Origin of the sequence: Phocaeicola sp. GP0067 (assembly GCF_031119655.1) — a bacterium.
GTDB classification, from domain to species: Bacteria; Bacteroidota; Bacteroidia; order Bacteroidales; family Bacteroidaceae; genus Phocaeicola; species Phocaeicola vulgatus.
Window position 1 is genome coordinate 403,700 of record NZ_JAVHZY010000001.1, and the last position, 57,671, is coordinate 461,370.

The following is a 57,671-nucleotide window of genomic DNA, read 5'->3' on the forward strand; positions in this document are numbered from 1 at the left end:
GTATCATTATTGATACAGATTGTTTTCAGAAATCAGATCTGGACAAGGCGGCTTTCAAAACAGACAATCCGATTGAAGAAATGGGTATTAAGCAGGATGTAATTGCTGCTCCTATTTCGCAGATGGTGAAAGATTGTCTGGCAGATACAGGCATGGACAACAAGTCAATGTTGAAATGTCGTAATATGTTTGCTTTGGGATTGGTCTGCTGGTTGTTTAATCGTGACCTGGCGGTTGCTGAAAATTTCTTGCGCGAGAAATTTGCAAAGAAGCCGCAAATAGCTGAAGCGAATATTAAAGTGATACACGCCGGATATGATTATGGTCACAATACGCATGCGTCTGTGGATCATACTTATAAGGTGGAAACTAAGTCTAAAGTACCTGGAAAGTACATGGATATCAGCGGAAACAAGGCTACGGCTTATGGCTTAATTGCTGCTGCCGAGAAAGCAGGTCTGCGTTTGTTCCTGGGATCTTATCCCATTACTCCGGCAACAGATATCTTGCATGAACTTTCTAAACATAAATCATTGGGAGTGACTACGGTTCAATGTGAAGATGAAATTTCAGGTTGCGCTACGGCTATCGGTGCCTCGTTTGCAGGTGCGTTGGCAGCTACTTCTACTTCGGGACCGGGTGTTTGTCTGAAATCAGAGGCTATGAATCTGGCTGTTATTACAGAATTACCATTGGTGGTTATTAATGTACAGCGCGGCGGTCCTTCTACTGGTTTGCCTACTAAGTCTGAGCAAACAGATTTATTGCAGGCTTTGTTTGGCCGTAACGGTGAATCTCCTATGCCGGTCATTGCCGCAGCTTCTCCAACTCATTGTTTTGATGCTGCTTATGATGCTTGTAAGATTGCCTTGGAACACATGACTCCGGTGGTGTTGCTGACCGATGGTTTTGTAGCAAATGGTTCCGGTGCATGGAAGTTGCCTGATCTGGCGAACTATCCGGCTATTAACCCACCCTATGTTACTCCGGAAATGAAGGATAATTATACTCCTTACAAGCGTAACGCCGAAACAGGTGTCCGTTATTGGGCATTGCCGGGACAGGAAGGTTATATGCATATTTTGGGAGGCTTGGAAAAAGACAGTGATACAGGTGCTATTTCTACCGAGCCTGAAAACCATAATTTGATGTGCCGTTTGCGTGCCGAGAAGGTTGCTAAAATTCCAGTGCCTGATGTTAAGGTGCAAGGCTGCGTAGAGGATGCAGATTTGCTGATAGTAGGTTTCGGTGGAACTTACGGTCATTTATATTCAGCAATGGAGGAAATGAACCATGCGGGCAAGAAGGTTGCTTTGGCACATTTTGTTCATTTGAACCCGCTGCCTCACAATACGGCAGAAGTGCTGAAGAAATATAAGAAGGTAGTCGTGGCTGAGCAGAATCTTGGTCAGTTTGCCGGATATCTCCGTATGAAAGTGGACGGATTTGTTCCTTATCAGTTTAATGAGGTAAAAGGCCAGCCGTTCGTAGTCAGCGAGTTAGTTGATGCTTTCACTGAGATTTTAAATAAATAATAACCGTAAAGAAAGTAAAGACTATGAACGAATATACAGCAAAAGATTTCAAAAAGGGACAACCTCGCTGGTGTCCGGGTTGCGGTGACCATTTTTTCTTGGCTTCGCTGCACAAAGCGATGGCTGAATTGGGAGTGGCTCCTCATGATACTGCCGTTATTTCGGGTATCGGATGTTCCAGCCGTCTGCCTTATTACATGAATACATATGCCATGCAGACTGTGCACGGTCGTGCGGCTGCTATTTCTACAGGCTGCAAGGTGGCTAATCCGAAGATTACTGTCTGGCAGATTTCAGGGGATGGTGATGGGCTGGCTATTGGTGGAAATCATTTTATACACGCCGTTCGTCGTAATATCGACTTGAATATGATTTTGTTGAACAACCGGATATATGGTTTGACCAAAGGACAGTATTCTCCGACCTCTCCCCGTGGATTTGTTAGCAAATCATCTCCTTACGGCACTGTGGAAGATCCGTTTCATCCGGCTGAATTATGTTTTGGTGCGCGTGGGCGTTTCTTTGCCCGTGCGGTAGCTACGGATAGTCCTGGTACAGTGGAGATTCTGAAAGCTGCTGCCAATCATAAAGGTGCGGCTGTATGTGAAATTCTTCAGAACTGCGTCATTTTTAATGATGGAACACACGAATCAGTATATACGAAAGAAGGTCGTTCAAAGAATGCCATTTATTTGGAACACGGTAAACCGATGTTGTTTGGGGTAGATAAAGAATACGGGCTGATGCAGGAAGGTTTCGGGCTGAAAGTGGTAAAGATTGGCGAGAATGGTGTGACGGAAAAAGACATTTTAGTGCACGATGCTCATTGTATGGATAATACTTTGCAGTTGAAACTGGCATTGATGGAAGGACCGGATTTTCCGGTTGCATTAGGTGTGATCCGTGATGTGGAAGCGCCTACTTATGATGACGCCGTTAATGCACAGATTGAAGAAGTGGCCGCAAAGAAAAAATATCATAATTTCCAGGAATTACTGATGACAAATGATATTTGGGAAGTGAAATAATATTTTTCATCTTCCCTGTAGGAACCGGATCTACAGAGTTGTTCTAAAAATTAAATGGTTAGTAATAGGCAGTGAATAATTGCCGGTTACTAACCATTTAATTTAGAATTTTAGTGTGTAAGAGAACACACCTGAAACTGTCCTTATAGTTTGAGCTTTAGAGTTTCTCGCCGAATGATAAATCACCGGCATCCCCTAACCCCGGAACAATGTATTTGTGCTCGTCCAAGACAGGGTCTATGGCGGCACACCATAATGTGACATCATCGCCGGGAAAAAGTTCTGCCATATGCGCTACCCCTTGTTGGCTGGCAATGACACAGGCCATCTGCAATTTAGCTGGTTTGCCTTTGGTAAGGAACGCTTTCCAGGCAAGTTCCATGCTTTCACCGGTGGCAAGCATGGGATCAACGAGAAGCAAGGTTCTGTCATTCAATGAAGGAGCGGCGATGTATTCAATGTGTACATCTACAATACGGTGTTCATCATCTTTGTAAAAACGGAATGCGGAAACGAAAGCGTTGTCGGCATGGTCGAACATGTTCAGAAAACCGGTGTGCAGCGGCAGTCCGGCACGGAATACCGTTGCGATCACTATTTTGTCATCGTGTGTGCTGGCCGTGGCAGTTCCCAAGGGTGTCTGTACTTGCTTTACGGAATAGGTTAGTGCTTTACTCATCTCGTATGCCATGATTTCTCCTATTCTTTCAATATTTCTGCGGAAACGCATACGATCATTTTGAACATGTACATCGCGCAATTCCGCTACATATTGGTTTAGGAGAGAATTGCCTTCACTGAGATTGATGATTTTCATATCTATGCTTTTGTTATATTGTTGACTTTGACCTGCAAAGAAACAAATAATTTCTAGATTTGTAAAGTACGAATTGCATTTTTGTTACACAAATATAAATATTTGATTATTACGGAAATTTTTCTCTAATAACTTCTTTTTTTTAAAATAAAGCACTAATTTTGTAGCGCCTTAGACAAGGGGGTGTTGAAAAACATCTTCTTTCAGAAAATAAAGAGTAAAAATAACATTATACAATAACCAAATTAAATCATTAAAAAATGGCAAATTTAGATTTAAGCAAGTACGGTATTACCGACGTGAAGGAAGTTCTCCACAATCCTTCTTATGATGTGCTTTTCGCTGAAGAAACTAAACCGGGATTGGAAGGTTTCGAAAAAGGACAGGTTACTGAACTGGGTGCTGTAAACGTAATGACTGGTGTTTACACAGGTCGTTCTCCTAAAGATAAATTCTTCGTTAAGAATGAAGCTTCTGAAAATTCAGTATGGTGGACTTCTGACGAATATAAAAACGATAACAAACCTTGTACTGAAGAAGCTTGGGCTGACTTGAAGTCTAAAGCTGTAAAACAATTGAGCGGCAAGCGTTTGTTCGTTGTTGATACATTCTGCGGTGCTAATGCTGCAACTCGTATGAAAGTACGTTTCATCATGGAAGTGGCTTGGCAGGCTCATTTCGTAACTAACATGTTCATCCGCCCGACTGCTGAAGAACTGGAAGCTTACGGAGAACCTGATTTTGTATGTTTCAATGCATCTAAGGCAAAAGTTGACAACTATAAAGAACTGGGCTTGAACTCTGAAACAGCTACTGTTTTCAACTTGAAGACTAAAGAACAAGTTATCCTGAACACTTGGTACGGTGGTGAAATGAAGAAAGGTATGTTCTCTATCATGAACTACATGAACCCGCTTCGTGGTATCGCTTCCATGCACTGCTCTGCTAATACAAATATGGAAGGAACTAGTTCGGCTATCTTCTTCGGTTTGTCTGGTACAGGTAAGACTACTTTGTCTACTGACCCGAAACGTAAGTTGATCGGTGACGACGAACACGGATGGGATGACGAAGGTGTATTCAACTACGAAGGTGGTTGCTATGCTAAAGTTATCAACTTGGATAAGGAAAGTGAACCCGATATCTACGCTGCTATCAAACGTGACGCTTTGCTGGAAAACGTAACAGTTGATGCTAATGGTAAGATTGATTTCGCTGATAAGAGCGTAACAGAAAACACTCGTGTTTCTTATCCTATCTATCATATCGAAAACATCGTTAAACCTATCTCTAAAGGTCCTCACGCTCAACAAGTTATTTTCTTGTCAGCTGATGCATTCGGTGTATTGCCTCCGGTATCTATCTTGAACCCTGAACAAGCTCAGTATTACTTCTTGTCTGGATTTACAGCTAAATTGGCTGGTACAGAACGTGGTATTACTGAACCGACTCCGACATTCTCTGCTTGCTTCGGTGCTGCTTTCTTGTCATTGCATCCTACTAAGTATGCTGAAGAATTGGTTAAGAAGATGGAAAAGACTGGTGCTAAAGCATATTTGGTTAACACTGGTTGGAACGGTACTGGTAAACGTATCTCTATCCGCGATACTCGTGGTATCATCGATGCTATTTTGGATGGCTCTATTGATAAGGCTCCTACTAAGGTTATTCCTTACTTCGATTTCGTTGTTCCTACAGAATTGCCGGGTGTTGATCCGAAGATCCTTGATCCTCGTGACACTTACTCTGACGCTGCTCAGTGGGATGAAAAAGCAAAAGACTTGGCTGGTCGTTTCATCAAGAACTTCGCTAAGTTCACTGGTAACGAAGCAGGTAAGAAATTGGTTGCTGCCGGTCCGAAATTGTAATCTGAATTTTACAGATTTAACATATAAAAAGTGGTTCCTATCGGGAACCACTTTTTTTTATGCTTGAAAATGCCTAGATTTGTTGCAAACCAAATATGATAGCAAATGAAATTATTTAGATTAATGTTAGTTGGTGCAGGTATGTTCGTATTATGCAGCTGTACATCGCAAGGTTCTCAACAGAAGGAAGTTGTTACGGATAGTGTTTCCGTGAGTCAGGTAGACCCTGTAATAGAAACTATTATGAGCCGCCGTAGTATACGGAAGTATAAGCCCAAGGCTGTGGAACATGAAAAAATGCAGACTATAGTGGAATGTGGAATCAATGCACCTAATGGAATGAATAAACAGTCATGGGAGGTTCGTGTAGTAGATAATCCGGAATTTATCAATGGTTTGACTGAAATTTTCAAAAAAGAAAATCCCAAAGCGGCAGAACGTCCGGGATTTCAGAATATGTTCAATAATGCTCCTACAGTAGTGTTTATTGCTAACGATCCTGCATATGATATGTCACAGATAGATTGTGGTCTGTTGGGTGAGAATATGATTTTGTCTGCTTGGTCAATGGGAATAGGTTCCTGCTGTTTGGGGGGGCCTGTGCGTTTCATGAAATCACCTGCAGCTGCCGAATATATGAAACAGTTGGGATTCAGTGAAGGGTATGAGTTGCTTTATGCGATTGCTTTCGGTTATCCCGATGAAATGCCGGCTGCTAAACCTAGAGAAGTTAGTAAAGTAAAGTTTGTAGATTAAATATAAAAAATCCCGAAGGTAATATGGTCTCCGGGATTTTTTATATTAAAGGTAGATTGATTAGCTTTTGTTAGCTCTCTTACGTTCTGTTTCGTCAAGAATCACTTTACGCATACGCATACTCTTTGGAGTAACTTCTACATATTCATCTTCCTTAATGTATTCCAATGCTTCTTCCAACGAAAATACTACCGGAGGAATGATGCGTGCCTTGTCATCAGAACCTGATGCGCGCATATTGGTAAGCTTCTTCGATTTAGTTACATTGATAACCAAGTCGTTTTCATGAACATGTTCACCTACTACTTGGCCGGCATATACTTCGTCTTGCGGATAAATGAAAAATTTGCCACGATCCTGTAATTTGTCAATAGCGTATGCAAAAGCTGTTCCGCTTTCCATAGCAATCATAGAACCGTTGCTGCGACGTTCTATCTCGCCCTTGTATGGTTGGTAGCATTTAAAACGGTGAGCCATGATCGCTTCTCCGGCCGATGCTGTCAGTACATTGGTACGAAGACCGATAATACCGCGCGAAGGCATATCAAACTCAATGTTTACACGGTCACCCTGTGTTTCCATAGAAACTAAATCACCTTTACGGCGGGTTACCATATCGATCATTTTACTGGAATATTCTTCGGGTACGCTGATCGTTAATTCTTCGATAGGTTCGCATTTTACTCCGTCTATTTCTTTGAAGATAACCTGAGGCTGGCCCACTTGTAATTCGTATCCTTCGCGGCGCATGGTTTCAATCAGGACAGAAAGATGAAGCACACCACGTCCTGAAACAATCCATTTACCGTCCTCCAGTTCGCTTTTGCGTACACGCAATGCCAAGTTCTTATCCAATTCTTTGGTCAAGCGGTCTTGGATGTGGCGTGAAGTCACAAACTTACCTTCTTTGCCGAAGAAAGGAGAATCGTTGATAGTGAATAACATACTCATGGTCGGTTCGTCAATGGCGATGGGGGGCAATGGTTCCGGATTTTCGAAATCGCAGATAGTATCACCAATTTCGAAGCCTTCTACACCTACTACAGCACAGATGTCTCCCGATGAAACGGCATTTGTCTTTTTACGTCCTAAGCCTTCAAAAGTATGTAGCTCTTTGATTTTAGACTTTATCAGACTACCATCACGCTTTGCTAGTGTAATATTCATACCTTCTTTCAGCGTACCACGATGTACACGTCCTACAGCAATACGACCTGTATATGCTGAATAGTCTAAAGAGGTGATTAACATTTGAGGAGTTCCCTCCAACTGTTTCGGTGCCGGAATATGCTCAATAATAGCGTCCAACAACGGAACCAGGTTTTCTGTCGGGGTCTTCCAATCAGTACTCATCCAATTATTTTTGGCAGAACCATAGATAACGGGGAAATCCAACTGATCTTCTGTAGCATTCAGGCTGAACATCAAGTCGAATACCATTTCGTATACTTCTTCCGGACGGCAGTTGGGTTTATCCACCTTGTTCACTACAACTACAGGTTTCAATCCGATCTGTAATGCCTTTTGCAATACGAAGCGTGTCTGCGGCATCGGGCCTTCGAATGCGTCTACCAATAAGATACATCCATCAGCCATATTGAGTACACGTTCTACTTCGCCACCGAAGTCGGCGTGTCCCGGAGTATCAATAATATTGATTTTTGTTCCTTTGTAGTTAATTGAAACGTTCTTTGAAAGGATAGTTATCCCTCTTTCGCGTTCCAAGTCATTATTATCCAATACCAGTTCACCATTTGTCTGGTCGTTGCGGAACAAATGTCCCGCCAGCATCATCTTGTCCACCAAAGTCGTTTTTCCGTGGTCTACGTGGGCGATGATCGCAATGTTTCTAATGTCTTGCATACTATACCTATATATTTGGCTGCAAAGGTACGATTTTTAATTCAAAAAATATTTGGCTGTTAACGATTATTTTTTATCTTCCGTATCTTCTTTACTATTAAATGTAGAGGGAGTGGTGCCATAGAAATCGACAAAATGCTTTCTGAAGGTGGGGATGTCATTATAACCAACCATTTCGGCTACCTCCTGAACATTGTATTTGCGGCTTCTCAGTAATTCGGCAGAACGTTTTAACCGGACTCCTCTTACTAATTCTATGATAGTGAAATTAGTGAGTTGTTTTACTTTTCTGTAAAGGGTAGGTTGACTCATGTTCAGCATTTCGGCCAGTTTTTTCACATTGAATTCCGGGTTTTGCAGGTTCTCATTTACAATATTCAGAATTTGTGTGATGAACGGGTCTTCTATGATGATTGTTTCCGTATTCTCTTCTTGCGAGCCGTTGACGGTGATGGAAGGCATTAGTAGTTTGGTATAAATCCGTTTCAGTTCAGTCCGGCTTTTTATTAAACGTTTTACTTTAGTGCGGAGAATCTCCGGATTGAACGGCTTCAGAATATAGTCATCAGCTCCTAATTCTATTCCTTTCACTATATTTTCATCATCTGTCAAAGCTGTCAGCAGAATAATAGGGATATGGCAAGTTTTTAGATCTTCTTTCAGGATACGGCAACATTCAAAACCGTTCATGACAGGCATCATGACATCCGTTATTACAAGATCCGGTATTTCTTTACGTGCCATTCTTACTCCTTCTTCCCCATTTTCCGCCATAATAATATTATAGGTGGCAGAAAATAATACTCTCAGATAGAGGCGGATATCTGCATGGTCCTCAACAACCAGTAGTTTGTATTTGGTTTCGGGGTTGTCAATAGGTTTGGCGGTTATACTGTTTGCTATTTCCTGTTGTCTTTTATCCTCTGCAGTAATCATTGCTTTATCTGAATCTTCCATTATTGTTTCGGGTTCGATGAAACATACGTTTTCATCATTTTTCAAATGTTGTTTACCTAGAGGGATATAAAGAACAACTCGGGTTCCTTTGTTTTTTTCTTGAGTGATTTGGATATCGCCGTGGTGGGCTAGTATTGTCGTTTTCATAATTTCAATGCCTAATTCGGGATGTAGCCGGTTGCTTGGAGGATTGTAATTGTCCGATCCAAGGAAGATGACAGAGGACTCTTCTATCATTTCTTTCCCGTCATCCTCTATAGTAAAAAGGCAGAAATCTTTTCCGTTGATAGTACTGGTGTTTACAGTAAAGTGGATGGAACCGGAATACGAGATATGCCGGTAGGCATTGGATAATATATTGCTTAGAATAAAGATTATCTTTTTCCGGTCAATCCATATTTCCGTATTTATTTTGTTGTCTTTGTCATAATGCAGGTTAATGGGACTGACGTTCAGTAGTTCGTGAGATGCACGGACTACAGTGTCGGCTATCACGCTGGCAGGATAAGGGGCCACATTCAATTTAGGACTGTAACTTTCTTGCTGATGAATATTCAATAGCTGGTTACAAATGTCTTGCAGGCTGATTGAATTCCGATAGGCCATTTTTGCTTTTTGCAGGAATGATTCCGGGAAGGCCGTATTAGTAATCATTTCTTTTAACGGAGCGGTGATGAGTGATAACGGGGTGCGTAATTCCTGTGCCAGCATATATCTGATTTGGTCACGCAATTGATGGTTTTTCTCTTCTTCTTTTCTTATTTCCGTTTCTTCTTCCAGCTTTTCTTTCAGTTTCACTTCTTTGGCCTTGTAAACTTGCCGTTTCTGTAATTTCCGGTTAAAGTACATCCATGTAAGCAAAGAAATAATGATAATAGCCAGGATGTATGCGGCGATGGCCCATCCGGTTGCAGCCCAATATCTATTTACATTGATAGATAACCGGGTTATTTGTTTATTTTCTTCCAACGGATAAGACGAGCGTATTTCCAGTACATATTTCCCAGGAGGGATATTGCTGAGTTTTATATGATCGTCATAATTCGTATTCCATTTTTCTTCTGTGGGTAACAGGCGATATTTCACTGTGTTGGGCGAGGTTCCGTATTTCAGATCACTTAAATAGAGAATCAGGTTGTTGTTATTGTAGTCTAAAGATAAATGTTCTATCAGGTACGCAGGTTTGTCCAGAATGACTTGTCCGTTTATTTTTTCTCCTATTTCTACTTTATTGTAATTAATATCTATATCGGAGATATGGAATTGGCAGTTACTTGAACTTTCTTTTAAAGTGCGCGGTTCAAAATAGAGTAATCCTGTAGAGTTCGCCCATAGCAATTTCCCGTCATTCAGCCGACATACATCGTAATAACTTTCCGGTAATGCGTAGGTATATGATGCATTGTTCTTGTTATTCAATGTGATAAAACCAGCATTGCTTCCCAGCCAGGTATTTCCGTTCTTATCATCTATCATACAGCTTATGTGTCCGTTAGGCAAGTCTTTTTGTAAGATCATGATAGAGGATATGGTTTTCTCTTTTCCGTCTATTTGGATAATTTTATCAGTGTATGAGATAAGCAATTGGTTATAGTTGTTCAGATAAAGTGCCAATACTTTTCCGGGTGTCAGGTTTCTTGCCTTTTCATAACCACCGGTGAATTTTATTTGTTTTCCTTTACGGCTGGCACGGTGTATTCCTTTTTCAGTACCTAGCCACATGGTTCCATCTCCATCTTCACATATAGCGGTTATTTTTTTGAATTCTTTCGTATAAGGTTGTGCTGCTATGCATTCGTGTGTCTGATGGTTATAGACCATTATTCCTTTTTCGGTGGCAATCCATAAATGGTTTTGTGAGTTTAGATATAGTTTCAAGATAGAAGCAGTTACAGCAGAGTCTGCTGTTTCGGGGTTTAGTTGGTGAATCACCGTTTCACCGGTAGTAGGATTTACCCAAAGGATGTTTCCTTTGTCATCGCCGAACCATAATCCTCCATTGCGATCTTTGTGCAGGCAATAATGATTATTCTTGTGACTTTTCTCCCATAAGGAAAAGTGCAGATTAGGAGAGATCTTATTTTCTGTACTTTTATATATGCCATCTTTTTCGGTGACCAGCCAGATGTATCCGTCGGCATCTTGTGCTATACTATTCACATATCTTATTTCATCGTTCAACGGGATACGGTTGATATCGTTTCCTTTGAGATTCAGTTTCAGCAATCCTCTGCCGAAAGTTCCTACCCAAAGCACATTGTTGGACTTGTCAAAATGAATGTCGGTAATTCTGTTTTTGAGGATGGGGGCATAGTAAGAATCATGTTGGGTCAGATCTACAATGTGGAATGGCGACTGGAGGTAGTTGTCCGTTTCAAATCTTATGGCTGACAGTGAACTCCATGTGGCTATAATGAATGTGGTCTTATCTATTTGGATTATATCGCGTATATCTTTTTGAATGAAGGATGACTGGCTGTTATCATTCAGTGTGCGTGATGTTTTAGTGTTTGTATTATAACAGATGATTCCTTCGGTTTGGTCACAAATCCACACATTATCATTATATATATGTATTTTTTCAATGTTGTCGGCTTTCACAATACCTAGATCGGTTCCATTTATATGCTCGCTACTTTTATCGGAAACGTTATAAAGCAAGATTTGATTCTCTGCTGTCAGTGCGCATAAAATATCTTCGTTATTATAAAGTCCTAGGACTTTTGTTTTTATATCTATAAGCAGTTGGGCAGTCAGTCTTATTTCATCTGCATTTTTCTCCATATTTAACTCTACTATGGCATTGGAGGTCAAGGCATATAATTTGTCTTGCAGTACACATATATCCTGTATATCTTGCAATACCTCAGGAGTAGGTGAGATAAGTGGCATATAGATTCCACGCATCTTGTCAAAACAGGCTATTTGGTTTAAATTGGCGATATGAGACCATAGCAGATTGTTTGATGTTTCATATAAATGAGTTAAGGCACGTGGCTCTTTATCAATCAGATTGTAATTATGAAAATGTATTCCGTCATAGCGGCTTAGTCCAACATCGGTTCCTAACCATAAAAAGCCGGCTTTATCCTGATAAATTCCAGTCAATGTATTGTTGCTCAATCCGTTTTGTTTGGTAAGTAGTTGGATACCACACTGGCGGAAATAACTTTGCGCATTAGTAGTTGATAGACAAAAACTACATAATAAGGTGATTATTAAAGATTTCATCATAATAAATTGTTTCACTTTTATTCCCCTGTAATCAGATTGGTCACGTACAATCTGCTTGATATTATTCCTTAATCTATTTTAGGAATTCCTACAAATATAGCAAACTATATTTTAATAACCAACTAAAAGTCATAGGAATATATTCTGTTTTTAGTATCAACAGGTTCGGTGAAAAGAAAGGATAGTAGGTATTCCGTTCACACAGTTTTGTCTTGTCTTGATTATTAGACGATTGTATTTGAATGAAATACACCCCCTGTCTCTTGCTATTTTATTAAGGTATGTATACCAAGCTAGAAACAAGGGGGGAATGATGGTATATATTATAAAGTGATTATTGTATTATATATCATAAATTGTAGGAAAATGCAGCATCATGGTTTTGGGGATTATAGTTGCCATTTATAGTGACAGGAATCTGCATATATTTGATTCCATTATCTATTACTTTCATATAAATATAGCTTTGGGATTCGAATTTATAATTTTTTGTGGCATTATCGGTAGCCAGGCTGAAACCTTTAAGATACCATTTTATCAAAGAAGAAGAACATTCCGCCTGATATCCGCCATAGTAGAGGCTTCCGTCATTGTAACAGTTCATATTTAACTGGATAGTGAAAGCATATTTATGATCTATTGTTTGCTTCATTACAATTCTAAGCCATGTTTGTTCTCCTTTGGTGGCAGTTTGAATATCAAGTTCTTCTTGAGCATCAGTATGTTTTCGTAGGACAGATAGAATATGGTCGGCTTCAGAAAGGCTGATAGCCGGTAACTCACTTAATTTTAACTTGTCAGAATTGTTTTCCTCGTATGTAACGCTTCTGGCTCCATACGTTTTTTCCAGGAGATACGTTGAAACTGAGTTTTCAACGGGGTCATTACCATCTGCAGAGCAGGATGCCAAACTCATCATGACGAGCATGGCAATTATTAAATGCATTGCCTTCATAGAACTATAATTTTTTATTGTTTTTTTGATTATGTGAATGATTGACCCATTATCATCCGATACAAAAGTAGGTATTCTTTTCATGTATCCAAATTATTTTCAAGCTTTTTTGATGAAAACACCCTCTTTTTGATGAAAATACCTGCTATGTTGGAAAGAAGGAGTTGTTTGGCTATATAAGGGGGCGTTTTTATCATGATGAAAGGATTTTCATTTATGGATGGAGAAAACTCCGTTGGTGTTCCATTTGATAGTTGGAATGTTTCTCATTGAATGGATGTTCTGTTTTTGACGGAAATAGGAACTAAGATTGTTTTTTGTTCATTCTGTATTTTGCCGAAACCACCTCTTAATAAAGATTAATTTGCCAATATCCTGTTAAAAGAATAGCCTCTACCTTTGTGATGTAAAAAATAACTTAGCTAGAGAGAATTGAATATGGTAATACGAAGATTTTTATTTTCATGGGTGTGTCTGCTGGCTTCTTCCTTATTTATGTATGGACAGGTGGCTGTTAAGACTAATGTGGCGATAGATGCCGTCGCCATACCAAACTTAGGAGTGGAAGTAGGGTTGAGCAAGAAGCTTACAGTGGATATTCCGTTTTATTATAATCCCTGGAAATACAGCGATAATAAAATGTTGAAACTGGTGATGGTACAGCCCGAGTTGCGTTATTGGCTTTGTGATAAGTTCAATGGTCATTTTTTCGGTTTCCATTTAATGGGAGGAGCATACAATACTACCGGTATTGATTTGCCGTTTTCTCCTTTCGATGATTTGAAAGACTTCCGTTATAAGGGACATTTTTATGGCGGCGGTGTCAGTTACGGTTATCAGTTTGTGCTGGGACGCCATTGGAATCTGGGCGCCACCATCGGTTTGGGTTATGCTTATGTGCGTTATAAGAAATATGAGTGTGAAGAATGTGGAGATATGTTGGAGAAATCCAACAAGAATTATTGGGGTCCTACTAAGGCTGCTCTGAATCTTATTTATATATTCTAAAAATTACGGATTATGAAACTTATATGTTATATACTTCTTATATTATTGATACCGGCTATTCCGGTAGGTGCACAGACATTATCAGGTGGTCAGGTACAAGTCAGCAATCAGTCAATCCTGATTAGTGATAATGGACAGGTGATGATAGGAATGGATATCACGTTGCCGGCTGCAATGGAGCTTTCTTCCAACTGTGTGGCAACTCTGACTCCGGTTTTGAAGACACAGGATAACAGTTATAACAGGATTTTGCCTGCTATTTGGGTATATGGGCGTATCCGTTCCATCGTGCAACAGCGTGAACGCAGTATTCCGTCGGATGCATATACCATTCTTCGTCGTAAGAATGGAACGGAACAGACTGTAAATTATTCAGCCCGTATTCCATACGAGAAATGGATGAATGGTGCAGAACTGGAACTGCAGGCTGCTATACGTGGCTGTGCCGATTGTCAGAAAGAAGAAAACAGTGCCTTTATAACTCGTGCCAATTTGGAACGCTATGTGGTAAAACCTGTCGTGGCATTCGTTTCTCCTGCTGTCGAGGCTGTGAAGAATCGTGCCGAGGAAGGACGTGCTTATTTGGATTTTCCGGTAAATCAGATGAATATTTATCCTGATTATCGTCGTAATCCATCCGAACTGGCTGCTATCAAACATACGGTGGATGTAGTGAAAAATGATGTCAATACTACCATTACTGAAATAGCTATTGTGGGTTATGCTTCTCCTGAGGGCAGATATGCGGCCAATGCGCGTTTGGCTCAGGGGCGTGCTGAGGCATTGAAGAGTTATGTAATGAATGAGTATGGCTTTAAAGCGGATTTGTTCAAGGTGAATTCTGTACCCGAGGACTGGGCCGGACTGCGTGCGTATGTGGCTAAGAATGATTTACCGCTGAAAGAAGAGATTTTGTCCATAATAGATAAGAATGAGAGCGATTTTGACGTGAAGGAGGAACGCATTAAGGCCTTGGATGGTGGAAAGGTATATGCCGCATTACTACAGGATTGTTATCCGGCTTTGCGTCACTCTGATTACACTGTACGTTATGTAGTTCGCGGATTTGATGTGGAAGAGGCAAAACAGATTATAAAGCTCCGTCCCCAGCAGTTGAGCTTGCAGGAAATGTTTCTGGTTGCCCAAACATACGAAAAGGGGAGTGACGAGTTTAACGAAGTGTTCGATGTGGCAGTGCGCATGTTTCCTGATGACCCAACAGCGAATATAAACGCTGCCGCTATCGAACTCCAACGGGGTGACTTGCAACAGGCGGTGCGTTATTTGGACAAGGCCGATGCACAGGCGAGTGCGACGCTGAACAACAGAGGCGTACTGAAACTGTTGCAAGGAGACCTCGACTCTGCTGAGAATTATTTCAAACAGGCACAGGCCAAGGATTCCGTCGAAGCCGGAGCCAATTTGGAAGAAGTGACCAATAAACGTAAGGATGAAGCAATCTTTGTAAAATAAGACATATAGACAAACAGTACAATAAAAGATGTTAGAAGAAACTTGTTCTTTGCGAAAAGCGCAAGGTAAAATCCGGGGTAGTGGAGTCTATTCCCGGATTTTGAATTAAAGTTCAGCGCATTAGTGTCCTCACAGTGTTTTTAAGTTGAATTTTACATAATCTGTCGGAAGTCGAAGTTCCGGCAGTGGCAAAAAAGATCAAGACGTTTTTTAAAAAGCTCGCCATCTTTTTAAAAAAGCTCGCCGTCTTTTTTGAAAACGACTTGATCTTTTTAAGAAATACCCTTGTCTTTGAACATGTAGTATTTATATACGTACGCATAAGCCTATATAATTGTATAGGTCTATGGATATGTACGTATGTGAAGGAATGTGTACTTCTTGATGAGAGAAACACTTGCTCACTACATTTTTATGTTTTTACGGGTGATTCCCACTTTAGATTTGGCTTCCGCATATGTTGATGAGGGCGGCTTTTATGGAGGGATATTTTGCTGAAATGCCACACTGTCCGATCTGTTTGATGTAGTGAAAAAAAAGTACATGTTATCCTTGTTTTTTTCTCTTCTTTTTTAATGGAAAAATGTAAGAGGTGATTCTTTCAACGTGTAGGGTATTTTATTCACGTATGATGGAAATGCCCTGTAAAAGACGATATAAAGTCATTTTGTCAAAGATACCAATCTATTTTGTCGAAAATACCGATTAAGGTTTATACGATTAACCACTTACCTTTGCTGTGTTGACAAACAAGAATGGAAATTACAAAAATAGTTTATAATTTAAAAACTTAGGATTATGAAGATTAAGGGATTATTATTAGGAATGTTGGCATATGCTGCCATGGTAGCATGTACGAATGAGGACATTGTGAAAAACAATGTGAATCAACCAGAGAAAGTGAAGGGTAACCTTTCATTAGTGATAAGTTCTACATCAAACTCATCACGCGCAGCTGATAATGAAGAAAGCGGTGTAACGGATCCAGGTATCGAAGGTGAATCAACTGTAACAGATGCCGTTATAATTTTAAATAGACTAGATGAAAATGGAAATCTTACTAAAGAAGAATTCGGTGGTTATTTAACAAAGGCACAATTGAATGAAACTACGGCTAGTGGAGAGACCATTTATAATCCTTTCTTTACATTGGCAAATTCTGGATGGTATAAAGTGCTTGTTGTGTTAAATCCGACTGAGTCAATAGAAGCTATTGCCAACAGCCAACAATCGACTGATAAGTCTAAGTATGAACAAATTGCAGAAAGTTCTTATACAACAACTGGTGATATAACAATAGCTGCTGCCGGTCAATTTATGATGGTGAACAAAAAAGAGATAAAGGTAGACGTTTTATCCAACAACTATGAAGATCCAACAATAAAAGAGGTAAAGGTGGAACGTGTTGTTTCAAAGATAAATTATGTAATTGCTAAACCAAATAACTTATATCCTCTTACAGTACAAACTACTGATTATGCCATTGCGGAAACTACAAGTGGTTACTATATATATCCCGATAATAAAGCCGTTCGTTTGACAGGTTTGCATAAGGCAAAGAATTTGGATAATGATAATTCTGATGTTTGGATACATGAGGGAACAGATGGAACTGATAGAAGAGCTTTTATAAAGACAGAAAAAACTTATGGTCAGACAGGTGAACATATTTTTACTCTTCTTGAGCCGTTCCCCAAATTTGAATATTATACTACATCTACTGATGGTAAGCTTGACTGGACAGTGAAACTGGATAAATACGCGTTGGTGAATCTTTCAAATTCTGTGTATACGGCAAGACATTTGACGGATGCGAGCTGGGAAAACTTCAGGACTTTAGGCTTGTTAGGTGTAGACAATATGGCCTATATGGTTGATCCTAATTCAAAGAATAAGAATAATGTAACAGATTACGACCAAGTTTTTGGATCATATTTCTATAACGCATTGAAAAATGTAAATGCGGATAAAGTTGATGAGGCCAGCGATGATAGCCAAGTTTATTTCCAAGATCTTCCCACTGCTAATATTAACGATAATGCACAGGTAGGTCATCGTTTGGCTTATTGTTTAGAAAATATTGTGAAAAAAGAAAAGCAAGTACCAGCTTTAGTGACTGGTATTATTTTCCGTGGTCAGATTGGCGATGAAACGGGTGAGCCTGTTGGTACCATTTATAAATGCAATAATAAATTTTATACATCTATTGATGCTGTAAAAGCTGATAATGGTGCAGATGCATCTTATGATACTTATGAAAATGGACATTGCTATTATTATTCATCTGAAATTTGCCACAATAAAGGAGATCAGTATATGGATAAGGCAATCATGAGAAATAATATCTATGTACTGAAAGTTACTGGATTCGAGAATATCGGTGGTGCAACAATAACAATAGATCCTAGCGGTGAAGAGAGTGATAATAATTTCTATTTGCAATTGAATGCTAAGATTATTCCTTGGATTGTACGTTTCAATAACATTGAGTTCTAACAAACACTATGACAGACAGGGGAGGATTCATCTCCCTCCCCTTTATACCTTTCTATATTCTAACATTATAAAATGACCAAAAGCATGAAAACAGTAAAAACATTCGCCCGACAATTCTCCTTCAGCCTGATGATGGCCATGACATTGGGAAGTGCCGTTGTGTCGTGCGACAGCATACTCGGTGAAGAAGAGGTAGATTGCTCTGTAGAGTACAGAGTGAAATTCAAGTATGATTATAACATGAAGTATGCCGATGCTTTCTCGCGCGAGGTGGGGACTGTGACACTTTATGCTTTTGACGATAACGGCAAGTTGGTATATCAGAAGACAGAAGAAGGCGATGTGCTGGGAGAAGAAGGATATACCATGAAAGTGGATTTGGAACCGGGTGACTATCATCTTGTCACTTGGGCGGGACTGAATGATGAGGCTTCATTCTCAGTGCCTTTGGTTACGGCAGGGGAATCCTCGCTAGATGAACTGCAATGCAGGATGGATCGTCTGTACAGTCGTGCGGCTGATGGAACGGCTGTTGTGAACAGTAAACTTTCTGCGTTGTGGCACGGTGAAGTGACCAAGCAATCTTTCTCGCGGGCAGCAAGCTCGCAGGTAGTGACTGTACCACTGGTGAAGAACACCAACACCATACGCATCATTCTCCAGCAAATGGACGGAGTGACTGTGGAGGTAGATAAATTTGAATTTACGATTACAGACGACAACGGTTTGATGAACTATGATAATAAGCTGCTGGAGGACGAAACATTAACATATTATCCCTATTACCGTATGCAGGGTGGCACGGATATGGGAACACGTGCCGATGGAGATGCAGAGGACAGCAATATCAGCGTAGCTATTGCACAGATTACCGTAGGGCGTCTGGTGGTTGAAAATAATCCCCGCCTCACCATAACCAACAAGGAAACAGGGGAGCCTGTACTTTCCATACCATTAGTGAAATACTTGCTGCTTACTGAAGCAGAAGGACATGAGATGACCAATCAGGAGTATCTGGACCGCCAGGACGAATACAATATGACTTTCTTTTTGGACGAGAGCATGAAATGGATTAATACTAGCATCATTATCAATGATTGGGTGGTACGCTTCAACGAACTGGACATGTAATAACGAAACTAAAAAAGCAATCTATGAAAAGAGGTTTATCCTATATAGTGATGGCGGTGTTCTGCGGACTGTGCTTCTCGTCGTGTGCGAAGGACGAGTTGGCGGCGAAGGCTGGGGGGGACGGAAGAGCGCCGGTACGTCTTGCATTGTCTCTTTCGGGGAATTCTTCCAGAACGGTTGACGCGCCCACAGCAGATGGTAATTGGGATTTTACCACTCCGGAACAGGGGACTATTGTGGAAGGCGATGTGTATGTACTAGTGATTGATGCGGTTACTCAAAGACTGAAATATTTGGTAGAGGATTTGAGAGTGATTAATGATTATGCCGACCAAAAGATACTGGAAGGGACTATGCAGAGGACGATAGGTAATGAACAGGTACGGTTGGTGGTTCTCGCCAATTTGAATCAGAACCGAATTCAGGGAGTCAGTGAGGGAATGCAGGCATATCTTAATACGATGGTAGGCAATACTGCCGTTGAAATCTATAATAAATTGGTTTATAATTACACTGGTCCGACTCCGTGGAATCTGGCCGAAAGGCGTCTGCCGATGTGGGGGATCAGTCCCGCTACCGGTGTCCCTCCTGCAGGACCAAGCTTAGAGTGCAAACTGTATAGGGCAGTGGCTAAGGTGAGCCTTTGGGTGAACGGGAAACAAGGGTTTCAAGATACAAAAGGCGATTTTACTATTACCGGCATCACGGTGAATAACGCTAATGATAAAGGGTATTGTGTGTCACAAGCTACGTTGAGCCCCGATGAAACAATTCAGTACCAAAGTCCTTACGTAACAGGGTTGTCGATGAAGCCGCAGAACTTTGTTTATACGGGACTGAATGTGACAATGGCTTATGAGGATTTGATTTATTTGCCGGAACAAGAAAATAACGACAGCGGGGCAGTATCCTTGGATGTGACTTACACGTATGGAGGTGAAACCAAGACAAAAACGATCGAGTTCAGAAAAGATGGGGTTGGAGATCGGTTTGAGGTGGTGCGTAACCATGTGTATATATTTAATATAAAAGTGACCGAGACTCCTGCTGGAGGCGGTTTGAAGACGGATGTGGAAACTTATGTGGCAGATTGGGATGAAATATTGCTTAGCCCGGGCTATGAATAAACAAAAGGAGGAAAAATGAAGACAATAAGACTGATAATGATGTTTTTCATCATTTGTATGTTGGGTGCTTGTACGGCAGAGGAGTTAGCCGGTCCGGAGTCCGGAGTGGAGGACGATGCTCCTGTGGTCATAGCAATATCACCAGCCGATATTACTTCTGTGAACATGAACAGCAGGGCTGCCGGAGATAACTCCATATTCTCCGTTATTGATGATGTGAATGTAAAAGTGAATTATGGAGGAAATACGGTAACCGTCTATCTGGTTAAGAATGGGGATTCGTTCGAAGTTTCCGGTAGTGTGGAGAATGGTAGTGCAGGGGTCGTTTCTTCTAAAACAGCAGATGGAAAAGTATATATCCACATCAATGCCAAACAAGGCAACCAGGCTGTAAGAGTAGAGGTTATCGCTAATTATGGACGAAAGATTACTTTGTCATTGTGGCAGAGTGTTAAAGAGAGTTTGATTCAGTGGCCGGTGGATTTTGATGAAACATCCGCTTGTCTCCTTTACGGTGCATCCGAGCAGTTTATCTATACCGAGAATCCGCATGAGGGGGCTCAAGGTGGTAATAAAGGTTGCTATTTGGCTAAAGTTTCTTTGAAACGCCCGTATGCTATGATTAAAGTAAATATCAATACTTCCGGGCTGGACAACGAAGTGACCTTGACGCCCCGATCAGTACAATTATGTAATGTGCCTAAGACTTGTACCTTGGCCTCGGATAATAGTATAACGGATTTTACTTCTTTTGACAAGGAAGGACAGAAGTATGACTTCCCATCCGGTTCGTTGCTTACGGGACCAAGTGGAAATGGCGAAACTCAAGTGATGTCCGAGCGTCTTTATCAGTTTGAGAATAAACAGACGGTTCATGCCCAAAACTGTACGGATGCCCAAAATGGTAATGAAAAAGCCAAAACCCCGAATCGTATCAAAAATACGATGGAGGCAGGTAAAGAAGTGTATGCTGCATTTACCGACTATACAGACAATGAGAACTTGGGTCGCAGATGTTCATACATCCTTGTTACGGCGGATTATGAATATAAATCGAGCAGTGCACATGTAAAGGGAACTATTAGTTACCGACTGTTTTTAGGTAAGAACATATCGTATGATTTTGATGTGAACAGAAATACCATTTATAATGTTACGCTTCATTTGCGCGGAGCGGGAGGTGTGAAAGAATCGGGCTGCATGGATGAGAACGGTGTGATCAACATCTCGGGAAACACGAAGGATGCTCAATGGAGGGTAGACAGCGAATTGTCTGACTTGTTTATTCAGTTCAATGAAGGGCAAGATTATAATATTGACGGACATTTGGTGAAAATCAAAGTGGTGAGTACCGATAGGCAGAAATGGCAAATCAAAGTGGATGATTTTGATGGCGTTTCTGGAGACTATTGGGTGATGTTTGAGTCTGATATGAGTTGGATTACTCCTAGATATGATGAATACAATGTGATACAAAAGGAGGGAACGGCAGAGCTTAGAATGTATTTAAAGGGATACGCTGATCAAAAAACGATTTGGGAGAAAGAATGGAACTCAGAGAAGCCGTATCGTTCGTGCAATATTTATGTGCGTAAACTGGATGCGCAAAACAAGCCTGTTGCGGGCAGCGAAATGAAATATCCTATCAAACAATGGTATCCTATCCAGATTACAGAACAATTGTATGTTGACAGAATAGACCGTTTTGCTGTTGGCGGTCTGCCCTGGGGAGACAATGGGTACACAACGAACCTGACGGACGGACAGAAAATAATAAAGGAGTATTATAAGAAGATAAATAAAGAACATTATTCCAGTGACAATGATGAAAGAAGTGTAATGGATAATGCGATAGGTGTGGCGGTTAATTCCAGTGGTAGTTCTACTCCTGTCACATCGGGTAATAGCTATACGGTTTTTTATCATTTCTCTTTGCCCGCAGAAGCAGAGTGGCAGCAAATAAATGGGGTGATTACCAGTTCCGGTATTAAGTATAATAATTGGTCAGGTGTGCCTTATTGGACAGCTACGACGGAGGGAAATCAGTCAAAAGTATATATTCCGGGGCAGGGAGTGTCAGAAAACAGGTCAAGAAATGAGTCGCATCGTTTCAGGCTGGTATGGCGATATAATAGCTTAGGCTATTATTAAGTATAAAGGAGGATGTTATGAGCAACCTGTTAGAAATCATGGACAAGAAATCATGCGGTAAATCGGAAATTTATATATCTGAAGAAGACGGACGTTGGTACGCTTGCTACCGTTCTGCTCATTTGTTGAAGAAACTTAATGAGACGGTATTGAGAGGTGTTATGCTGGATAAGGTGGAAGTCGATTTGAATAAGTTACTGAACGGTCCTTGGATTGTGGTTCTGTGCTCGGACAATGAGATGATACTGATTAAAAACGAGTAATCTATAAAATTATGCGCGAGATAATAATGATGTTGGAAAGAGAATTAAGCAATGATGGCTTGATATATATCTATCGGGAAAGTGACGGTAAATGGTATGCCTATGAACAGTCTGCTTTTTATTTGAGCCGGATGATGCTTGAGCTTTCTTTAGACCGTTATGTGATGGAAAATGCTTTGTGGCTGGCAAGGGCGGAAATTGATGTAAACCGGATTCCTTGGGATAAAGTTATCAGTCATAGCCAATCCGAATATGTATTGCACTATACCCCTTATGATGGGTTCCATGAGTGGCTGGTTGAAATAAAATAGCGATAGTTTAAAAAGTGTCCAGTCCGAAATTCATGAAGAAACGGTTTCGGACTGGGCACTTTTATTCATCGGATGAAAAGAAATCGGGTTTACAATTTCATTCAATGTCAGTTGGGCAGCCTTTGCTATGATGTTCGAAGATATGCTGAAAGATGCGACAGTAAAAGAGATAGAAGATTATTTTTAAAATAAATCGCTCTAATTCATTGTGATATAAAAGATAATGTCTATCTTTGCACCCGCTAAATGAAAATTTTATATATCAAAAAATCTAAGAATTATGTATTTAGATGCAGCTAAAAAACAAGAAATCTTTGAAAAGTACGGAAAGTCTAACACTGATACTGGCTCAGCTGAAGCGCAGATAGCTTTGTTTTCATACCGTATTTCTCACCTGACTGAGCACCTGAAGCTCAACAGAAAAGATTATAGCACTGAAAGAGCTTTGACAACTTTGGTAGGTAAACGCCGTGCGTTGTTGAACTACCTGAAGAGCCGTGATATCGAAAGATATCGTGCTATTGTTAAAGCACTAGGATTACGTAAGTAATTCAATCTCTATTGAAAAGGACTTAAAGAAAAGCCGCTCTCTGAAAAGAAAGCGGCTTTTCTATTTTCTGTTATTACGTTTCTACTGTTCTGTTGTTGAGAATTACTCTTTAGTAGGATAATACAGATTATCTTTTGTCATGTGTTCCAATACTTCATGCAGATATTTGGCCGACTCCCATTTGGCCATAGGCAGGTCGTGAAGCAAGTAGTTACCGCAATCTTTAGGGGCGGCTCCCGGAACTTCGCCTTCAAAATCGGCTACAAAGCGGAACGTTTCCTGCATCAGTTCTACAATATCTTCCGATTTTAAATCGCCTTTCATTAACAGGTAGTTACCGGTGAGGCATCCCATCGGTCCCCAGTAGACAATTTTGTCAGACCATATAGGGTGGTTACGCAGGTAGGTAGCGGCTAGATGCTCTATGGTATGCAAGGCTCCTTGTCCCAAAGCAGGTTCCCGGTTGGGTTCTTTCATGCGGATGTCAAAGGTGGTGACCGTTTCACCGCCCACTTCGTCTTTTCTGGATACATAGATACCGCGAAGCAAGCGGATATGGTCAATGGTAAAACTGGGTATTGTCTTCATATTATTCGTTTTTATAAATTAGCTGGTAATGAGGAAAGGAAGGTATGAGTGACCTCGAAGGAACGGTCGGCTATAGTCTCCCAAAAATTTGTGTATTGTTCCCAATGGTTGTCGGATCCCGGCGTATCGCTGATGATACGGAAACTGATGAACGGTACCTTATATATATAACAGATTTGGGCGATGGCTCCCGATTCCATATCTACTGCCAGCCCTTCGTGGAACTTTTCTTTAATGTCGTTCAGTTCGGAACGGTCGGTGATGAATTTGTCTCCGCTGCATATCAGACCTCCATGAATGGCGGTCGGAGTATCCAGTGACATGGCGCAATCAAACAATGTGGCATTACCTTCGAATCGGGCGGGAAGTCCTTGTATCTGTCCGTACATATTGCCTTCTCCACACCATACATCATGATATACAACTTGTCGGCTCACCACAACATCCATTATTTTCAGGCAGCTGTCTATGCCTCCTGCTACACCGGTGCTGATGACACAGTCGGGTTGGAAGGTACGGATCAGTTCTACAGTACCGGCAGCAGCGTTCACTTTACCTATTCCGCATTTCATCAGGATAATGGTATTATTTCTAATGCTGCCTTCAGTATATTGGAAAGGACCTTCGGTGTATTCTTTCTTGTTTTCGAGCAGTTGCGCTACTTGTTTCTGCTCGGAACTCATGGCTGTTATAATTCCTATTTTCATAATTCAACTTTATTTATGGCTGCAAATGTACGCATTTTATCAGAGTATATCGTATCTTTGCAACGTTAATAAACAGATATACTTATGAACTTATTTAAAAGAATACTACCTGATATAGTAGTGATTATCCTTTTTGCTGTCATCTCATTCGCCTATTTTTTCCCGGCAGTGACAGAAGGGCGTATCCTTTCACAACATGACTCTGTGGCGGGCATTGGTGCCGGTGAAGAAGCGAAAGAATATCTGGAACGTACGGGAGAGCGTACGCGCTGGACTAATTCGATTTTTGGTGGTATGCCTACTTATCAGATGGCACCCAGTTATGATTCTACGGATACCCTGAAGGGAGTGGAGAAGTTATATCATTTGTATCTCCCGAATTATGTGTGGTATGTATTTGTCATGCTGTTGGGCTTTTATATATTATTGCGTGCATTCGATTTCTCGGTCTGGCTGGCTTCATTGGGGGCTGTGTTGTGGGCGTTTTCTTCTTATTTTTTCATCATTATAGCTGCCGGACACATCTGGAAATTTGTAACCTTGGCTTATATTCCACCCACTATAGCCGGTATGGTATTGGCTTATAGAGGGAAATACTTGTCAGGTGGTTTGCTGACAGCGGTTTTTGTTGCTTTGCAAATAGTGTCGAACCATGTGCAGATGAGTTATTATTTTCTTTTTGTCATGCTCTTTATGGCGGTTGCGTTCGGAGTGGATGCTTGGCAGAAGAAGGAAATGCCGCAATTTCTGAAAGCAACTGGTGTGTTGTTGATGGCCGGTATTTTGGGAGTTTGTATAAATCTATCTAACTTATATCATACGTATGAGTATAGTAAGGAAACGATGCGTGGAAAGAGTGAGCTGGTGAAACCGGATAGTCATAATCAGACAAAAAGTGGTCTGGAACGAGATTATATCACTCAGTGGAGCTACGGTATCGGTGAGACTTTCTCTTTGCTTGTCCCTAATGTGAAAGGTGGTGCTTCCGTACCTTTGGCAGCTAACGAAAAGGCGATGGAAAAGGCGAATCCTATGTATAATAGTATCTATAGCCAGATAGGTCAGTATTGGGGTGAGCAACCCGGTACATCCGGTCCTGTATACGTGGGGGCGTTTGTGATGTTTCTGTTTGTTCTTGGGCTGTTTATAGTGAAAGGTCCTATGAAATGGGCGCTTTTGAGTGCTACAGTTTTGTCTGTCCTGCTGTCGTGGGGAAAGAATTTTATGGGATTCACCGATTTCTTTTTGGATTATATCCCGATGTACGATAAATTCCGTGCGGTTTCTTCTATTTTGGTCATTGCTGAGTTTACCATACCTTTGTTGGCAGTCCTTGCTTTAAAGGAGGTAATGGCACGCCCTCAGTTGGTTAAGGAACAGGCCCGGTCGTTTTATATCAGTCTGGGATTGACAGGTGGCATCGCTTTATTGTTTGCATTAGCTCCCGGTTTCTTTTTCCCGTCGTATGTTTCAAGTATGGAAATGCAGGCATTGCAGGGTATTCCGGCAGATCAGCTGGCTCCGTTACTTGCTAATCTGGAAGAAATCCGTCAGAGTATCTTTACTTCGGATGCATGGCGCAGTTTCTTTGTTATTATGATAGGTACGGCAGTTCTTTGGTTATATGGCATGGGCAAACTAAAGGCGAAGGTGACGATTCTGGCATTGGCTGTCCTCTGTCTGGCAGATATGTGGAGTGTGAACAAACGTTATTTGTATGATGAACAATTTGTGGAGAAGGTGCAGCAGGATAATTCCTTTAAACCGACCGAAACGGATAAGGCAATATTGGCCGATAAAACGTTGGATTTCCGGGTACTGAACCTAGCCGGCAATACGTTTAATGAAAATACGACTTCTTATTGGCATAAGAGCATCGGTGGATATCATGCCGCCAAGCTGCGCCGCTATCAGGAAATGATAGAGGAGCATATCAGCACCGAGATGAATGGCGTGTTCAAGGCTGTTTCGGAGGCGGGAGGCGATATGCAGAAGGTAGCTCCGTCCGGTTTTCCTGTGTTGAATATGCTGAATACCCGTTACTTTATTTTTCCGCTGCAAGGTGGAAAGACTGTCCCGATACAGAATCCTTATACGCTGGGCAATGCTTGGTTTGTAAACGAGGTGCAGTATGTGGATAATGCCAATGAAGAGATAGATGCTTTGCATCGGATAGATCCGGCAAAAACGGCTGTCGTAGATAAAAAATTCAGTGCGGAGGTAAAATCGGCGGCTGAAACAGATACACTGGGTACAATCAAACTGACTGCGTACGAACCTAATGACTTGAAATATGAGGTTAATTCGAAGACAGGAGGAACAGTGGTTTTCTCGGAAATTTACTATCCTGGTTGGCAGGCATATATTGATGGTGTGGAAGCACCGCACGGAAGAGCGGATTATATTCTTCGGGCGATGAATGTGCCGGCCGGAAAGCATGTAGTGGAATTTAAGTTCGATCCGAAATCGCTGCATGTTACGGAAACGGTGGCTTTTGTGGCGTTGGGTGTATTGACCTGTGTGCTGGTCTTGTTCTTATTCTTGCAGGTCAGAAGAGCCCGTAGGAAAATTGATTAAGGCCCGTCGTAAGCCAGACTCCGGATTATTTGTAAAGCAGGCGCAGAACGAACCATAAGTGGTGTGTCACTGTGCTTGCCCATCCATAGTGACGGCTCATAATACGGAAGCGTTCTTTCAAGGAGGCTTTATGGTTACGGGTGGTCATTCCTTCATTCAGGTAATCAATAAGAGTAAGATGGGTGTTATGGAGTACATCCGCTTTCTTCATGATACGGATACACCAGTCAAAATCTGCCGAGAACCGATATCTCAGGTCATATGGTTCCACCAGATCACGGCGGGCGAAAAAGGCTTGATGGCAGACTAGCATTCCTTGCTTGAAGCTTTTCCAGGTAAGCGTTGCGGGTGCGGACAGGCGGCGCATATATAAAAAATGCCCTTGACTGTCCACAATTTCTGTTTCTCCATATAGCACTCCCGGCAGGGCTGTTCCATTGATGGAATGTACCATTTGCAGCAAAGTATCATCCTCGTGCAGGCCGTCACCGGCATTCAAGAAACAAAGATAATCTCCGGTTGCCAGTTTTATTCCTTTGTTCATGGCATCGTATAAACCTTGGTCGGGTTCACTGATAACAGTGGTGATATGTTCCTGGTATTTGTGAATGATATCCAGTGTTTCATCTGTTGATCCCCCATCTACAATAATATACTCTAGATTCTTATAAGTTTGTGTAACAATACTTTGTATAGTATCCTCCAATACTTTTGCGGCGTTGTAGGTGACAGTAATAATAGAAAACTTGGGATGAGGATGATGGTTATGCATGATTCCCTGTAATCTTGTTATAGATTTCAACATATTTCTTGGCGATGGTACTTTCCGAATAGCTGGATACTGCCTTACGGCAGGCTTCTTCGCTCAGACTTTCATATTCTCCTTCGGTCAATGCCCAGTGAATTCCGTTTGCCAGATCCTTGGAAGACTGATATTCGGCAACATAGCCGTTGTGCAGGTGGTCAATCATTTGTGGAATACCTCCTACATTGAACCCTATGCACGGAATACCACAGGCCATTGCCTCTACGATGGTATTGGGTAGGTTGTCTTGTAAAGAAGGTGTGACGTATAAGTCGACTGCGTTGTAAATATCTACCAGTTCCTTCTCGTTGCTGACATAATTCATCGGATAGATAGGGAAAGGAAACAGGGAAGCGTATTGTTCGGCTTGGTTGCCAAAAACCACTACACCTAACTCTTTACTAAAATCAGGATACGAGGAAGCTATTTGTTTGCAAGCTGATACCAAATAGTCTATTCCTTTTCTCTTGTCTGTAATTTTTACGGAGCCGAAAAGCAATAACTTCTTGTCTTGCGGGAGGTGGCACTTTTCTCTGGCCTGTTTTTTATCACGAGGTTTGAACAGGTTGGTGTTGATTGCATTGGGAATATTGGTAATGGTCTGACCTTTAATCAGATCACTTTTCTTAGCCAATGATTCTAACCAGCGGCTACAAGCTACAAAGGTGATTTGTGCTCCTTCAAACAGTTTTTTCTTTTTCTGGAAAGTACGGTAGGCTATGTCTTTCCTGCTTCCTTTGTAAAGTTGCGGACAGTTGTGGCATTGTGTGGCATATTTATCGCAATCTCCTGCATAGTGGCAGATACCGGTAAAAGGCCACATATCATGCATTGTCCAAACGATGGGCTTGCCGGATTGGATGATACGCCGGATATCTGTCAGTGACAACATACCTTGGTTAATCCAATGCAGATGAATGACATCGGCTTGGGTAAATTCGGGCAATGCTGTGATATTGGTGCCGGTATTCGCTATGTCAACGGCAAACAAGTTATGTTTCTTGAAGTGGTTGGCTTGCCAGATAACGACACGCTCCCAGATGAATTGCCATACTTTCCACCATGATTTCTTTAGTTCAACGACACTTATCTGGTCGGTCTGCTTGTCGCGTACAAGCATTTTTGTCTTTATTCCGTTGTTTTTTAAAGCCTCCATGAGGCGGTTGGCTGCAATGGCGGCTCCACCTATTCGCTCAGACGTATTGATGATAAGTACTCTCATGTGCATAAAAGTTTATGCAAATGTACGCTTTTTAGGGGACATCTTGGATATTTCCAGTAAGCTTTCTGCTATTTCACGGGAAAAGATTTCCAAATTGAAACGTTTTTCTGCCAGCTTTCGGGCGTTGGCGCCCATTTTTTGGGCTTCTTCAGGATGGTCGGCTATGCGATGAATGGCATTGATCCACCCTTCCACGTCATCATAGGCTACGGTAATTCCTATTTCTTCTTTGTCTATATCCATTTCAAAATTAGGATTACGTGAGCAAATGACAGGGATGCCTAATGCAAAGGCCTCTACCAGTGTGGTAAGACCTACGGTATAAGGAAAATCCATGCAGCAGATGACAACACAGCTTTTTCGTGCCACTTTCTGTGCCAACAAGTATGGGATGACACCGTCCGTATAATGTACTCGTACAGAATCGGGCAGACAGAAGCTTTCAATAATCTGTTGGTAGTTTACACTTCCATTGGTGGGGGCTATGTACAAGTCCAGTTGTTGATCGGTGGCGCAGAAAGCTTGCAGCATTGTGTCTACATCCCGGTTTTCTTTCCCGGTGGAGATAAAACCTTCCGGTTTCCGATCCGGCATTGTTTGTAGAAGATGGTCATAGAAAGCGAGGTCCGGCCCCCAATGGATAAGCTGAAGCTTTTCTTCGGGAGCTTTTCCGGTTGCTAATGAGTCTTTAATCAATTTTTTACTGAACAGGAACATATGATCAATGCCCTTATAAAAGAAACGTGAGATGCGTTCTCTTATTTTTCTGGATGAGGTTTTTAAAGCAGTGTGATGCCAAATGACAATGGGCTTGCGGTAGAGGCCTAATGCTCTGAGTAGGATGATAAGTTCCAACCCACGGAAAGATGTACCGTAGAGCACTTCGTATGGCTCTTTGCAGCACAGAATCTCTTTAGTGGCATAGAGCATTAGTTTCAGACGGCTGGGGAAAGCTTTGTATTTATGCATCACCGACCGGATTCCATATTTTTCCAGCAAAGGAAGTCCGTAGAGGATATGTCCCGGAAACTTATAATCTTTCCATTCCTCGTAACTTTCACGGGTTAATCGGGTGTGATAAAAATAAATAGTGAGTGGTTTTACCGGTGTTGGTCTCTTTTCAGCCATTTGTTAATTCTGTTTTTTATTGCTTTAGTGATGATGGAAAAATTGCCGTATCGCAGGTTCAGAAATAGTTCTTCAAAAGAACGTCCTATCTTAATCCAGGGATGTCCCCACCCCATAATGCGGTAGACAGCTTTTTTATAAGCTACATTCTCAATGACATAACGAGGATGCTTGAGAGGAAATTCTACTTCATACTGTTTCATGGTGAAGATGCGGCGGTATCCTTTAGGCAGTGTATGCACAGAACCGGCAAAATGGGTGGAATCTGCCGTGGCTCCCAAGTTGTTAATCATGTTGCGGGTGGGCACGATAGCCAGTCCCGAGTTGAAAAGCATGGAAGCGTGGAAGATGGTTTCATAATAGGCTTTGTTGTTTTCTTTATGGCGATGGCACATATAGATAAAGTCTTTACGGAATTTCCGTTCTTTAATGAGCTGTTCCAGTTGTTGCATATTGAACTTGTCTTCTAGAAAAGTATAATGTTCGTCCCATTGGTCAATGACCCTTTTCCAACTGGCCCATCCCCAGATAGAGAAAGTGGAGGCAAAGAAATAATCGTATGGTACACCCGGAGTAATCTCTTCGTTATTGAAACCCGCAATCATGGTGATACGGGGGTCTTGCTCGTATTTGTCTAACATTTCTTTACAGAATGTGAAAAAAGAAACGGAAGGCACATCGTCATCTTCCAATACGATACATTTGTCAACCATAGAAAAAGCCCATTTTTGTGAAATGTATTCCGAAGGGTCGCAACCGTAGTTTTTTTCCTGATACATACGGTGGACTTCGCAGTCCCAGTCTATCTGATCTGTCACTTCACGACATGCTTTTATACCGGGCAGGTCGTGTTCGCTGCGTGGTCCGTCCTGATAGAGGAAAAGCTTGGAGGGACGGGCATTCCTGACTTGTTCAAACACTTGCGACAGCTGTTGCGGGCGGTTGAAGAACAAAATGAGTACGGGTACATCTACAAGGAACGGTTTCATAGTTCAATCTCCTTTATTTGTAAAATTCGAGTTTGTTGTAATGCGGATGTATATTCTCTAAATCTGGTAATTGCATATAGTCACCGTATATCTTCCTTAGCACAGCATCTGTTTGGCGTGGTACGGGGAACATTTTTCCTTCAAATTCCATTTCTGTCAGTGGAAAAATATCGTCTGTATAGCGCGGTTTGAAATAGGCGGTGCCAAAAGAATGGCGTAATTCTTTTCCGGGGAATAACTTGGCAATGAACCTTAGGATGGGAAAACCGATGCGGGTATTAAAATGATAAATCCTACGAATCCGTTTGTATAATGTGCTTTCTTTTATATTTTTATTATTCAACTGATTGTATATCTGCCCTTGCATGTGTCCTCCTATCCAAGCTAGACAATAAGGGATCTTTTCTAAAGGAAAAATATCAATGTAGATACCGGTATAATGGAAAATACGGTCATATGAATTTGTTTCTTCCAAATGAGAATCCTTATCACGTAATTTGCCGTATATAAAGATGTAATTGGGATCTGTTTCATTAGTTTGCAATGCAAGATTGTCCGGAAGTTCTTGAGGAAGAACTTTCAGCAGACGCAGGTAATCTGAGCGAAGCATTTCTATGTCCAGATCATCATCCCAGGGAATGAAACCTTTGTGACGTGCTGCACCTATTAGAGTTCCGGAACTGAGCCAATAGGGTATTTGGTGCTTGCGACAAATCACATCAATAACCTCCAGAAGCTCTAACATACGTAGTTGCTGGCGACGGAGAAGGGAACCATCGGGATTAAATCGCTTTCTTAGTTCACTATCCATACATTAATTTTTTAGTAGTTTATAAAACAAATCAGCGTTAATGTAACCTGTTTCTGACAGGTCTTTTCCTTTTAATTCTCCTTCATGGATATATTCTTTGTTTAATACATCTTGCCCCCATAGCAATATTTTATCAATGTTTGGGGTACAAATATTTAATACCTCTGCTATTGATTTGATTATCAATAATCCAAATGGAAAATCCTCAGTGAAATACCGGCTTTTGAAATCAGGCAGAAATCCTTTTTCTGTTTTTTCCATAGGAGCTGGAATATGTTTGAAGGCAATGATGGAGCGTATCTTGCGGGTAAGTGACCTTGCATCATAACTGTCATAATATTCCAATAAAGTAGGAATTGGCTCTATTCGGACCGGCAGTGCTTTCAGAATTTGTTGGAATTCATTGTCACAAGCAATGAGGAGCTCCGAACTTTCTTCGTCCCAACTATTATAGAACCCGGGAATCTCATGATATGTTTTTCCTCTACTCCAGGTATGGAAAAGTGAATAAAGACGGGCTGGATGAAGCAATGGATTGCTATTGGTCAGGCTGGCTTCTAGAAAATGATGAAGCATACGCACCGGCGTATCTAACATTTCTTGAAGAGTTCGTAGTAAAATATCGGATTTTGATATGTTTACGGTAGCTATTTGTAATTCCTTTTTGTATCCCAACAAGAGTGCTTTCTGGCCATAGGTTTGTACACGGGCAATGAATGGAGCACGCTGGAATCCGAAGAGTGAAGCTGTTTTGCCTAATATTCTATAAGCGGTAAAGAAAAAACCGGTACAACTGACTACACTTCCTATGCAAGTTTTTTCCTGCAAGAACGGTTGTATGTGGAGAAGTTCTTCCTCAATGGCAAATCCGGGGAGACAAAGCAATACGATATCAGAGTGTGGAATGACTTCTGCCGGGTTAGCCGTAACGCAGGCTAATGAGCCGGAGAATGTATTTCCCCGGCAATCTTCAATGAGTAATGATGGATTCCATTGGTCGGGATGCCGGGTGAGGATGGAAACATTAAAGCCTTTATGTGCAGCTACTCCTGCAATGACGTGCCCCAGACCGCCACCGCCACAAATACAGATATTGATACTCATGCTTGCAGTTTTTTTAAGTTTTCAGCCAGATAATTGTTGTCTTCAGTGTCGCGTATGGCGATACGGATGTAATTCCTGCCATCGAATCCTGTCTTGGTACTACAATCTTTTAACAAGAGATTATGCTCCAGCAATAAAGAAACGAGTTTGGTGGAACTGAAGCGGGAAGTTACTTCGCACAGGAAATAATTGGCTTGTGAAGGTATGACACGTAGGAAGTCAACCTGTTGCAATACCTCGAAAAAGCGTTGGCGCTCGGCTATGAATTTTTTACAGGCATTTTGATAATCATTATTATACTTGCTGTATATCTGTAAATAGAATTCGGCGAAGGAGTTTATATTCCATATAGCCATGTTTTTTCGTAAATAGGATATTATCTCTTTGTCGGAAGATGCGGCTATCCCCAAGCGTAATCCCGGAACTCCATAAGATTTGGAAATACTTTTAATGACTGTGAGGTGTGGGTATGTTTCCAGAACTTCATTCTTAAGCAGCGTATTTTCGACACTTTTTTCGCTGAAGTCAACAAAAGATTCATCCAGTATTAAGTGGATATTTCGCTGCTGCGTCCATGCCAGCAAATCCATAAGTTCGTTAAGGGGGATGAAGTTACCTGATGGGTTATCCGGATTGATCAAGAGTAAATGGCGGATATCTTTGTCCGCATAAAAAAGCATCAGTTCTTTTGCCGTATAATGAAAATCGGCATTCTGTGGATAGAATGCAATGATTTCTTCTGATTGTCGGTTGGGATATTCTTCAAAAGTGGGATAAATTACTCCCATTTTGCCATCTGAATGTTCCATCAGCGCTTTGATGATTTCGGCGGCTCCGTTGCCAACAACCACATAATCTTGCCGGATACCGAAGTTTTTTGCCATGACAAGTGTGTTCACTCCCATGCCGGAAGGGTATTCACGGAGAAGCACATTAAAATTAGCCTGTAGTTCTTCACACATTTTTTGTGGTGGAAAATAGGGGTTTACTAAATAGCAGAAATCTTTCAGCTTTGGGAAACGCCAGTATCCGCCATATCTTTTTTGGTAGCGTTGTAGCTGGTCCTGTTCGGCAAAAATGGTTTCAGCGATGTCAAGATCTTGTATATCATCAATCTCATACCAGCGTTCTCCTTCCAAAGGGAGTCCTTTCAGTTCACATCTCTCCAGCAGGGTGATTACCCGTAATACCTGTTCGTAATATTCGTTATTCCCCAGGGCTTTGCTGTAGGCTTCAAGAAATGGCACATAACTGTTGCGGAGAAACTCTTTACTGAATTTATAGATATTGACGGTTTTGTAGTAATCGTCAATATCTGCGTAGCGGAACGTTTTTTTTGAGATAAAATCAATGATGTCATTTTCAGTATTGAGCCGTACCATCGTGCCGTCCATCCATGGCTCATATTTAGCTACAAGTGCCAGATTGGGATAGGGGTTATTTAAAATTTTGTGGAAAAGTGTATCCTCAAAAATCAAATCGGATTCAATTAATAAAGTATCTTGCTTTTGCAATTCCTCTTTAGCAAGATAGAGAGAATAGATATTATTGGTCTTATTGTAGACAGGATTGTAAATATATTCTATCGGAGTATTTCTACTTTGTTTCTCTATGTGGGTACGTAATTTCTCTCCCTGGTAGCCTATGACTAAAATGATGCGTTCCAGATTTAATGAATCTAACTGTGAGAGCAGACGGTCTATCAGATAGGTCCCGTTTACTTTAATCATACACTTGGTGTTATCTTTGGTAAGATCTCCCAAGCGCTTGCCCATGCCGGCGGCTAGAATGATTGCTTGCATAATAAATTTAGGTATATATATTGCAAAAGTAGTAATTAATTAGCATTTATAAGCGATGTTATTTATATTTGCCTCAAATTTTAAACAGGAATGGGTAAAATAACATTTGTACCGGTAGGAGGATTGGCCAACCGTATGCGTGCAGTGGCTTCGGCGGTAATGCTGGCAGGAAAGACAAAAAGTGAATTAAGCATCATTTGGTTTCGGGATTGGGCACTGAATGCACCGTTTTATCAGTTGTTTAAGCCTGTAGACAGGGAAGTGGCTTGTTTACGGGATGCTTCGCGGTTGGATTATGCATTATTAGACAGACCTCGTTCCAAGAATTTTCATTTCCCGCTTTTGTTTCAGAAACTGCTTTTCAAGTCTTGTCTGTACGAGCGTTCCATTACTCCTTTATGTAACCGGCATTTTGATTTTGAACGGTGGGTTAAAGAAGGTGGCTGTGTTTATATGGCATCATACACCGCTTTCCAACTTTATGATTATGCATGGATCAGTCGGTTGTTTGTTCCGGTAGACGAGATTATGGAAGAGGTGGAAAACCGTTGTCGGAATTTTTCGGATGCTATGATTGGTGTGCATATCCGTCGTACAGATAATCTGGCTTCTATCAGGCAAAGCCCTATCGAGTTGTTCTATCAGAAATTAGATGAGAAGATAAAAGAGGACGGCAAGGTGGCTATCTATTTGGCTACAGATTCGGAAGAGGTGAAGCGGGAAATGAAAGAGCGTTATGGTGACCGGATATTCTGTTCCGGAAAAAAGGCAGACCGTGGATCTTTGGAGGGAATAAGGGAGGGTATCACGGATATGTACACATTGGCTCGTACACAAAAAATATATGGTTCTTTTCAGAGTTCATTTTCGGATATGGCAGCTCAGATAGGAGGGGTTCCATTGGAGATTTTGAAATTATGAGTTACGGAAATAAATCATTGTTTTAATGATTATCTGCAAACATTTTTATTTTTGCTCCTCTTCTTTCTATGGCATTTGCCAATTTGTTTTCTATTTTTCCTAATAGCAGCCGTCTGCTCCATTCTATAACAAGCGTCGTCAGACAGATAGAAACAAGTGTTCCCATAAAATACAGAACAAGTAGGTTGCTGTCTGCATAAGGGGTATACCAGGGTTGTAAACAGTGGATAAGAAGTCCTTGAAGCATATATAAGGCAAAAACGTATCCTGCTAGGTAATTGATGATGCGGGATGAAAAATGCCACCGGGTAAACTGGTAGAAAATCATGATAGAGGCGATGATAATCAGTAGATTATTATCTCGGGCGAATCTCAGTATGATATTTCCACTCATTGCTGTAAGCAGGGTATTCAGTATAAAAATACCGGCAAGGCTGCCTGACAAGATTTCCCGGCTATGTCGTTTCATGTTTTCCGGAAGACCATAGGTCTTCAGATATTGTCCTATGAGATAAGCTAGTGTGACATTGATAATTCCCTTGCCCGTGTCATTCTGAATTTCAAAAAACAGGATTGTCGGGGCAAATACAAAAAAGAATCCCCATAGTAACAGTAGTTGTTTATAACTTTTTTGTGAGAGGTTATGAACCAGCCGGTTTAAATAGGGCGAGAAACAATAAAGTACTACATAGCAGGTCATAAACCAGTATTTTTTGCTAAGTATCGGTAGCAATGAGGAGGCCAGCCCTGTCCAGGTATGCGGAGTGTGAAGCCATATTGTTTCGATCAGATAAGAAACGATGGAATAAAACCATACGACAACCAGCATTTTGAAAAATTTATGTGTATTGAAACGGATTCCAAAATAACCTGAGATCAGAATGAACAAGGTTACTCCGGTGTTTCCCAGTGTATTGATAAATAGTATGAATTCTTTGTTCAGCCAGTTACTGGTGTGGAAGGTATTTCCTAGAATATGCATGGATACAATCAGTATGATACTGATAATTCGTAAACATTCTAATCCGGAGTGACGTGTAGCAGCCATTATTTCTTGATTATATAGTGTAAACTCTCTTTAAAAGTGACGGAGCCGCTCAACCACAGGATGGCTGTGTAGAGTGTGCCGGCTATGATCATTTTGCTTGCCATTAATAAATACAGATTGGCAAAGCCGATAGTGATATAATAGGTAGCCGCCATTACCGCGGTAGCTATGAAGGCAAACGGAAGGATGTCTTTCAGCGCTGCAAACAAGCTGAGCCGTATTTGTTTCCATACAAAATAGTGCCATACAAACAGCCAGCAGATATTGATGGATACATACACTATAATCATGGTATGTACGCCGTATGGATAGAGCAGAAGCATGGTTGTTAACTGGATGATGCCTAAGCCGATGGTATTCCACATATAGATATCCGATTTTCCTTTGCTGATGACTAGGTTGGAATACAAATTGGTTATGGGAATGAATGCGCCACCGATGCAGAGCAATTGCAGGATGAAGGCACTGGGTAGCCATTTGTCTGTAATAGTCAGTATAATCAGTTCGGGTGCGATTAATGATAATCCTAACATAGCCGGAAAAGAAATAAAGGCAGTGAAGCGGAGCATCTTCCGGAAAGCGCGTTGTTGGCGTTCCCTTTCATCCGACAAACTGGAAAGTACGGGTTGGGCCACACTGTTGACTGTTCCTGAAATTAATGAATGTCCCATATAATTCCATTTATTAGCTTGAGTAAAATAGCCTACTTCTTGTCCCGAATAGAATTTACCAAGGATAACGGTAAAGATATTATTATTGATGTGGTTGAATATATTGGTTACTAATAATTTGCTGCTGAAAGAAAGCATCCCTCTCAAAGGCTTGAAGTCGAAAGTAAGTGTAGGTCGCCAGGGTGAGAAGCACCAATAACAGATATTAATGGTTCCTACATAGACAATGCTTTGTGTGGCTATCCCCCAATAGGCAAATCCCAAGCAGGCCATAGTTATACCGATAGTTCCTGAGGCGGTTAATCCGATAGTGACCGCCATTGCCTTTTGCTTGACCATTAAGTTGCGGAACAGGTAAGCACTGTGGGCAATGCCCAAACTGGCTACAAAGAAACCGAGGAAAGTGTATCGTGCCAAAGCTGTCAGTTCGGGAGTGTGATAGAATTCGGCAATGAGTGGGGCGCAAAGGAACAGAATGAGGTAGAGACAGGCACTTAGCCCGGTACTGAACCAGAATACGGCATTATAGTCTTTGTGGGAGATATCCCGTTTGTTGGCTAGGGCGGCCGTGAACCCGCTTTCCTGCAAAGAGCCTGCAATAAGGGAGAAGATGGACAGCATTCCCACCATGCCATAATCTTCCGCATTCAGAATGCGTGACAGGAATATCCCGAAAAAAAGATTCAGCAGCTGCTGTACTCCATTGCTTAATCCGCCCCAGAAGAGGCCTTTTGCTGTCTTTTCTTTCAAGGATTGTTCTGCCATTTTTATAGATAGATTATAAAACAGTCAGGCTGAAAGCGGACGTTTCAGTTGCTTTCAGCCTTTTCTGTATTTGGGTGTATATTATTTCACTTCACTGCCCGGCTTTACCTCTCTTAATAAAGAGGTCACCGCTAAGGTGCCGTCAAAGTTTTCAGCACTCAGGATCATGCCTTCGCTCACCAATCCGTTCTTGAATTGGCGCGGAGCAAGGTTGGCAATGAATAAAACTTGTTTGCCCACCAGTTCTTCCGGTTTATAATGTTGTGCGATACCGCTGACGATGGTACGGTTCTCCAGTCCGTCAGCAATCTTGAATTTCAGCAGCTTTTTCATTTTAGGCACTACCTCACACTCTAATACGGTACCTACACGGATATCTAACTTTTCAAATTCTTCAAAAGCAATTACCGGTTTTATCGGGTTGGCTTTATAGTTGGCAGCCTCGTTTGCTTTTTTGGTAGCCAACAGTTTGTCTACTTGTGCTTGAATGGTTTCATCTTCGATCTTTTCGAACAACAGTTCTGCCTTATTCAATTGATGTCCTTCTGCCAGCAGATCGGTACGCCCCAGTTGGTCCCATTCAAATGTTTCCATATTCAGCATTTGGCGGAGCTTTTCGCTGCTGAAAGGCAGGAAAGGTTCGAATGCAATAGCCAGATTGGCAACTAGTTGCAATGCTATGTTAAGGATGGTGGCTACACGGTCCATATCAGTTTTTGCCAGTTTCCAAGGCTCTGTATCGGCTAAGTATTTATTACCGATACGTGCCAGGTTCATTGCCTCTTTTTGTGCATCGCGGAATTTGAATACATCCAGTAGCTTTTCTACTTCTGCCTTTACGTCTGCAAATTCTTTTAATGTTTCTTTGTCGTAGTCGGTCAATTCACCGCAAACGGGAACTTTCCCGTCGAAATATTTATGAGTCAGCACTAAAGCACGGTTTACAAAGTTACCGTAAACAGCCACCAACTCATTGTTGTTACGTGCTTGAAAATCTTTCCAGGTAAAATCGTTGTCTTTTGTTTCGGGGGCATTGGCTGTCAATACATAGCGCAATACATCCTGTTTGCCGGGGAAGTCCTGCAAATATTCATGCAACCATACTGCCCAGTTGCGTGAAGTGGAAATCTTGTCACCTTCCAGATTCAGGAATTCATTGCTAGGTACGTTATCCGGTAAGATATAGCTTCCTTCCGCTTTCAGCATAGCAGGGAAAACAATGCAGTGGAATACAATATTGTCTTTTCCGATGAAGTGAATCAAACGGGTTTCTGGATCTTTCCACCAAGTTTCCCAACTGTCGGGAAGTAATTCTTTTGTATTTGAAATATAGCCGATGGGGGCATCGAACCATACATAAAGTACTTTTCCCTCAGCGCCTTCTACAGGAACAGGGATTCCCCAATCCAAGTCACGGCTTACCGCACGGGGTTGCAAGCCCATATCCAACCAGCTTTTACATTGTCCGTATACATTGGGGCGCCATTCTTTATGATTTTCAAGAATCCATTCACGCAGCCATCCTTCGTGTTTGTCCAATGGCAGATACCAATGTTTGGTTTCACGCATCACTGGTTTACTGCCACTGATAGCACTTTTCGGATTGATCAGGTCGGTCGGAGAAAGTGATGTTCCGCACTTCTCGCATTGGTCACCGTAGGCTCTTTCTGCATGGCAGTGAGGACATTCACCGGTAATATAACGGTCGGCCAGGAACTGATGGGCTTCTTCGTCGTAATATTGCATGGAGGTCTTTTCAATGAACTCACCTTTATCATACAGGGTTTTGAAGAATTCGGAAGCCAGTTCGTGGTGTGTCTTTGATGTAGTACGAGAGTATATATCGAATGAAATTCCAAATTCTTTGAATGATTCTTTTATCAAGGTATGATAGCGGTCCACCACATCTTGTGGAGTAATACCTTCTTTCTTTGCACGAATGGTGATAGGTACTCCGTGTTCGTCAGAGCCTCCGATGAAAAGAACATCTTCTTTTTTCAGGCGGAGATAGCGCACGTAGATATCAGCAGGAACATATACACCTGCCAGATGACCAATATGTACCGGACCGTTTGCGTAGGGCAAAGCGGATGTGACGGTGGTTCTTTTGAATTTATTTTCCATTGTATGATGTCTTTTTTGTTATTTCTACCAGTAACGTGCAAAGTTAGTGATTTTTAGTAAGTATATGGAATAATCAGAAATATTTCTCCCTTAAAATCTCTGACAGGCCGTACTTATTATAAAATATGGTTATTCGGGGGCTTTGTCGGAAGAAGTGAAAATACAGAAAAATGTTATATCGTGATGCAGTGATTTGCACTTATTTGCATTTAATCTTAAGGAGAGAAAAATGATGAACTAAATTTTACTTATCCTGTTTTTTATAAAACCTTAAGTCGAACGAGACATGAATACGTGGTATAAATTCATTTTAAATGCACTTTTCTCTAAAAAGAGAGAGGATAAAGATTGGGAAACGACCGATAAGGAAGAGGATGTTCTTTCAAATTACATTGAACTGGACTCATTGATGCAGGTCATTTATCATGCAAAGGAAACTGAGTCGGGCAGCTAAACTAACCGGCCCAGTCTTCTCTATCAAGATTTCTATAGCTTATCGCTTCTGCCAGGTGGATGGAAGTAATGTGTTCACTGTTGTCCAGATCGGCAATGGTACGCGCTACTTTTAGAATGCGACCGTATGCGCGCGCCGACAGGTTGAGGCGTGTCATGGCAGTTCGTAATAATTTTAGCCCTGCTTCATTGGGTTGAGCGTACAGATGGAGTAACCCGGCTTCCATTTGTGCGTTGCAGTAAATACCCGGATGGTTGGCAAAACGTTGAGCTTGTATTTTCCGGGCCTTGATAACCCGTTCGCGTATGCTTGCACTACTTTCCGCATGATGGCGTTCTGCCATTTTTTCGAATGGAACCGGAACTATTTCTATTTGGATATCTATGCGGTCCAGTAAAGGACCGGAGATACGGTTCAGGTACCGTTGCACTTGTCCGGGATTACAGACGCAAGCTCGTGTAGGATGATTATAATATCCGCATGGACAGGGATTCATACTGGCTACCAGCATGAAACTGGCCGGATAATCCAGACTGTATTTAGCTCGTGCGATGGATATATGCCTGTCCTCTAGGGGTTGGCGAAGTACTTCAAGTACACTTCTGTTAAATTCCGGCAACTCGTCTAGAAAGAGCAAACCGTTGTGAGCCAGACTGATTTCTCCCGGTTGGGGATTGGTGCCGCCACCTACCATTGCTACAACATTAATTAACTATTAGGTGGTAGATTGGTATTTTTGAACTTTATATAAACAACCAATCATGCAAAAAAAAGAGGAACTATACGAAATGTATGCTCCTCCTAAACAGTGTTATATAGAGAAACTTGTTTTATAGTTCTTCAATTTCTTCTTTGGTCAATCCGGTTGCTCCCATAATTAACTTTATTGAGGTTCCAGATGATTTTAAATAACGGGCAACTTCTATTGCTTTTTTTCTTTCTCCTTTATTTATTCCTTCTTCAATCCCTTCTGCTCTTCCTTCTTCCCGTTCAGTATTGATATTGTCACGAAGGATTACAATATTATCCAAGTGGCGGTAGTAAGCGGCAAGTTCATCTTTAGTCATACTATCCAACTTTAATCTCTCACGAGCCTCCTCAAGACCGGGAGCTGTGGCAGTGGAAGGTATTTCTCCAGTGTTAAGATAGTAGATCCATTCTTCCAGGGGACTTTTTGCTACCTGATTGAAACCGTTCACCTTCAGGATATAGTATTCGGGATATAACTGGCTGACCGTATCCACCTTGAATGTCTGTTTCTGGAACGGGGTGAGTTCAAGAAGATCATTAGTGTGGATACCCCTGAATTCCGTCTTTCCATGATAAACGAAGTCCCTGCCATGCCCTAGGGAGAAGTAGACTATATTGACGCTGTATACTTTACGGACCTTGTCATAGCTTTCCCCTCTGTTGATATATTCAGTGACCAGCTTGGAAGTACCGAACAACATACGCTGGAAGTAGGCATATTCATTATTGTTCTGCACCTCTATCAATACCGGCTCACCCCTGGAGTTCTCGGCAAGCATATCCACACGGTTATACTTGTCATACTCATCCTCCTGATTGCTCTCGCTTTCAAGAAGTCTTTGGATAATGATCTTCTCACCCAGTAACGTGGTGAGCAGGCCTTCAAGGACACTGAAGTTTGCCTTGTTCCTGAGCAGACGTTTCATCGCCCAGTCAAAACGGATTATCTGGTTTTTATTATTGCTGTTCATAATGGTCTGATATATGGGTTACTACAAAGATAGGCAAAAAACTCAAGACCTCCAAAATAATATGGATTATAGTGAAAAGTGGCTATTCTCAACGAACCGCCGCTTTGTAATGAATCAATTTGTTTTATCATTCATGAGGGAAATCTATTTCAGAACAATTTTTTGATGTATTCTGTTCAATGACCCTGTGTCCAGTTCGTCTATGCTTATTATATATAAGGTGTCGGTCACATATATTCCGTTCTCTCCAAGAAATATGTATGCGGCATCGAAAAACCAGCCCTCACCTCTTACCCTCATGTCTATTCTGATATCGTTTTGTATCTCACAGACTTTTCTTATAGCCTCAATCAGTTCGGTTCTCTCCATACGATACTCCTTTATCCGGATACAACAGGGCACCCGGATTTTTGTTTGCGGACCTTTCATTTATATATCAAAAGTATGGCCGTTCATTCCTCCCTCCTGAAACCTTCCAAACCCTTATATATGAGAAAATAGCTTGGAGCATTATTCAGCACCATTAGAATTAAGGTGCGTCAGCTTCAAGCGTTATAAAAAGTAATTTTCCGGGTTAAATCTAATTTCAGATGATGGTTAGAACTTTAATTCGAGGGATAGCAACGGTACGAGTAGTTTTCACAGCTTTAGTCTTGATTACCCAAAGTATGCAGTCTATCGGAAAGTCAAGTCAGATCGAGGAGGTTTGATGACGGCTTTTCTTTTTTTCTTCCCCTTTCTTGAATCCTTCAAAGCCTTATATGTGAGAATAATATATAAGAGAATAGAAACGTAATAACAAACAATTGAAAATTAGAGAAATGGGAAATTTGGTAAAAGCATTGAAGATCGCCGCAAATGTAGCGGAGATCATCGTGGCAGGCTCCGTATTGATCGAGCTTGCCGAGAAGTATCGTGGCAGATTGGGAAAGAAAAAATCCGCCACGGGTAAAGTCGAAGCTGTGGATGCGGCGGTGACTGAGAACTAACATAATGTCTTGAACAGTGGATTATGATAAGGGTCAGGACGTAATAATAACAATCCTTGAGGTTACTACATCAATACTCAAGGGAATTAAGAAGCTAAGAAGTTTATTTATAAAAGCAAAGAAATAAACCTCTTGGCTTTTTTTCGTTTATCGGATTTTATTAACAACTAAAAAATAAGAATAGTATGGAAACAATAACTAATGAACTTACTGTCATTCCAAGAACAATCGGAATGATGACAAGAATGATGAATGCAGTTAATATCGAAGATGCTGTAATCGTATCTGAAGAAGAGCAGGAAGAACATCCCAATTTCATAGAATCGAATACTTCAGGCATTACACTTGAAGAACTTGAGAGAAACTGCATTGTACCCAGTTTCGGAGATAACCAGCTTACAATCAGCCACCAGACATTCATACACCGGATCGAGGAGGCTGCAAGGAGTTATTTTACGGGTGAGAGCTTTGGAAACACGGAAATCAGGGTATCACATAGAATCCTGGGCAGGGTTCCGGGAGCATTAACCAAAAAGAAAGAGGAACTTAAACCTGAGGACGAGACTATCTATTATCAACGTATGGCTTTCTGTTTTCATATCAGGTCTATGAGCAGAATGATGAACGGAGAAGAAGTACATTTATGTATCGGAGGTGTAAGAAGTCTGAACGAGGAAAACCTATACGCCCGAAAATCACCCGAGAAATTTAAAATCTTTATCGGATGGAGAGTGAAAGTTTGCTCGAACCTTATGTTACTGAACGATGGTCTGACCGGACGACTGGAAGTGATGAGTGATGCAGATATATACAGTTCAGCACTCAGACTATTTCAAGACTTTAACCCCGAACAGAATCTCAGGCTACTTGAAAATCTGGGAAGGACGAATATTTCACAGGAACAGTTTTGTCAGATAATTGGTAGGCTCAGATTATATCAAGCTTTACCCGCTTCACAACTTAAAGAACTGCCAAAGGTGATTTTAGGTGATTCCAATGTCAATGCGGCTACGAAAGGCTATATAGAAAATCCTAATTTCGGGTTACGTGGCAGGGATAATATTACTTGTTGGGATCTGATGCAGCTACTCAATGACGCTGCCAAACAATCCTATATTGATAAGTTCCTGGAGAGAAATCAGAACTGCACTGATTTTGCGGTTGGTATCCAAAAAGCTTTAAACGGTGAAGATACTGAGAATTACGGATGGTTTTTGAGTTAGACCTGAAAATAAATTAACTCACAAGGGAGAAAGAACTAAAATATGACAAACATGATCTTTCTCCCTTTTTTGTTGAACCCTTTAACGGATACTTGATATGGAAATGAATGATATTATGACATGCATAGACAGATTGCCGCAAGGCTGTTCTGATAAAAGATATGCTGGGATCCTGAAGGAATTACCGGATGAATGTCAGTCACGTATAAGAAAGACGTTTACCCCAAATCATTACAACAGGAATAATGTATAATCAATAATGAATATTATGGAAAGACATGAACTGGAAAACAGCAGGGAATTCAAGGCTGCAAAAGAACTTGAACATGCCCTGAACGATTATGGGTGGAATGAGAAAAGGTTCGCTTCGGCGGTGACTACATTCCACAGGACCCTGCAACAGACCTTATTCAGAAGTATGGTTGAAGTGATTAAAACAATGGGAAGTGAAGGTTACGGATATGACCTGAGGAACAAAGCTTCGCATGAGATATGTAAGAAGATAGTGGAATCGGGAGTTCTGGAGGACGAGACGATACCATTCATCTGACACGGTTGAGACATACCAAGATAATATTCCGGGGAGGGATATTTCCGATAAAAAGGAAGTATCTCTCCTTTTTTTATTTACCGACAATTTAAAATTCAGAAGATTATGTTATACTATGATTTTTATGGTTACGAAAGGTTCAAGGCCTGTTTCGGACTTGAAAAAAGAGATAACGGTACAGTGGTAAGAAAGAACAGGATACTGCTGAACCATCTGAAGAATCCTGCACTGCTCCGGTATTGCAGGGAACATAACGATTATGCCTTGTTACATATATATGATATGGCTGACCTACAGAAAAAAGTAATGGATGCTGTCATTGAATCAGGAAAAGGTGATAAAAAGCTGCCTTATAGGGTGGAACTGATAGGCAAGACATACCACTCTTCCAGATATCAGACTGACGAAAGCAAGGGTGTATGTGAGGATCTGGATAAAAGTTCAGTCCGCTATATAAATGTTGAACGTAGCCGGGTCTTCAAGATGAGGGCCGGAAAATTCATGAGAGAGCTTATCCTTGAGACAGAGATAGGAAAGTTGCTCTCTCCAAGTGTCGTAAACTGGATTGCAGGAGATGTTTTCACTCAGCAATGGTGTACTTATACACATGGGAAATCACCTGATATGGAACTACATATAAACAATGAGTTCTGGAAGATATATGATAGTGATTATTGCAAGGGTAATTTTGGTTCATGTATGGTGGACGAAGACCGGACCTCATTCTATCGTGATTCTGTAAAAGCCAAGGCTGCTTACATAACAGACAAAACAGGATTGGTTGTAGCAAGATCCATTCTATTTACTGACGTTACGGATCAGGATGGCAATAAATGGAGGCTGCTTGAAAGGCAATACTCTTCAGGAGGTGATGACGTGTTGAAACGGTTACTGATTGACAAACTCATTCAAGGTGATTACATAGACGGTTATAAAATCGTGGGTGCATCCTGTCATGAAGCTAACGCATTTGTAGATATTCATGGGAACTCATTATCCGACAAGAAGTTTGAGATTGACTGTGATCTGGAACTGGAAGACACGCTTTCTTATCAGGATTCTTTCAAATGGTACAATTATAACCTGAATAAAGCCTATAACTACGAAAACTCACACTTTTCATATAACCTTGACACCACAGACTTGAACTTATATGGTGATACTGACGACGATGATGACGATCGGGAATGGGATGATTACCACCAATACTATTGTGATGATACAAGACTCTGCTACCGGAACGGAAGGGAGATTCGGGTAGACGTTGAAAACCTGGATGATTTTATATGGATAGAATCAACACAGGAATACCACCATGAAAACGATTGTGTCTGCTGTGATGAATGTGGAACATATATCCTGTTGGATGATGCCATGTGCTCGGAAGTGACGGAGGAATATTATTGCTGTAAGGACTGTATGGAGAAAGCGGAAAATGAGTTCAAGCGGGAGAACTGGCATTACTCCGAATATGATGATGAATGGTATGAGGATTACACCGACATTACCCGGATCAATATCTGGAATGAACCGGAAGGTATCTATGAGAATAAAAGCATCGGTACGGATACATTATGCCGGCTATTGAGAAATGAGGAAGCATGGGAGTTTGACAATGAGGTGTTCGACAGGATAAATCCAAGTACCAACCTTCCATACGGCTATAAACTTAAAAAAGAGATAAATCATGAATATACAATTATTGAAGCGGCTGTATAGTATCTACAGCCCGAGTGGGAAGGAACAGAAGATGGTAAAGTTCCTCTGTTCCTATATAAGACAGCTTCCCGGAGACATATCCGTGTCAAAGGATAAGTTCGGGAACCTGTATGTGGTAAAGGGAAAAGCGGAAGTTTACCCTTGCTTAGTGAGCCATATCGACCAGGTTTCACACTGCAAACATTCAAAGGATTTCAAGGTGGTGGAAACAAGGGAAGTCATATTCGGTTATTCCTCAAAGAACAGGAGGTTTGAGAATTTGGGAGCCGATGACAAGAACGGGGTATTCATCTGTCTTGAATGCCTGAAGAAATATGATGCTGTTAAAGTCGTGTTTTTCAGGGAGGAGGAAACAGGCTGCAAAGGAAGTTCTGAGGCGGTGATGTCTTTCTTCGATGATGTAAGGTTTGTTATCCAGCCTGACAGAAAGGGTGATTCGGACCTGATTACAAGTATAGGATATGCCGGCTTGTGTTCCGATAAGTTTATGGAAGCCCTTGAACCTGAAAAATGGGGTTACATGGAGGAGAACGGGTTGATGACCGATATCCTGACCTTGAAAGAGAACGGACTTGGGGTTTCCTGTATCAACGTTTCATGCGGTTACTACAATGCCCACACCGATGAAGAAATCACAGTAAAGAAAGACCTGACGAAGAGCCTGATGTTTATAGAACATATCATAGAGGACTGTACCGATGTATATTCCCATGTTCAGGATGATCCATATTTCAGTCCCTATGAGTTTGAGGATGAGATTTATGACATACTGAATAACGATCCAAACCTTACTCCCGAAGACCTTCATTACATGTATTCCACCAATTTTCCACATTTCGGATTGGAGGATTATAGAAAGATATGTGAAGATTATCGGATGTTCTGGTATGAGGATGAAGAAGATAGGAACTTAAAAACTTTGGATTATGGAAAGAGATAAGAACTACGATTGGGAACTGGCTAAGTATATCTGGTCAATCCTGAAATCCAATCTCCCTGTCCTTATGTCTTGGGGAGTTGAGATTGAGACTGTAAAAGTAATAACATGTGGTCTTGAATTCAGGGTCAACGGATTCAAGCATATCGGAAAAGTTCAGATTGTATTGAATGAGGGCACTGACCTGTTTGAAGTCTGTCTGATTGGTGAAGATGGAGAAATCAGGAAAAAGAGAGAGGACATCTACTTTGACATGCTTGTTTCTGTGGTGGATGAACTTGTGGAGAAAACCGATGATTATGAAAAGAGAATTTCTGATACATATAATATTATAAAGTATTAGCGGTTCTCTGAAAAATCGGGAAATGTGATAACTGGCTTTCTGTGGGAGAGTAGAATTTATAGGAACTCGAAATCTCATGGAAAGCCTTTTTTTATGTATTAATGTAAATGGTTCCATAGATTAGACGTCCATCTAAGCAGTGGAACTATTGTTAAAAAACGAATGACAATGAAGGATGAAAACCAATATGTGGCTTATCTCCGGGTAAGCACTCAGAAACAAGGATACTCAGGATTGGGACTTGAGGCACAGAGGGAGATAATACAGAAATATCTCTGTGATAAAACTCCGGTTGCTGAATATATTGAAATTGAATCGGGCCGGAAAAAAGAAAGACCCAAACTTAAGGAAGCGTTGTCGTCATGTAGAAAAGACGGTGCAACTTTAATTGTGGCTAAACTGGATAGACTGGCAAGGTCTGTTTCATTCCTATCCAACCTGTTAGAAAGTGATGTGGAAATAGTCTTTTGCGACTTCCCACAGGCTAATAAAATGGTACTGCATATTATTTCGGCTATATCCCAGTACGAAGCAGAATTGATAGCAGCCAGAACGAAGGCGTCATTACAGGCTAAGAAAAGCAGGGGATTCAAACTTGGTAATCCTGAACACCTGATGGATAGACATGAGCAAGCCATCCAAAACAGTATCAGGACTTGCAAGGATAAGGCTGACAATAACCCCAACAACAAAAGAGCGGTTGCCATGCTCAGAACCCTAACTAAAGAAGAACATACCTTGCAAGAGATGACGGATATTTTGAACAAGGAGGGATTCGTTACTTCTCAGGGATGTAGTTTCTCTAAATCAACGGTATATAAACTGATTAAAAGGTATAACTTAAAAGAGGATTAAAATTATGGAACCAAGGTATGTACTGATTTTAGATTTTTGTATCGGTTGCTTGAATATCATAAAGCTGACGGACGAAGAACTAAGAGAATCAGAGAATTACGAGGATTTTGAGGATTTTCTTTCTACCATTGAAGAGAAATACGGATTCAGGCTAAATAATTGCCAGTGGATGGTTACAGAAAATCTGGACATCTATTGCTATCAGAATGGAGAAGAGACAACCCCCAATCTGTTATAGTCAAATTAAGAAGAGAAACTGAGGTGATACTTGGTTTCTTTTTTTCTTTCTTCGGGTTGGTCGGAGACAAGAGTATGAAACGCAAGTGGAATGTATAACATAACTGTAAGACAAAGTGTTATAAAAAAGTGTGCAAATCAGGTACAAATGCTTAAAGAATAAGTGTTTTGTCAGTTTTTTACAAAAGATTACAATAGACCCTTAATTTCAATTCATTTTATTGATTTAATAATACTATCTGTTTTTGAAGCATTATCAGCATTAGGCAGTTTGAAATATATAGGAATTGTGCATCTAACTTTTACGGGTACCCCATCTTGTGTACCCGGTTTATATTTAGGCATAATTGATACAATCCGTAGTGCTTCTTTATCTAAAGAGGGTGATATGCTTTTTAGTATTTTAGGTTGTGTTACTGAACCGTTTTCATCTATAACAACTCCAACCATAACTCTTCCTTGTATTTCTTTTTCTAGGGCATCACTTGGATATTTCAAATTATCATAGATAAAATCAAATAAGGCTTTAAGTCCATTAGGAAATTCTGGCATAACTTCTACCACTAGATAAATATCTGTTTCTTCATTTTCTTCTGGCAAATATTTAATAGGAACTCTTGCCGTATCATAATATGCATGAATAGTTTCTTCATTCGGTACATCAATTAGTTTTGCTGTTTGAATACTATCAAAGTCCATTATTTTACTTTTGGAAAATTTACTAGTACAGCCAAAGATAAGACAGCTGGATAATATAAGATGCAATATTCTGATTTTCATAAGTATAAAGTATTAAACAATACGTTGCTAATAAGATTTTCAAATATACGAAAAATCATTATTAATACTAGCGTAAATATGAACTATAAATCAATTCAGTTTTTTCTATAGTTCTGTATTTATTTTGATTTTTTCGAAAGTTCTTTGTTCATCACGTACCCGACATAGTTCCCGGTGTACTTTTATTTGCGAATATACACAAAAAGTGCCATTCATACCTTTGCGGTTGTATTGGTCGGCGTATGTTCTGTCTTAACTTCTCGAATTCTTCCTTGAACTATTCAGCAATAGGCTTTCGGGCAATTAAAAAAAATAATCTCATCCCGTCCGTAGGGCTTTTCAGCACTTGAAACCCTGCCTTTTTGGTCGTGAATTTTCATCTGTGTATGCTTCAGCGGTTTACCTCTCATCGAAATCAGTAAGAAGGTTTCAAGACCGGAGAAGAGGCTGAGTTTTATTTATTTATAATATAAAGTGGAAGCTAAACTATTAGTATTATTGGAGGGAATAATAGATTCTAGTTTGTAATTTATGGATTATTCAGATGTTTTATTCTTTTCTTTCCCTGCCTCAAAGGAAAAAGAGGGGAAAAGGAGGGGAAATGGGGGAAAAGGGGGTGGAAAAGTCTATTTTTCATAACTTTTTTCAATTCTAGTTATCCCAAAATCAGTAAAAAATTAGGTTTTAGGGGTTCCGCTTTCCCCTTTCCCCCCTTCTCTCTCTTGAGGACGGGAAGAAGATGACAATGAACTAAAATCCATTAATTGTTCATATTAGCTGTTAGGTTCAATAGTAGGCAAGGTTTGATGTAAAAATTCATATTTTGGCTTATTTGATAAAATGAATGATATAAATGAAATAATGTTCGGTCAGTTTTTTATTTATTCCTGATTATATTGAATGATAAACAGAGTAATATATGCTTCTTCCTTACTGCCAACCCAATTTCTGATAATGATGAAGCAATTTGAATAAGTGGAATGAATTATTATCGGTTGTAGTCAGAAAAATAAATGTGATATAGGTTGCTGAAAGTATGGTTGATATTTAAGAACGAAAATCAATCCTTTAATGTTTCCTGATTTTAATCCACTCTGTAATAATTATGTATCCAGGCTGATATGAAATAAAATGATCACCGAATGCCACATGGAGAATTATTGCAGTGAGGATTGTGTTTTGATATTCTGCCTGTTATTGATATTCTAGTTCGGAACAAGATCTATAGTTATAATTTTCTGGTGTCATGAACAGCCGGTTGGGTAAATAGTGAGAATGAATTACTATCTTTGTCTCCCGTTATGGTTACAGTCGGAGATATGAATGAACTTATGTCGGCTTTTGGGATGAAGGCTGACAGTATAACAGTTTCTGACAGGGTTGTCGGAAATTCATTGTTGATAGCCGGAAGGATTCAGAACGGGCTTTTTCCTGAGGTTGTTCTTGAAAGGATTGCTTCTTTCGGAGGTATATGTAAAGTGTCTGTCGGTGAAGGTGTTGTGATAGATATGGATAAGGAGATTGCTGAAAAGACGGTTGGTATACTTTCCTGCCTGGAGAAACGGGATATAGAACTTGATATTGAGGAAGTGGGGAAAAGAAAGATCAACCTGTATTATGGCGGTTGATCTTCTTGGTTCTGTTTTGGGTTTGGTTAGAGAATGTGACAGATTGATTTATGGGTTATCAGAATCATAAAAAGTCTTGTTCATACTTTTTTTCCCTTTGAGGCAGGGAAGAAGAAAACAATGGACCAGGATCTACAATAGGTTTTAATGAATATGTCAGTTCCTCTTTCAGACTGATTGGTATAGAATCCATGTCTTGATTTTCCTGGTCTGGTTTGATGATATTAATAGCCGGCTAATATTTTGTTTGTCGATAAATAGGTATAGTTCGAATTCTGATAATAATTGGATAAGTAGAATGAATAATGTGATGATTTTATGTTGGCTTTTTGGGGGATAGTTGATAACGTTGTGGTTCTTATATGTTTTTTAGTGAGGAAGTTGTGACAGGGAAACGGCTGAAAATTAATTGTAAATGTTTCCTGATGTCCGATAAATATTAGGTCTGGTCTATAATAAATTTGTTTTTTATTGATAGGGTAAAATAATCACCGGCCGAAGTATGGATAATGAAGTGAAGATTGATCCTTTATGTTTGTATGATGTTTGGTTGGATATGGCTCTGATATTCAATTATCTATTCTGACTTCCAAAGAATTCTAGTATTCTAATAGATATAACAGAAAAGAAGAAAAAAAGGTAACTGTAATTGTCTTTTGGAAAATCTTGGAATTACAGGTTAAGGGGTTTGCTGGAGGCGGAAGTATGGAACGTAAGTGGAATGTATGACATAACTGTAAGACAAAGTGTTATAAAAAAGTGTGCAAATCAGGTACAAATGCTTAAAGAATAAGTGTTTTGTCAGTTTTTTTATAACATCCCTTCGGGTTATGTACCAAAACTCATACTTCGTATTAGGCTTCTGTCTCTGACTAACCCCAGTAAAATAAAGTGAAAGGTTACTGTAGACGAACCGGATGAAAGCTCAAAATAAGATCAGAGAGAAAACAGCTGGCTTTATCCGATTATACAGATAAGATACTATCAGATACATGTTTTTTATTTAATAATATTAGTAAGTATCATATATAATGTATAGTTTTGTATATGACAAAATAAGTAATAATGTTTTATGCTGTACCTTGATATATACCTGATTGTTTGTTTTTATATCATGTAGATTATTTGATATGTTGGTACATTATAGTCTGAGAAGATAGTGATGTACATTTTAGATGAATGTTCAATGTTATGACCTCATATATTATTGGAAGGTTTATATTAATCTTAATTTGTAAGTACATTATGGTTTGTGAAAATAGTAATGTAAGTTTTGTGTTTTTCATCTTAAAACAGGTTTAAGTTATACACTTGTATCTGTATATTGTGGTTTGTGAAAATAGCAGTATGTTCTTTGTTTTTTCAATGGAAGCTGGTACTTGCTGCCATACTTCCTGTTGTTTCATTAGAATCAGATTTAAAGTTATATGCACTATTGTTTGTGATAAATGGTAGTGCATTTTTATGACTGATGAAATAAGATGATTGTCGGTCGGAGTAGTTATTTGGATGATAATGCCCTGTTTATTATTGACCATGGACGAAAATGAATAGATATAATCCTGATATTCAATTAAAACCTCTTACTGTCCAAAAAATCCGAGGTCTTATGTATAGGTATAGTAAAAAAAGGTAACTCTACTTGTTCTCTTTGGGATTCAGGGTATTATCGGTTTTAGGGGTAAGTCGGAGACAAGAGTATGGAACGAAGTGAAATGTAGTACATAACTGAAAGACAGAGTGGAATAAAAAAGTGTGCAAATCATGTACAAAAGCTTAAAGAATAAGCATTTATGTAGATAAATTATTCCATCCCTTCGGGTTATGTACCATACTCATACTTCGTCTGTACTTCCGTCTTCGACTTAACCCGAATCAAATTTGTTATAAAGAGTAAGAGAATGTGGAAGAGTTGCGATACTGTTCATTTACCAGTCATCACATTAATATTCCAGCCGTTGATTTATATTTGTTGATGTTCAAGTCTTTTTTGTTGGTTGTAGCAGTCAGGAATTGGTTTGTAGCTTTCTTCTTCTCAGTCATAGTTCGGATAGATTTGATATTTTATTGTTCTGTTATCTTCTCTTTCCCCTACCTCAAGAAAAAGAAGAGCGGTAATGTCGGGGAAATGGGTCGGAAATAATGTTTTTATATAGCTTTTTCAATTTTATCTATTCAAAAATTAATCAAAACATAGGTCTTGTAATTTCCCCGTCTCGCTTCCGCTCCTTTTCCTCTTGAGGGTGGAAAGAGAGAAGGAAACAATGATAACTAATGAATCAAAGTCAGATTAGGATTGCTGGATACTTTGATAATTCTGTCTGGATTTGATGCTGTTATTGTTATCTAGGGAGTATTGGAAGGTAATTACTTGTTTCTGGCTGATAAGTTGTTTTGTTTGGGATTCTATTATTTTCAATATAAACTTTCCATTTATATAGGAGAAAGATATACTGGATAAATTATCTTCCGGTTTTTGGTAATGTGTATTGAGTAATGAAATGATATATGATGAATTTGAGAAAGAATGGAACAGTATCAGTATTCATCATATCAATAACTGGAAATTAAAAAGGTTACTCTACTTATTTTTTGGGGGAATCAGGGTATTATTGGTTTACGGTGAGAGTTTGAAGTGGTTTAGGAGTTGTTTTTACCCCAATGAGCCACTTCTTTTATGCCAGTTTAAATTCCTTACCACCAGATTCCAGTTTTCCCTCACGTGCCAGCCATCCTAATCCGAGATATAATGATTGTCCGGAAAGTTTAGTCAGGCTCAATAATTCTTTTTCTGTCAATGCTTCCTCTGATCCGTTAAGTGTGTTCCAGATCTTACCCGCACTGGTTCCTACAATATCAGGAGTAATGATTTCTACAGGTGATTTTGTGGTTGTCTTCTTTGTTGTAGTCTTTTTAGTTGTTGCTGTTTTCTTAGCTGTTGTTTTCTTAGTTGTTGCCATTGTAATATGTTTTGGTTTTGTTTTTTCATGACAAAGATATAACAGTTCCCATGAAAAAGCAATTATATGTTTGGCTTTATTGATCGGGAAATGGTGGTGATCAAGTCTGTCTCTGGTTTTGGCACCTTATATATATATAAATAAGTATGGTGAAAGAGAAAGGGTTGGGAAAGTTATTGATGATTAAAGGGTATGGAAAATAATGGGATCTGACTTCTTAGTTGTTTAAGTATTACGTCAGCGTCATATAATCCTTTCTGTAAAAAGCACTGAAAGCCTTATCAATGAAGAAACAATACTCATAAGAAGAGTGTCTGATATTCATGGTTATAAATCTGATTTGAGGACACTTTTCTTTTATTCTTTCTCCTTTCCAAATCGCTAAAACGCTATTCTCGCCAGCTCAAATCCTTACTTCTGAAATATAAATCGCATTTAATGTTTATCGATTTTATAAGTAGGATATTAGGAGCTGAAAAAGTTTCTGTTTCTAATCGCTTGGAAAATGATGCTGAGCCAAGTGTTATCGTGAAAAAAGACAGCAACAAGACAATCACCAAACCTATCCCTGAGAAATACAGAAAAGACGTAGCATTACTCCAGAGCAAATATGGGGATGCTTTTAAAACCGGATTCTGCATTACTATTACACTTCAAGAGGCTTTATCAATCATGCCGAGAGAAAGAAGAAGAATTGATTCATACAGAGGATTGCAATCTTATCTTAAAAAGGATTGGAATATCACGTTAACCATTAAATCTCAAAAAACTAAATCTAAAGAACTATGAAGAACTATTTTATAGCAAATGGGGAAATACTCAATACAAATATGAGTATTGAAGAAATAGAATCACGAGTACAGGAATCACTGGACGAATATACTTCCGGACTGGTACAGTTCAGAATCAAGGAAATTAGCGAGAAGGAGGTCAGGATGTTCTTTATCAGGGACTTTCGTTGCAATCCCAATAAATTGATAGTCTATGATTCAGATATGGCTTTGATTACAGGAATGGAAATCGGAGCATTTCAAAGGATGGAAGTTGGAGGCTACCCCTTATTGTTTCCACTTAATTTTGCCGGGAAGAACTTCTATACAGATATAACGGCATTCATCAGGTTCTATAAGTTTCTGTTGTTTATGGAGATGGGACAGAAGGTAGAGCATATCGGCCTGAGAACTTATTCGGATAGGATTTTAATGCAAATCATATTCTAGAAAGTATGAATGTCTTGGTAGCATGTGAAGAAAGTCAGGCCGTTTGTCTGGCTTTCAGAAGATTGGGTCATAAGGCTTTCAGTTGTGACCTTCAGGAATGCAGTGGTGGATATCCGGAGTATCATTTTAAGGGGGATATGTTTGATGTAATAGCCAATAGAGGTGGAACTTTGGAAAATGGCACTAAATACTTTCTTGACGGTAATTGGGATTTGGTTATAGCCCATCCACCCTGTACTTATCTTGCTGTTTCAGGTGCGAGATGGTATTATCACCCCGACGATAAAAGCCTTCCGATAGAACAGAGAAGACCACATCCGAAGTTCCCTGACAGAGCCAAAGACCGTGAAGATGCAGTTCAGTTCTTCATGGATGTTTCAAGGGTTGGAGTAGATAAATTAGCTATAGAAAATCCGGTTGGTATCATGAGCAGCCGATGGAGAAAACCCGACCAGATCATAGAGCCTTGGCAGTTTGGTCATGAAGCGAGCAAGAAGACCTGTCTATGGTTGAAAAACTTACCTCTCCTGACACCTACAAATATAGTCGGGAAAGGTGAGATCTATGTTTCAAAGAGCGGAAACAAATCTCCTAAGTGGTTCACTGATATATTCTTCTCGGGTGTATCGCCTGAAGAAAGAAGAAAACTCAGAAGCAAGACCTTCCCCGGAATAGCGAATGCAATGGCTCTACAATGGGGAGGCAGGATTATAGCAGCGTAGAGAATATTTTGATGATATAATTGTGGGATACCTAGGGAAAACGCCACAACTTCTATTGTTCTCAAAAAATCAAGGATCGGCAAGGAAACCTGATGCTGGTCGGATCAGGGGAATGTCGGTGGATGCGGATTATGAGAAAGTGGTGGTGAAGTTGGTATATTAGTAAGAATTCATATATGTATTACAGGGAAGTATTGTACGTAATGTATGGTGCTTCTCTTCTTTTGTTGGTGAGGGATTTCGGAGATTCATCGGATTATGTTATATTGGTAATATAGTACAGATCCTTTCTATATTTATCAATCCGTCAGGCTATGAAGTTTGATGGAGTTTTTGTGTATTGTTATTAATTTATCCATCAGTCTTTAAACGGCTGGTGGATCTTTTTGTTGTTACAGGAATGTAACTCATTAAATTTATCTGCTTGTCGTCCGCTAATGAAATGCGATTCATATTAAATAAGGTGTATTCGATTTAACTCCACTTCACATAACAGCTTGAAAATAACCTGAAAAACGATTATTTTACGAGATTCTATATTTTTTTAT

Annotated in this window: 48 protein-coding genes and 2 pseudogenes (1 of these 50 cut by a window edge); 28 read left to right on the forward strand and 22 right to left on the reverse strand. The window is 40.3% G+C overall.

What is annotated here, in order from left to right:
* Positions 1-1,535, forward strand: the 3' portion of a protein-coding gene (locus RE317_RS01450; RefSeq protein ID WP_005844406.1) for a 2-oxoacid:acceptor oxidoreductase subunit alpha. 313 nt of this gene lie to the left of the window's left edge; 1,535 of the gene's 1,848 nt are visible here — the last part of the coding sequence; its start codon lies off the left edge, out of view; the stop codon is at positions 1,533-1,535.
* Between the two features lie 23 nt (positions 1,536-1,558).
* The gene (locus tag RE317_RS01455) at positions 1,559-2,563 is read left to right on the forward strand and encodes a 2-oxoacid:ferredoxin oxidoreductase subunit beta (RefSeq protein WP_117873204.1); all 1,005 of its coding nucleotides are present in this window, start codon (positions 1,559-1,561) and stop codon (positions 2,561-2,563) included.
* 157 nt (positions 2,564-2,720) lie between these two features.
* Here RE317_RS01455 and upp read toward each other — a convergent pair whose 3' ends face one another.
* A complete protein-coding gene (gene upp / locus RE317_RS01460) occupies positions 2,721-3,380 on the reverse strand; it encodes a uracil phosphoribosyltransferase (RefSeq protein ID WP_005850404.1) in 660 nt (219 codons plus the stop codon).
* Positions 3,381-3,640: 260 nt separating this feature from the next.
* Here upp and pckA point away from each other — a divergent pair, with 260 nt between their 5' ends.
* Both pckA and RE317_RS01470 read left to right on the forward strand, forming a co-directional pair.
* A complete protein-coding gene (gene pckA, locus RE317_RS01465; protein ID WP_005850406.1) occupies positions 3,641-5,248 on the forward strand; it encodes a phosphoenolpyruvate carboxykinase (ATP) in 1,608 nt (535 codons plus the stop codon).
* Positions 5,249-5,353: 105 nt separating this feature from the next.
* A complete protein-coding gene (locus RE317_RS01470; RefSeq protein WP_032939271.1) occupies positions 5,354-6,004 on the forward strand; it encodes a nitroreductase in 651 nt (216 codons plus the stop codon).
* Between the two features lie 60 nt (positions 6,005-6,064).
* Here RE317_RS01470 and typA read toward each other — a convergent pair whose 3' ends face one another.
* From typA to RE317_RS01485, 3 genes are all read right to left on the reverse strand, one after another.
* Positions 6,065-7,867, reverse strand: a complete 1,803-nt coding sequence (typA, locus tag RE317_RS01475) for a translational GTPase TypA (RefSeq protein ID WP_005844415.1) — start codon at positions 7,865-7,867, stop codon at positions 6,065-6,067.
* 66 nt (positions 7,868-7,933) lie between these two features.
* Positions 7,934-12,055, reverse strand: a complete 4,122-nt coding sequence (locus RE317_RS01480; protein WP_032939312.1) for a two-component regulator propeller domain-containing protein — start codon at positions 12,053-12,055, stop codon at positions 7,934-7,936.
* Positions 12,056-12,407: 352 nt separating this feature from the next.
* Positions 12,408-13,013 (reverse strand): DUF5033 domain-containing protein, encoded by a 606-nt coding sequence (locus RE317_RS01485; protein ID WP_008666681.1) that lies wholly within the window; start codon positions 13,011-13,013, stop codon positions 12,408-12,410.
* Between the two features lie 438 nt (positions 13,014-13,451).
* Between RE317_RS01485 and RE317_RS01490 the strand changes: the two genes are divergently transcribed.
* From RE317_RS01490 to rpsO, 9 genes are all read left to right on the forward strand, one after another.
* Positions 13,452-14,021 (forward strand): DUF3575 domain-containing protein, encoded by a 570-nt coding sequence (locus tag RE317_RS01490; protein ID WP_005844422.1) that lies wholly within the window; start codon positions 13,452-13,454, stop codon positions 14,019-14,021.
* A 12-nt stretch (positions 14,022-14,033) separates the two neighbouring features.
* Positions 14,034-15,494: a DUF3868 domain-containing protein gene (locus RE317_RS01495; protein WP_005844424.1), complete on the forward strand. Its 1,461-nt coding sequence runs from the start codon at positions 14,034-14,036 to the stop codon at positions 15,492-15,494.
* A gap of 798 nt (positions 15,495-16,292) precedes the next feature.
* On the forward strand, positions 16,293-17,990 hold the full coding sequence (locus tag RE317_RS01500) for an Mfa1 family fimbria major subunit (protein ID WP_303266127.1): 1,698 nt from the start codon (positions 16,293-16,295) through the stop codon (positions 17,988-17,990).
* Between the two features lie 84 nt (positions 17,991-18,074).
* A complete protein-coding gene (locus RE317_RS01505; RefSeq protein ID WP_005850416.1) occupies positions 18,075-19,121 on the forward strand; it encodes a FimB/Mfa2 family fimbrial subunit in 1,047 nt (348 codons plus the stop codon).
* Positions 19,122-19,144: 23 nt separating this feature from the next.
* Positions 19,145-20,248, forward strand: a complete 1,104-nt coding sequence (locus RE317_RS01510; RefSeq protein ID WP_005850418.1) for a FimB/Mfa2 family fimbrial subunit — start codon at positions 19,145-19,147, stop codon at positions 20,246-20,248.
* A gap of 15 nt (positions 20,249-20,263) precedes the next feature.
* On the forward strand, positions 20,264-22,399 hold the full coding sequence (locus tag RE317_RS01515; RefSeq protein ID WP_229104418.1) for a DUF4906 domain-containing protein: 2,136 nt from the start codon (positions 20,264-20,266) through the stop codon (positions 22,397-22,399).
* A gap of 17 nt (positions 22,400-22,416) precedes the next feature.
* A complete protein-coding gene (locus RE317_RS01520) occupies positions 22,417-22,662 on the forward strand; it encodes a hypothetical protein (protein ID WP_005844436.1) in 246 nt (81 codons plus the stop codon).
* Between the two features lie 11 nt (positions 22,663-22,673).
* The gene (locus RE317_RS01525) at positions 22,674-22,973 is read left to right on the forward strand and encodes a hypothetical protein (protein ID WP_005850422.1); all 300 of its coding nucleotides are present in this window, start codon (positions 22,674-22,676) and stop codon (positions 22,971-22,973) included.
* Positions 22,974-23,253: 280 nt separating this feature from the next.
* Positions 23,254-23,523 carry a 30S ribosomal protein S15 gene (gene rpsO, locus RE317_RS01530; RefSeq protein WP_008666689.1) on the forward strand — a complete coding sequence of 90 codons (270 nt, stop codon included), beginning with the start codon at positions 23,254-23,256 and terminating at the stop codon, positions 23,521-23,523.
* A gap of 102 nt (positions 23,524-23,625) precedes the next feature.
* On the opposite strand, the gene RE317_RS01535 is transcribed toward rpsO, so the two are convergent.
* Positions 23,626-24,111 (reverse strand): S-ribosylhomocysteine lyase, encoded by a 486-nt coding sequence (locus RE317_RS01535; RefSeq protein WP_005844440.1) that lies wholly within the window; start codon positions 24,109-24,111, stop codon positions 23,626-23,628.
* 11 nt (positions 24,112-24,122) lie between these two features.
* Positions 24,123-24,818: a 5'-methylthioadenosine/adenosylhomocysteine nucleosidase gene (locus RE317_RS01540; RefSeq protein WP_005844442.1), complete on the reverse strand. Its 696-nt coding sequence runs from the start codon at positions 24,816-24,818 to the stop codon at positions 24,123-24,125.
* Positions 24,819-24,902: 84 nt separating this feature from the next.
* Here RE317_RS01540 and RE317_RS01545 point away from each other — a divergent pair, with 84 nt between their 5' ends.
* Positions 24,903-27,395: a YfhO family protein gene (locus RE317_RS01545; protein ID WP_008666692.1), complete on the forward strand. Its 2,493-nt coding sequence runs from the start codon at positions 24,903-24,905 to the stop codon at positions 27,393-27,395.
* 25 nt (positions 27,396-27,420) lie between these two features.
* On the opposite strand, the gene RE317_RS01550 is transcribed toward RE317_RS01545, so the two are convergent.
* From RE317_RS01550 to RE317_RS01580, 7 genes are read right to left on the reverse strand one after another with little or no spacing between them, the layout of a single operon-like run.
* Entirely contained in the window at positions 27,421-28,167 is a 747-nt protein-coding gene (locus RE317_RS01550; RefSeq protein ID WP_005844447.1) for a glycosyltransferase family 2 protein, read from the reverse strand.
* A complete protein-coding gene (locus RE317_RS01555) occupies positions 28,160-29,422 on the reverse strand; it encodes a glycosyltransferase family 4 protein (RefSeq protein ID WP_005844449.1) in 1,263 nt (420 codons plus the stop codon). Before RE317_RS01555 ends, RE317_RS01550 begins: the two co-directional genes overlap by 8 nt.
* Before the next feature lie 12 nt (positions 29,423-29,434).
* Complete coding sequence (locus RE317_RS01560; protein WP_008666693.1) at positions 29,435-30,550, reverse strand: glycosyltransferase family 4 protein; 1,116 nt, start codon at positions 30,548-30,550, stop codon at positions 29,435-29,437.
* On the reverse strand, positions 30,523-31,539 hold the full coding sequence (locus tag RE317_RS01565) for a hypothetical protein (RefSeq protein WP_008666694.1): 1,017 nt from the start codon (positions 31,537-31,539) through the stop codon (positions 30,523-30,525). Before RE317_RS01565 ends, RE317_RS01560 begins: the two co-directional genes overlap by 28 nt.
* Before the next feature lie 13 nt (positions 31,540-31,552).
* Positions 31,553-32,350 (reverse strand): phosphorylcholine transferase LicD, encoded by a 798-nt coding sequence (locus tag RE317_RS01570; RefSeq protein ID WP_005844456.1) that lies wholly within the window; start codon positions 32,348-32,350, stop codon positions 31,553-31,555.
* A gap of 3 nt (positions 32,351-32,353) precedes the next feature.
* Entirely contained in the window at positions 32,354-33,454 is a 1,101-nt protein-coding gene (locus tag RE317_RS01575; protein ID WP_005844458.1) for an NAD/NADP-dependent octopine/nopaline dehydrogenase family protein, read from the reverse strand.
* On the reverse strand, positions 33,451-35,256 hold the full coding sequence (locus RE317_RS01580; protein ID WP_008666695.1) for an aminotransferase class I/II-fold pyridoxal phosphate-dependent enzyme: 1,806 nt from the start codon (positions 35,254-35,256) through the stop codon (positions 33,451-33,453). The genes RE317_RS01575 and RE317_RS01580 overlap by 4 nt, the downstream gene beginning before the upstream one ends.
* A 90-nt stretch (positions 35,257-35,346) precedes the next feature.
* On the opposite strand from RE317_RS01580, the gene RE317_RS01585 reads away from it, so the two are divergent.
* Entirely contained in the window at positions 35,347-36,177 is an 831-nt protein-coding gene (locus tag RE317_RS01585) for a hypothetical protein (RefSeq protein WP_005844462.1), read from the forward strand.
* 22 nt (positions 36,178-36,199) lie between these two features.
* Here RE317_RS01585 and RE317_RS01590 read toward each other — a convergent pair whose 3' ends face one another.
* The 3 genes from RE317_RS01590 to metG form a co-directional block, all read right to left on the reverse strand.
* Positions 36,200-37,225: an acyltransferase gene (locus tag RE317_RS01590; protein ID WP_005850553.1), complete on the reverse strand. Its 1,026-nt coding sequence runs from the start codon at positions 37,223-37,225 to the stop codon at positions 36,200-36,202.
* A complete protein-coding gene (locus RE317_RS01595; protein WP_005850555.1) occupies positions 37,225-38,661 on the reverse strand; it encodes a lipopolysaccharide biosynthesis protein in 1,437 nt (478 codons plus the stop codon). The genes RE317_RS01590 and RE317_RS01595 overlap by 1 nt, the downstream gene beginning before the upstream one ends.
* Positions 38,662-38,742: 81 nt before the next feature.
* Positions 38,743-40,785, reverse strand: coding sequence for a methionine--tRNA ligase (gene metG / locus RE317_RS01600; protein ID WP_303266126.1), 2,043 nt, complete (start codon positions 40,783-40,785; stop codon positions 38,743-38,745).
* A gap of 286 nt (positions 40,786-41,071) precedes the next feature.
* Between metG and RE317_RS01605 the strand changes: the two genes are divergently transcribed.
* Positions 41,072-41,239, forward strand: a complete 168-nt coding sequence (locus tag RE317_RS01605; protein ID WP_005850567.1) for a hypothetical protein — start codon at positions 41,072-41,074, stop codon at positions 41,237-41,239.
* Position 41,240: 1 nt separating this feature from the next.
* Here the strand turns inward: RE317_RS01605 and RE317_RS01610 are convergent.
* The 3 genes and pseudogenes from RE317_RS01610 to RE317_RS01620 all read right to left on the reverse strand — a co-directional run.
* Positions 41,241-41,948 (reverse strand): annotated as a pseudogene (locus RE317_RS01610) (YifB family Mg chelatase-like AAA ATPase); the annotation flags it as partial.
* A gap of 121 nt (positions 41,949-42,069) precedes the next feature.
* Positions 42,070-42,960 carry an Rpn family recombination-promoting nuclease/putative transposase gene (locus RE317_RS01615; RefSeq protein ID WP_117697073.1) on the reverse strand — a complete coding sequence of 297 codons (891 nt, stop codon included), beginning with the start codon at positions 42,958-42,960 and terminating at the stop codon, positions 42,070-42,072.
* A gap of 144 nt (positions 42,961-43,104) precedes the next feature.
* The gene (locus RE317_RS01620) at positions 43,105-43,329 is read right to left on the reverse strand and encodes a hypothetical protein (RefSeq protein WP_117697086.1); all 225 of its coding nucleotides are present in this window, start codon (positions 43,327-43,329) and stop codon (positions 43,105-43,107) included.
* 452 nt (positions 43,330-43,781) lie between these two features.
* Between RE317_RS01620 and RE317_RS01625 the strand changes: the two genes are divergently transcribed.
* The 8 genes from RE317_RS01625 to RE317_RS01660 all read left to right on the forward strand — a co-directional run bounded on the left by RE317_RS01625 (position 43,782) and on the right by RE317_RS01660 (position 49,814).
* On the forward strand, positions 43,782-43,949 hold the full coding sequence (locus RE317_RS01625; RefSeq protein ID WP_303266125.1) for a hypothetical protein: 168 nt from the start codon (positions 43,782-43,784) through the stop codon (positions 43,947-43,949).
* 185 nt (positions 43,950-44,134) lie between these two features.
* Positions 44,135-45,172, forward strand: a complete 1,038-nt coding sequence (locus tag RE317_RS01630; protein WP_303266124.1) for a DUF3871 family protein — start codon at positions 44,135-44,137, stop codon at positions 45,170-45,172.
* 268 nt (positions 45,173-45,440) lie between these two features.
* The gene (locus RE317_RS01635; protein ID WP_303266123.1) at positions 45,441-45,722 is read left to right on the forward strand and encodes a hypothetical protein; all 282 of its coding nucleotides are present in this window, start codon (positions 45,441-45,443) and stop codon (positions 45,720-45,722) included.
* 105 nt (positions 45,723-45,827) lie between these two features.
* Complete coding sequence (locus RE317_RS01640) at positions 45,828-47,441, forward strand: hypothetical protein (RefSeq protein ID WP_303266122.1); 1,614 nt, start codon at positions 45,828-45,830, stop codon at positions 47,439-47,441.
* Positions 47,410-48,381, forward strand: a complete 972-nt coding sequence (locus RE317_RS01645) for a hypothetical protein (protein WP_195642869.1) — start codon at positions 47,410-47,412, stop codon at positions 48,379-48,381. The genes RE317_RS01640 and RE317_RS01645 overlap by 32 nt, the downstream gene beginning before the upstream one ends.
* Complete coding sequence (locus tag RE317_RS01650) at positions 48,368-48,721, forward strand: hypothetical protein (RefSeq protein WP_195642870.1); 354 nt, start codon at positions 48,368-48,370, stop codon at positions 48,719-48,721. The genes RE317_RS01645 and RE317_RS01650 overlap by 14 nt, the downstream gene beginning before the upstream one ends.
* A gap of 168 nt (positions 48,722-48,889) precedes the next feature.
* Positions 48,890-49,576, forward strand: a complete 687-nt coding sequence (locus RE317_RS01655) for a recombinase family protein (protein WP_195642890.1) — start codon at positions 48,890-48,892, stop codon at positions 49,574-49,576.
* A gap of 4 nt (positions 49,577-49,580) precedes the next feature.
* Entirely contained in the window at positions 49,581-49,814 is a 234-nt protein-coding gene (locus RE317_RS01660) for a hypothetical protein (RefSeq protein ID WP_134855646.1), read from the forward strand.
* Positions 49,815-50,026: 212 nt separating this feature from the next.
* Here the strand turns inward: RE317_RS01660 and RE317_RS01665 are convergent, their stop codons facing one another.
* Positions 50,027-50,593, reverse strand: a complete 567-nt coding sequence (locus RE317_RS01665) for an energy transducer TonB (RefSeq protein ID WP_134855647.1) — start codon at positions 50,591-50,593, stop codon at positions 50,027-50,029.
* 151 nt (positions 50,594-50,744) lie between these two features.
* Positions 50,745-50,969: pseudogene (locus tag RE317_RS01670) on the reverse strand (hypothetical protein); the annotation flags it as partial.
* A 943-nt stretch (positions 50,970-51,912) separates the two neighbouring features.
* On the opposite strand from RE317_RS01670, the gene RE317_RS01675 reads away from it, so the two are divergent.
* Positions 51,913-52,221, forward strand: a complete 309-nt coding sequence (locus tag RE317_RS01675) for a hypothetical protein (protein WP_229108230.1) — start codon at positions 51,913-51,915, stop codon at positions 52,219-52,221.
* A gap of 2,675 nt (positions 52,222-54,896) precedes the next feature.
* Here the strand turns inward: RE317_RS01675 and RE317_RS01680 are convergent.
* Entirely contained in the window at positions 54,897-55,181 is a 285-nt protein-coding gene (locus RE317_RS01680) for a winged helix-turn-helix domain-containing protein (protein WP_303266121.1), read from the reverse strand.
* 438 nt (positions 55,182-55,619) lie between these two features.
* On the opposite strand from RE317_RS01680, the gene RE317_RS01685 reads away from it, so the two are divergent.
* The 3 genes from RE317_RS01685 to RE317_RS01695 are packed head-to-tail and all read left to right on the forward strand — an operon-like array spanning position 55,620 to position 57,123.
* On the forward strand, positions 55,620-55,970 hold the full coding sequence (locus RE317_RS01685; protein WP_303266120.1) for a hypothetical protein: 351 nt from the start codon (positions 55,620-55,622) through the stop codon (positions 55,968-55,970).
* Positions 55,967-56,401, forward strand: a complete 435-nt coding sequence (locus RE317_RS01690; protein WP_303266119.1) for a hypothetical protein — start codon at positions 55,967-55,969, stop codon at positions 56,399-56,401. The genes RE317_RS01685 and RE317_RS01690 overlap by 4 nt, the downstream gene beginning before the upstream one ends.
* Positions 56,402-56,406: 5 nt before the next feature.
* A complete protein-coding gene (locus RE317_RS01695) occupies positions 56,407-57,123 on the forward strand; it encodes a hypothetical protein (protein WP_303266118.1) in 717 nt (238 codons plus the stop codon).
* Positions 57,124-57,671: the final 548 nt, after the last annotated feature.

Bases quoted from the DNA above. Each gene is read 5' to 3' on its own strand.
- upp (WP_005850404.1), bottom strand. From the start codon at position 3,380: ATGAAAATCATCAATCTCAGTGAAGGCAATTCTCTCCTAAACCAATAT.
- typA (WP_005844415.1), bottom strand. From the start codon at position 7,867: ATGCAAGACATTAGAAACATTGCGATCATCGCCCACGTAGACCACGGA.
- RE317_RS01690 (WP_303266119.1), top strand. From the start codon at position 55,967: ATGAAGAACTATTTTATAGCAAATGGGGAAATACTCAATACAAATATG.
- RE317_RS01470 (WP_032939271.1), top strand. From the start codon at position 5,354: ATGAAATTATTTAGATTAATGTTAGTTGGTGCAGGTATGTTCGTATTA.
- RE317_RS01650 (WP_195642870.1), top strand. From the start codon at position 48,368: ATGGAAAGAGATAAGAACTACGATTGGGAACTGGCTAAGTATATCTGG.
- RE317_RS01655 (WP_195642890.1), top strand. From the start codon at position 48,890: ATGAAGGATGAAAACCAATATGTGGCTTATCTCCGGGTAAGCACTCAG.
- pckA (WP_005850406.1), top strand. From the start codon at position 3,641: ATGGCAAATTTAGATTTAAGCAAGTACGGTATTACCGACGTGAAGGAA.
- RE317_RS01525 (WP_005850422.1), top strand. From the start codon at position 22,674: ATGCGCGAGATAATAATGATGTTGGAAAGAGAATTAAGCAATGATGGC.
- RE317_RS01605 (WP_005850567.1), top strand. From the start codon at position 41,072: ATGAATACGTGGTATAAATTCATTTTAAATGCACTTTTCTCTAAAAAG.
- RE317_RS01490 (WP_005844422.1), top strand. From the start codon at position 13,452: ATGGTAATACGAAGATTTTTATTTTCATGGGTGTGTCTGCTGGCTTCT.
- RE317_RS01680 (WP_303266121.1), bottom strand. From the start codon at position 55,181: ATGGCAACAACTAAGAAAACAACAGCTAAGAAAACAGCAACAACTAAA.
- RE317_RS01665 (WP_134855647.1), bottom strand. From the start codon at position 50,593: ATGAAAATCAGAATATTGCATCTTATATTATCCAGCTGTCTTATCTTT.
- RE317_RS01675 (WP_229108230.1), top strand. From the start codon at position 51,913: ATGAATGAACTTATGTCGGCTTTTGGGATGAAGGCTGACAGTATAACA.
- RE317_RS01585 (WP_005844462.1), top strand. From the start codon at position 35,347: ATGGGTAAAATAACATTTGTACCGGTAGGAGGATTGGCCAACCGTATG.
- RE317_RS01500 (WP_303266127.1), top strand. From the start codon at position 16,293: ATGAAGATTAAGGGATTATTATTAGGAATGTTGGCATATGCTGCCATG.
- RE317_RS01580 (WP_008666695.1), bottom strand. From the start codon at position 35,256: ATGCAAGCAATCATTCTAGCCGCCGGCATGGGCAAGCGCTTGGGAGAT.
- RE317_RS01615 (WP_117697073.1), bottom strand. From the start codon at position 42,960: ATGAACAGCAATAATAAAAACCAGATAATCCGTTTTGACTGGGCGATG.
- RE317_RS01635 (WP_303266123.1), top strand. From the start codon at position 45,441: ATGGAAAGACATGAACTGGAAAACAGCAGGGAATTCAAGGCTGCAAAA.
- RE317_RS01520 (WP_005844436.1), top strand. From the start codon at position 22,417: ATGAGCAACCTGTTAGAAATCATGGACAAGAAATCATGCGGTAAATCG.
- RE317_RS01540 (WP_005844442.1), bottom strand. From the start codon at position 24,818: ATGAAAATAGGAATTATAACAGCCATGAGTTCCGAGCAGAAACAAGTA.
- RE317_RS01550 (WP_005844447.1), bottom strand. From the start codon at position 28,167: ATGCATAACCATCATCCTCATCCCAAGTTTTCTATTATTACTGTCACC.
- RE317_RS01590 (WP_005850553.1), bottom strand. From the start codon at position 37,225: ATGGCTGCTACACGTCACTCCGGATTAGAATGTTTACGAATTATCAGT.
- rpsO (WP_008666689.1), top strand. From the start codon at position 23,254: ATGTATTTAGATGCAGCTAAAAAACAAGAAATCTTTGAAAAGTACGGA.
- RE317_RS01640 (WP_303266122.1), top strand. From the start codon at position 45,828: ATGTTATACTATGATTTTTATGGTTACGAAAGGTTCAAGGCCTGTTTC.
- RE317_RS01620 (WP_117697086.1), bottom strand. From the start codon at position 43,329: ATGGAGAGAACCGAACTGATTGAGGCTATAAGAAAAGTCTGTGAGATA.
- RE317_RS01575 (WP_005844458.1), bottom strand. From the start codon at position 33,454: ATGAGTATCAATATCTGTATTTGTGGCGGTGGCGGTCTGGGGCACGTC.
- RE317_RS01495 (WP_005844424.1), top strand. From the start codon at position 14,034: ATGAAACTTATATGTTATATACTTCTTATATTATTGATACCGGCTATT.
- RE317_RS01565 (WP_008666694.1), bottom strand. From the start codon at position 31,539: ATGAAACCGTTCCTTGTAGATGTACCCGTACTCATTTTGTTCTTCAAC.
- RE317_RS01570 (WP_005844456.1), bottom strand. From the start codon at position 32,350: ATGGATAGTGAACTAAGAAAGCGATTTAATCCCGATGGTTCCCTTCTC.
- RE317_RS01480 (WP_032939312.1), bottom strand. From the start codon at position 12,055: ATGAAATCTTTAATAATCACCTTATTATGTAGTTTTTGTCTATCAACT.
- RE317_RS01630 (WP_303266124.1), top strand. From the start codon at position 44,135: ATGGAAACAATAACTAATGAACTTACTGTCATTCCAAGAACAATCGGA.
- RE317_RS01545 (WP_008666692.1), top strand. From the start codon at position 24,903: ATGAACTTATTTAAAAGAATACTACCTGATATAGTAGTGATTATCCTT.
- RE317_RS01625 (WP_303266125.1), top strand. From the start codon at position 43,782: ATGGGAAATTTGGTAAAAGCATTGAAGATCGCCGCAAATGTAGCGGAG.
- RE317_RS01685 (WP_303266120.1), top strand. From the start codon at position 55,620: ATGTTTATCGATTTTATAAGTAGGATATTAGGAGCTGAAAAAGTTTCT.
- RE317_RS01555 (WP_005844449.1), bottom strand. From the start codon at position 29,422: ATGAGAGTACTTATCATCAATACGTCTGAGCGAATAGGTGGAGCCGCC.
- RE317_RS01645 (WP_195642869.1), top strand. From the start codon at position 47,410: ATGAATATACAATTATTGAAGCGGCTGTATAGTATCTACAGCCCGAGT.
- RE317_RS01510 (WP_005850418.1), top strand. From the start codon at position 19,145: ATGAAAAGAGGTTTATCCTATATAGTGATGGCGGTGTTCTGCGGACTG.
- RE317_RS01485 (WP_008666681.1), bottom strand. From the start codon at position 13,013: ATGAAGGCAATGCATTTAATAATTGCCATGCTCGTCATGATGAGTTTG.
- RE317_RS01535 (WP_005844440.1), bottom strand. From the start codon at position 24,111: ATGAAGACAATACCCAGTTTTACCATTGACCATATCCGCTTGCTTCGC.
- RE317_RS01455 (WP_117873204.1), top strand. From the start codon at position 1,559: ATGAACGAATATACAGCAAAAGATTTCAAAAAGGGACAACCTCGCTGG.
- RE317_RS01560 (WP_008666693.1), bottom strand. From the start codon at position 30,550: ATGGCTGAAAAGAGACCAACACCGGTAAAACCACTCACTATTTATTTT.
- RE317_RS01505 (WP_005850416.1), top strand. From the start codon at position 18,075: ATGAAAACAGTAAAAACATTCGCCCGACAATTCTCCTTCAGCCTGATG.
- RE317_RS01695 (WP_303266118.1), top strand. From the start codon at position 56,407: ATGAATGTCTTGGTAGCATGTGAAGAAAGTCAGGCCGTTTGTCTGGCT.
- RE317_RS01595 (WP_005850555.1), bottom strand. From the start codon at position 38,661: ATGGCAGAACAATCCTTGAAAGAAAAGACAGCAAAAGGCCTCTTCTGG.
- RE317_RS01660 (WP_134855646.1), top strand. From the start codon at position 49,581: ATGGAACCAAGGTATGTACTGATTTTAGATTTTTGTATCGGTTGCTTG.
- RE317_RS01515 (WP_229104418.1), top strand. From the start codon at position 20,264: ATGAAGACAATAAGACTGATAATGATGTTTTTCATCATTTGTATGTTG.
- metG (WP_303266126.1), bottom strand. From the start codon at position 40,785: ATGGAAAATAAATTCAAAAGAACCACCGTCACATCCGCTTTGCCCTAC.